Source organism: Rhizobium azibense (assembly GCF_004342325.1).
GTDB classification, from domain to species: Bacteria; Pseudomonadota; Alphaproteobacteria; order Rhizobiales; family Rhizobiaceae; genus Rhizobium; species Rhizobium etli_B.
Genome location: NZ_SMBJ01000010.1, coordinates 56229 through 113899, shown reverse-complemented (window position 1 = coordinate 113899; position 57671 = coordinate 56229). Strand labels below are relative to the sequence as shown.

Sequence of the window (57671 nt, the reverse complement as noted above, 5' to 3'; positions counted from 1 at the left end):
GCCCAGCCCCGCACCGAACCCGAATGTGTCGAGGAATGTCTTGTAGGCAACGGCATTCCATTCGGCACGCTCTTGTCCCGACTGGCTGTCGGCTTTAGAAAACAGCATCTCGTCGAAGAAGCCGGCAACGCCTGCCGAAAGCCCGGGCAGCGTCGCCAGGACGAGGAACACGATGAGCGGGGCCGCCGCGACCGAGGCGACAACAAAGAGCACCGGCCGGCGAGATCGGTCGGCGGAGGACCGGAAAAACGACCGCAAGAAAAGGACCGGAACAATAATCGCAAGACCGACAAGCCCTGTCGCTGACGTCGAGAAAAGCAATGCGATGAAGAGAAGCCACGTCAAAAGGCCGATGGCCCGGCCACGGACGCCTTCGAGCCAGAGGCTTGCAATGATGGCAAACAGCACCAGCGTATAGCCAGCAAATGCCGATGCTTCCGGAAAAGTCCCCGAAATCCTCTTCAGCCCGCCTTTTTCGGCGGCCGTCAGCAGCGCGTAGTTTGCTGTCCTGACGAAGCCGAGCAGATATTCGGTCCGCGTGAAATAGGTGACGATATCGGCCAGTGCGAAGCTCAATGTCACCGTCGCGGTGACCAACACGGCTTTGATAAGATCGTCATGCGTGCCTGCGCGTCTGAAGAAGGCAAAGGTACTGGCGAAAGCCACGAGGCCGCCCACGGCATAGACGGTCTGCGTTATATTGCTCGACGAGGCACGCAGCGGCACGAGCGAAATTATGTTTCTCAGGCCGACCGACCGCTCGACGATCATGGTTTCCGTCATTCCTTGGAACAACCGCGGAAAGAACAATGCCGTAAACAGTCCGAAGACCGTCAATGCCAGGAGGATGAATCCGGCGCGCGACGGAGAGACCGCAGCAAAGACCTGCCCCTCGCCGAATGCCATGAAGATCCGTAGAACGAAAAACAGCAGAAATAGGTTCGGCACCAGGATCGACGCTCCGCCCATTCCGGGTAGCGCAATGGCCGCCGCCGCGCCGAATGCAGTCGAAAGCATCAGCCATGTGAAAGAATGCCTGACGGGGGCAAACAGAAGCATTGCCCCCAGCAGAATAGTCACCAGCCCAATGAATTCGACCCGCATCCACCGCACCCAGTTTTCCTCAACAGGAAAGCTATCACGCGCCCAAGCGCCTTGTATTTACGTCCGCCTTAAGCCCTTTGCAGTAGCCCTTCGGTCGAATTGGGCGCTTTCGCGCGAAAGTGGGCATGGGTACCGTCCGCGGCATGAGAACGTTTACGCCCCAAACCTGCCTTCGTCGTACAGGCTGGCCGCGGTCGGCTGGCCGCCGGCTGGGCATCGTGATCGCTGCCGCACTTTTGTGCGCCCGCCTGGCGCATGCCGAAGATTGCGTGCCCGGTGACACCGGCGATGAAATCGATACCGAGGAGATGAAGCTCACTTTCGAAGACAACTTCGACGATCTGAGCGTATCAGCCTGGGGTCCGGGAACCCGCTGGATCGCTCATACGCCGTGGTCCGGCGATTTCGGCGGCGCCCGTTTTGCCAATCCCGAACTCGGGTTCCCGTTTGTCGTCACCGACGGCGTTCTGCGCATCGAGGCGGCCCGCAATGCCCAGGGCGATTGGCGTTCCGGACTGCTTGCCTCCGTCGACCCGAAGGGCGTTGGCTTTTCGCAGTGCTACGGCTATTTCGAGACGCGCGCGCAGTTGCCCATCGGGCCAGGCGTGTGGCCAGCTTTCTGGCTGATTGGCAAGGACAGGTCGAAATCGACCGCCGAGATCGATGTTCTTGAGTTCTACGGAGACAAACCGGAAGGATATTCTGCGACCGTCCATGTCTGGCACCGCGATGGCGGGCACTATTCGGATTTCTCGCGCATCGAGGTCTTCCGCGACGCAAGGCCCACCGACTTTCATACATATGGCGTGAAAATCGATTCCGAATTCATCCGCATGTATTTCGACGAGAAGCTGGTCTGGAAAACCAAAACCCAGCCGGAGCACCGCCAGCCGATGTATATCCTTGTCAATCTGGGATTGGCGAAAGACGCAGTCGATATGGACGTTCCCGATCCTTCGCACATGTTCGTAGATTACATCCGGGCTTACAGCGTCAGGTGACGTTGCACACGGACTGCAGGCTCACCGGTGCCTGTCGCGCGCTTCCATAAATGCATGTGTCGCAAGGGGTTAGGATACGTTCGCGGGCGACTGCCACATGTGACAGGGTATGAGAAAACCGGCCCTCTAAGACTTTCGTGCACGTGCTGTCATCCCAATGATCAACTGGCCATTTTCCTCGATCATGAAATCCTGTCCCCTCATTTTGCGATTGGACGAACTCCTGCAGGGCAATGATTGGGGGCAAATCAGTGACTGATCCGGCGTTTCTTGAAACGAACGAAGCCGATGTTGTTGTGTCTTATGACCGGAACCGCTCTCTCCAGAACATCGTAGGTCAGCAGGCCCGCATCGCTCCAGAGGCGACGGCGATTGTCTTTGGAAAGGAGCGCCTCACCTACGGTGAGCTCGACAGACTATCCGATGCTCTGGCGGGACACCTGGCCGAGCTTGGGGTCCGAAAGGGCGATGTCGTGGGCATGCTGCTTCCGCGCGCGCTCAATACCGTCATTTGCATGCTTTCCATCCTAAAGGCCGGTGGCGTCTATGTTCCGCTCGACCCGGCCTATCCGGAAGAGCATCTCGCCTATGTCGCCGCCGAGTGCGCCCCCAAGGTTGTCTTCGTCAATGCGGCATCCGCTGGAAGGGCCAAATCAGTTCCCGACCTGCGCGGCACAATCGTCGATGCAGGATTTGTCATCGGAAGGCTCGCACACGGCGACGCGGCCGAACGGCCGGCCATCGAAGTCACTGGCGGCGACCCGGCCTATATCATGTACACATCCGGTTCCACGGGCCGTCCGAAGGGCGTAACGATTGCTCATCGGAGCATCGCTCGGGTTGTCCTCGATCAGAACTATATCGATTTCAGGCGTGACGACGTCATCCTTCACGCCGCCACAATCGCCTTTGACGCAACCACCTTCGAAATCTGGGGCGCGCTGCTGAACGGATGCACGCTCGCCGTCATGCCCGATGCCGATTTCTCGCTGGCGCGGCTTGCAGGCGAAATGCGCGATACCGGCGTCAGCATGACGTTTCTCACGACGGGGTTGTTCAATCTCTTCGCCGACTATGCAGCCGGCGACCTGCCGAGGCTGCGCCATGTGCTCTTCGGCGGCGACGTAGGCTCTCCGGTGCATGCCCGTCGGTTTCTCCAGCGCTATCCCGGCTGCCGGCTCAGCAACGCCTACGGCCCAACCGAAACGACGGTGTTTGCAACGGTTTTCACCGTACCGCCGGGCTTTGCGCAGGCGGAGCTGCCGATCGGCAAGGCGATCGCCCATACCGGCATCTGCATTCTGGACGAGGAATTGCGGGAACTTCCGCCCGGCTGCGAGGGGCAGCTGGCGATATCCGGCGACGGCTTGGCAATCGACTATTTCCGTAGTCCGGAGCGCACCGCGGAGAAATTCGTCATGGTCGCAACGGGGGCCGGCCCGAAACGCTGCTATCTGACCGGCGATATCGCCCTTCTGCAGCCGGACGGAACGGTGAGCTTCAAGGGACGCCGCGACCGGCAGGTCAAGATCAACGGCAAGCGCATCGAGCTTGACGAGATCGAGACCGCATTGAGGAACGATCCGGCACTCTCCGACGCCATCGTTCTGTGCCACCTTCAAGGTCCTGCCCTGAAACGTATCGTCGCCTACCTGCGGCCCTCCGCGGAAACGGGGCTCAGTGACGCCGATTTCACCCAGGAGGTCATGTCAAGGCTGCGCGCGACACTTCCGGTCTACATGATTCCGAGTGCCGCCGTCGTGGTCGATGCATTCCCGCTCACCCCGGCCGGCAAGGTCGACCGCGCGAGCCTCCTTCCGCCGCCGATCGAGGCCGCCCGACCCGATGCGCAAGCCGCGGCAAGCACGCAAGCGGAAATGCTACTGACGCAGCTCTGGAGAGAGGCGTTGGGTGCCGAATGGATCGATCTCGACAGAAACTTCTTCGATCTCGGTGGCACCTCTCTCCAGCTTCTGCAGGTGCATGCGGGACTGGAAGCAAGGCTCGGGCGCGCCGTGGATGTCGTCGCGCTGTTCAAGCATTCGACCATCCGCGAGCTTGCCCGCCATATCGAGGGCAAGTCGCAAAACACCGCCCGATCCATCGCCGCTGCCCAGCGGGCGGCACTTCAGAGGAAAACCATGTCCCAGTTCCGAAGGAGCGCTTCATGACGCGAATTCACGAAACCGCCCACGCCGATCTCGAGCGAGTTGATATCGAGGACGATCAGGGTCCGGGCGGCATCGCGATCATCGGCATGTCCGGGCGCTTCCCGGGCGCGCCCTCCGTGGAAGCGCTTTGGGAACTCGTCCGTGAGGGCCGCAATGCCTTTTCGTTATTCGCGCCGGACGAAATCGAAGACAGCTTCACCGACGAAGAACGCGCCGCCTCGAATTATGTCGCTGCCCGCCCGCATCTTCCGGACGTGGACATGTTCGACGCCGAATTCTTCGGCATGTTCGCACGCGAGGCAGCACTCACTGATCCGCAGCATCGCGTCTTCCTTGAAATCTGCTGGGAAGCCCTCGAAAACGGCGGCTACGATCCGCATCGCTATCCGGGCATGATCGGTGTTTTTGCCGGATCGTCGATGCCGACCTATCTGATCAACAATGTGCTTGGGGATCGTGCCAAGGCGGAGGAATTCGTCTCCAACTATCAGGTCGGCTGTTTTCAGCAACTTGTCGGAGCGCTCAACGACGCACTCGCCACTCGTATTGCCTACAAGTTCGATCTGCGCGGCCCCGCCTTCACGCTGCAATCGGCCTGCTCGACCTCACTACTTGCCGTGTCGCAGGCCTGCCAGAACCTGCAGACCTATGCATGCGACATGGCGCTCGCTGGCGGCGTGTCGATCACGCTGCCGCAAAAGCGGGGATATATCTACCAGGAAGGCGGCATGGCGTCGGCCGACGGCACCTGCCGGCCGTTCGATGCGAATGCGGATGGAACCGTCTTTGCAAGCGGCGCAGGCGTGGTACTCCTGAAGAGGCTGGATGACGCGCGAAGGGACCGCGATCGCATCTTCGCAGTCATCCGCGGCTACGGCATCAACAATGATGGCTCCGACAAGGTCGGGTTCACGGCACCAAGCGTGCAAGGACAGGCCGAGGCGATCTCCGCAGCGCTGGCAAGCGCAGGCGTTTCCGCCGCGTCGATCGGATATGTCGAATGCCACGGGACCGCGACCCCGCTTGGCGATCCCATCGAGTTTAGCGGACTGAAGGAGGCCTATGTCGACATTTCGAACGCGCAGAAGAGCTGTGCGCTCGGTTCAGTAAAGGGCAATGTCGGTCATATGGACTGTGCTGCAGGCGTATCCGGTCTCATCAAGACAGCGCTGATGCTTCATCGCGGCAAGATTCCGCCCATGCCCAACTACAGCAGTCCCAACCCGCGGCTCAATATCGAGGAGAGCCCCTTTTATATTCCCACCGAAATGACGGACTGGCCGGCGCAGGGACATCCGCGCCGCGCAGGCGTCAGCGCCTTCGGCGTCGGCGGCACGAATGTCCACGTCATCGTCGAAGAAGAGATTGGCGAAGAGCGCGAGGCAGACTGCGACGTCACCAAGCCGTACATCCTGCCGCTGTCGGCACGCAATCCGGCGGCTTTGTCGGCTATGCGCGCCAATCTCCGCGCTCACCTGACCGAGCGGCCGGAGATTTCGCTCGCCGACGTCGCCGCAACGCTGCAGAACGGTAGATGCGAGTTCAGCCATCGCTTGGCGATATCGGCCCGCACCATCGATGAGGCGCGAGAAAAGCTCGGCGCGGAACGCACTGCGGATTCTATCGCCTCGGACGCCCCTCCAGTCGCGTTCATGTTTCCCGGACAAGGCGCGCAATATGTCGGCATGGGCACCGGCCTCTATGAAAGCGAGCCCGAATTCGCGCGCTGGATCGACAGGGGGGCTGAACTGCTGAAGCCCATGCTCGGCCTTGATCTTCGCATTTTCATCTGCCATCGCGGACCGGTGCCAGAGTCGATGGCGGACGAACAGCGCAACACGCGCATTGCTCAGCCATGCCTCTATCTCGTCGAATATGCGCTGGCTCGGCTGTGGATGAGCCGAGGCCTCAGGCCCTACGCGATGATCGGCCATAGTGTCGGCGAGTTCGTAGCGGCAACGCTTGCCAATGTGATTTCCTTCGAAGATGGACTCCGGCTTGTCGCCAGCCGCGGGCGGCTCATGCAGAGCCAGCCGCAAGGAGCGATGGTTTCGGTTCGGGCCGACGCGCAAACCGTTTCCGCTTTCCTGAAAGGCGATGTCGAGATCGCCGCGGTCAACGCCCCGAAGCTGTCGGTCATCTCGGGCCCGTTTGCGGAAATCGACGAGGTTTGTTCAGCGCTGGAAGCCGGCGGCATCGCCTTCAGCCGCCTGCACACGTCGCACGCCTTCCATTCGCCGATGATGAACGAGGCGGCGGCGGCGCTTTACGAGGAGACAGCCAAGGTGACCTACGGAACCGCAACGGTTCCCTACATATCCTGCGTGACCGGAGACTGGCAGACGGCCCAACAGGGCACCTCGCCGGATTACTGGGCAAGGCACTGCCGCGACGCGGTTCATTTCGCCGCTGGCCTTGCAAAGCTGTGCGACGGGAGGAAGCCCGTACTCCTGGAGGTTGGTCCAGGGCGGACGCTCTCGGTATTTGCTTCGCAGACCGTTGCGCGGGATAATCTGAATACCGTGATCCAGTCTCTGCCCGAACACGATCGCGCGCCCGAAGCTGCCGACGTCTTCGCCGGCGCCCACGGCAGATTGTGGATGGCCGGCTGCGTCCTCGAATGGCCGGAACTGCCGAACGGCGCAACGGCACACATTGATCTGCCGGTCTACCCGTTCCAGCGCCAGCGTCACTGGATCGACGCGCCTCCATCGGCGCGCCGCAATGCAGGCGCTTATGCACTGCCTCGCTCCGAGCTGCAAATCGTGGTCGAGCCTTCGGCTCCGATCCAAATGCCGGCAACTGGCAGCGTCGCCCCGACGAACGCCCCCGCTTCAGCCGATCGTATCCCTGCGCTTGAAAGCGAATTGCTGGCCACCCTCGCCGAGATGTCGGGGAACGCATTGGGCCCGGCCGACGTCGCCGCGACATTTATCGAGCTGGGTTTCGATTCCCTCTTCATCGGGCAATTCGCGCAGAGGATCGAGAGGGACTACCGGGTCAAGATTTCGTTCCGCGATCTTTTGAGCACCATTCCGTCAATCGCCAATCTGGCGAAACATCTCGATGAGAAAATGCCGGAAACAGCGCCGGCAGCATCCCCGCCGCCTGCGGCGCAGGTTCTTGCACCGGCGGCGGTTTCTGCCGCGTCCGAGCGGCCTCTTGCGCCTACCCCTTCGCCGTCGGCATCAATGAGCGATGTGCAGGCTCATATTCAATCGCAGATTCAACTGCTCCAATCACTCTTCGCCCAGCAGCTCCAGTTGCTGCAATCGTCGGCGAGCAGTGAACCGATGGCGGTAGCGGAAAGCGCCGCAGCCTTAAGCCTGGCGCAGGCGGCACTATCAATTGCTCCGGCTACAGCTGCTGCTTCACCGGAAGAAGCAGTCGATGCGCCGGCCACGCCCGCAGAAAGGCTCGAATTCGTCCCGCTCACGGAAGCTCAGACGGAGATCTGGCTGGCAGCGCAGACCGGCGATGAAGCGTCCTGCTCGTTTAACCTGTCCATTTCGCTGACGCTGGACGGCGAGTTCGACGAAGCTGCCTTTTCAAAGGCACTGAGCCTCGTGACGGATCGCCACGATGCGCTGCGAATCCGTTTTAATCGCGCTGGCGATTGCTTCCGCTTCGCCGGCGATTTTACGCTTGAGGCGCCTCTGGTGGATCTCTCCGGCCGGCCCGACGGCGAGGCGCAGCTACGGGAGATGCTCGACGAAGATGCAAGGACGCCCTTCGACCTCGTCGACGGTCCGCTTGCGCGCGCCTTCATCGCGCGTCTGGCAGTCGACAAGCATGTCTTCGTCTTCAGCGGACACCACATCATCTGCGACGGCTGGTCGATCAGCGTGCTTCTCGACGAGCTAGCGACAGCCTATTCGGCTTTCCGCAATGGCGAGACACCGCAATTCGAGCCGGCGCTCTCCTTTGCCACCTATGCGACGAAGCTTGCGCCCACACCCGAAAAATCCAAAATGGACGAGCAGTTCTGGCTCGATCAATTCAAGGAGATTCCGGAACTGCCGGAACTGCCGCTGGACCGGGCTCGTCCCGAACAGCGCAACTTCGCCAGTGGTACCTGCACGGGCTACATCGAGGGCGATGTCTACAAGGCGTTGAAAAAAGCTGGCGCGCAGTCGGGCGCAACACTGTTTTCGACCTTGCTGGCGATGCTGCAGGTCGTCGTGTCCAGACTTTCCAGGCAGGAGGACATCGTGATTGCGGTTCCTGCAGCCGGTCAGAACCTGATCGGAGAAGCGATCCTCTTCGGCCATTGCGTCAATCTCCTGCCAATCCGCCAGACCGTCGCATCACAGTCGAGCTTCTGCGAGCATCTGAGGGCAACGCAGCGGCTCGTTCTGCAGGCGGTAGAGCACCAGTCCTGCACCTATGGCACGCTCGTTCGCAAACTTGGCGTGAAGCGGGATTCGCGCCGCCTGCCGTTGACGGAAATCCAGTTCAATCTGGACCACACCGCCGCCAATCAGCCCTTCGGGAACCTGACGGCAAACATGGCCAACAACGTGAAGGGCTTTTCCAATTTCGACATGTTCTTCTGCGCATTCGAAGAAGAAAACGCCATCCGCATCGATGTCGAATACAATGCGGAGGTCTTCGACCGGTCGACGATCGAGCGCTGGATCCAGCATTTCGCAACGCTTGCCGAAGCACTGTCGAGGAACGTCGACGTCGAGATCTCCACCCTGCCGCTATTGAGCGATGACGAACGCGCCTGGCTGATCGACGGCTTGAACGATACGGCGACAAACTATCCGCACGATGAGCAGGTGATCTCCCTCTTCGCCCGCAAGGCGTCCAAGCAGCCCGATGCGATTGCTGCCGAACATGGCGGCCGCTCCATCACTTACGGCAGGCTGGAAGCCCGATCCAATCAGTTTGCCCGATATATTCAAGAGGCGATACCCGAGCCCGGCCAGCGCATCGCGCTGCTCGTCGACCGGTCGCTAGACATGGTCGTGGCGCTGTTGGCGATCATGAAGGCCGGGCACACCTACGTGCCCATGGATCTTTCCCATCCTGTAGAGCGCCTCTGCCAGACCCTCGAGGTCGCGCGCGTCGGCGGCCTGATATGCGACAGCGCCGCCATGGCGTCCCTCGCCCGCGAAGACATTCCCGTCATTCGCATCGACGAGGAAGCAAAGGCGATAGGCCGAATGACCAGCACTGCGCTTGACGCTCTGCCGCCCGATGCCGCTGTCCCTGCATATGTCATCTTTACCTCCGGCTCGACCGGGGCACCCAAGGGCGTCGAAGTCTCTCATCGGGCGCTGACGAACTTCCTCCTCTCGATGGCGAAGGAGCCCGGTTTCACCGATCGGGATACGATCCTTGCGGTGACCACGATCTCGTTCGACATCGCGGGGCTCGAGCTGTTCCTGCCGCTCATTACCGGTGGGAAAACGGTGATTGCCGACCGGCAGCAGGTGCAGGATGGCTTCGCCATTGTCGATCTCCTGGAAAAAAGCGGTGCGACCGTGCTTCAGGCGACCCCCACGCTTTGGCAGATGCTTGTCGAGGCCGGCCTCGAGGACAAACCGCACCTCAAGATGCTGTGCGGTGGAGAGCCCATGCCGAAAGAACTCGCCACATCCCTGCTGAAGATCGGCGGCGAGCTCTGGAACATGTATGGCCCGACGGAGACGACGGTCTGGTCGTCCGTCGCGCGCATTGCCGACGCGGATGCACCGATCACCATCGGGCATCCAATTGCCAATACCCAGCTTTACATCGTTGACCGCAACAACGACATCGCGCCCATCGGCGTCACCGGCGAGCTGTGCATTGGCGGCGACGGCCTGGCGAACGGCTACTTCGATCGGCTTGATCTGACCGAGAGGGCCTTCGTTCCGATCTCCTTCGGCTCGAACCGGCCAACGCGGCTCTATCGGACCGGCGATGTCGGACGCCGCCTTGCGGACGGTTCACTGCAGCTGCTCGGACGCAGGGACCAGCAGATCAAGCTCCGTGGTTTCCGCATCGAACTCGGCGATATCGAAGCGGTCGTTTCGAAGGCTCCGGGCGTGCGACATTGCGCGGTCGTCGCTGCGGAGAAAAAGAGTGACGGCAAATTGCTCGTTGGATACATCGTACCCGAAGCAGGCGCCGAGCCCAGCGCTGCCGATCTCTCGGACTTCGCCACGGCGAAGCTGCCCCGCTACATGGTGCCGACCTACTGGGTGACGGTCAGCGAATTGCCGCAGACAGCAAACGGCAAGCTCGATCGCAAAACCCTGCAGCAGCTTGGACTTCCTGCCCACAGCACCGTGGCTGAAAAGACCAAACCGCGCACTGCAATGGAAAAGCAACTTGCGGCTATTTGGCAGGACATACTCGGCAGCCAGGACCTCGGCGTGGACGACAATCTCTACGCGCTTGGAGCCGACTCCCTCACGATTTTCCGCATGGCAGCGCGCATGTTGGACGCCAACCTCCCGCTCGAAGCCAAGCACCTCTTGCGGTATCCGTCCATCGCGCAGTTGGCGGGGTTTGCCGAACAGCAGATCCGCAGGCGAGAGAAATTGTCCAAGCGCCTGTCGTCGATGTGGTGCAGCGTCTTAAACGTCGATCAGGTGCAGCCTGATGATGATTTCTTTGCCGTCGGCGGCGACTCCGTTCTCGCAGCAAAACTCCTGCAAGAAGTGGAGGCGGTCTACAAGATCGTTCCAAATCCCGAAATGATTTCCAAATTTCCGACATTCCAGGATTTCACGGCAAAAATAGCCAAGACACTGGAAGGCGTCGACGCCGATAGGTCCCTTTGGGAATTGGTAACATGCAAGACGGGCAGCAGCGATGCAGTTGTCTATACGTTCAATCATCCATTCCTGTATTACGGCCTCGCCGCCGAGATCGACGACAGCATTTCCGTCCACAACCTGAACATGTTCAGCGCTGACTTGACGAGCGCACCGACGGATATGTCGGTGGAAGACTTGGCCCGACAAGCGATCGAAGCCATGAAAATTCCGGCAGGAACGCGTCGTTTGGCCCTGGTCGGTCTGTGTGTGAACGGCATTTTGGTCATGGAGATCAGCCGGCAGTTGCGCGAAAGCGGCATAGACGTACGCTGTACCGCTGCCATCGATAGCTGGTGCCCCATGTTCGTATCATCGCTGCCTAAAAGCCGCCTGATGTGGTGGCAGACGGAGAGGCGCGCGAAGCGGGTGCTGCATTTCACCAGCAAGCTGGTGAAAGGAGACATTACCGCCCTGGACTACTTCAAGCACTTCAATATCTCATGGAAGCTGATGCAGCTTCTTCAGGTGAAAAATGCCGAACCTGTGGAGTCGGATCGCGCCAATGCGATGGTCACTGCGTTCATGAATTCCGCAGCCGCGCATCACAATGACCCGGCGATTAGAGATTCATCAATTGTCCTGGTGCGCAGTCAGGCGCACAATCGCCGGGCGCGAAAGTTGAGGTTCGGCTGGAGGAACGCCGTCGCCGAGGACACGCCGGTGCTCGACCTGGAAGGATGGCATGAGGATTCGCTGATAGATTCCGGCAAGGCCCTGGCTAATCTCATATCCGCACGCCTTGAAGTCTCCTCGGACGTATCATCAGGCGGAATAGCTCACTGAGCGCAATCCGTCGGACGTCCGCCAATTATGGGAGCAGGTGTGGATGGAAATAGCAGCGCACAGACCTTTGAAAGTTGCGGTCCTGGCAAAGTCGAGGGATCGGCTCGAAGCATGGCAACTGATGGTTCTTGACAGGCTTGCTTCCGAGCCTCTTTTTGATCTTGCAAGTATCATCGTGCACCAGTCGGCGTCCAAGGTCCGGGTGCCGAAGCTTTTCGCGCTCGAGGCACGCCTGGAACGCAAATTCCTCACCCATGAGACCCCCTATGTGCCGAAATCCTTTTCGCCGGAAACCCAGCGCTTCGACGACATGGGATCATCCGACCTGGAGACGCCGCAGAGCCGGGACATCCTTCGACGCCTCATGCAGGATCTGGAAGTGGATATCGTCATTCGTATGACTCCCTCAGGCTTGCCAATAGGCGTAAGTGATGCCTTGCCGTTCGGAGAATGGGCGTTGAGTTGCAGCGATCAGGTCTCCGATGATGTCGATTGGTTCGCCTATCGTGGCACAATTTCGAAGGCAGCATCGGTCGAACTATTGCTTTATAAATCCGGAGGGCCGGACGGTAGCGTCGACGTCGTCGCGTCTTCTCTCTTCAATACCAAGACAAGCGCCGCGCGCGTTGCCGCCTCCATAAAGGAGCGTGGCGTGACCTTGCTTATGCGCGAATTGAGACGCCTTGCCGAAACACGGCAATTGCGTGTGATCGCACGGCGAACCATTTCGGCAATTCCCCCGCCGTCCGCTTCAGAACTTGGCCGCTACGTCGCTGCGCTTGCCGGCGACCTTGCCGCACGTTCCATCAAAAAGCTGAGAAAGAAGCTTCGTTCCGGTTCGTCCGTTTGGGCTCTCTATACCGGCGGGGGCCACATCGAGGATTTCGACCCACAGCAGGCCGTTGAAATTCCTCCGACGATGAACGAGATCAAGGCGGACCCGTTCCTTTTCGAACACGAGAACGAATGTTACCTCTTCTGCGAAGCGTATGCTGATGGCCAGAAGAATGCCCATATTGCCGTCGGGCGCTTCCGCGGAGATAAGTTCGAACATCTCGGGATAGCCTTGCGCTGCGAGCACCACCTTTCCTATCCTTTTGTCTTCAGGGATGGCGAGGATATATTCATGATGCCCGAGCGGCACCAATCGCGCCAGCTCCAGATCTGGCGCTGCGTCGAGTTTCCGTTGAAGTGGGAACTGTACTCGACGGCGCTCGAAGGCAGGTCAGCTGCCGACAGCGTACTGATGCGTCATGGTGGAAAATGGTGGCTTTTCACCAATCTGTCGGATTTCCACGACTATGAAGATCACTGCTGCGAACTTTATGTCTTCGAGGTCGACGGTCCAAAGCTCAAGCGCGTGACGCCGCACCGGCATAATCCGGTCGTCATAGACAGCACGCTCGCGCGAAACGCCGGACGCATGTTCGAACGCGGCGGCCGCCTCTACAGGCCCTCGCAGCGCAATGCCTATGGCATCTACGGATATGGACTGAACATCATGGAGGTCGACGAACTGAGCCTCGACAGCTATAGCGAGCGGTGCATACGAACGATCACGCCGGACTTCAAGAAAGGCCTGCTTGGTTGCCATCATTTTGATGAGGTGGCCAATCGTTACGTTCTGGATGCGCGCTTGACATGAAGAACTGGGCGTTCTCGTCTCGATAGTTCAGGCTGACGGGCCTTCCGCCGGTCAGCGCCGCAAGTGTCCCGACAAATGGAGATGGGATTTGGAGATCGAACAGACTCCAGTCCGCCGGCCTATTTCCGTCTGCATCCAGTCGCTCAAGGCGCGGCGGAAGACCGTCGCCAACCGTCACGTCGAATGCATCAAGAGGAAACGAAAGACCAACGCCAATTGCCTTGACGAAGGCTTCTTTGCGTGTCCAGACGGAGTAAAACGCCCGACGGTATTCTCCGGCCGGAAGTGCAGTGAGCGTCATTTGCTCCTTCGGCGACAGGAAACGGCTGACATTGCCTTCCTTCAGTGGCCGAACCACTTCGATGTCTATGCCGACCTGGTAGCAGCTGGAAACGGCAAGCGCCGCCATCCCGCCGCAATGGCTGAGGTTGAAGTGCAACATACTGCCGTTTGACGCTGCGATGCGCGGCTTGCCGTAGGCATTGTAGCTCAGGTTTAGGCGCTTGGGCTCGATCCCAAGATAGCTGCCGACAATTTGGCGCAGCCCCGACCGGCCTGCAACGTACCTGCGCCGATCACGTTCATGAACAAATCGTGCTGCCGCATCGAGCTCGCGGGCCGTCAACGTCCTTGCGAGATTTGGTAGCTGCGAAGCGCTCGCCTCCTCAAGGTTCCATATCCAGATATCGATGACATCAGCGCTCAAGCCGTCACGCATTACCCACCCCCTGCCGACAATTCATAGAGAGCGATCAGGAGCGCCGTTTGTCTGCCAGCCAAGCTCACAATGGCAGCAGGCGTCACCTGCACGGAGCACCAGTTTGTCCGGTCTGCGGCACGATAGACAAGCTGTCCAAAGTCGGTAGGGAGTTACGCTTATGGGCACCTTGGCCGTGCTCCGTCCTTCGCCGTATTTTGGTAGTCTTGAAAGTGCCGGCACCGATGGAGTAGTGTTAATGAGTTCGCGTGAGCCATCGTCGCTATCCACCCTGACGGCAAAAGCCGGCACCTGGACGGTCGGCAGCAAGCTGGCTTCGAAGACACTGGATTTTATAACGCTCCTGTGTCTGGCACGCCTGCTCGGCCCATCGGATTTCGGACTGGTGGCTATGGCGATGTCCTCGGTTCTCATAGCCGAGGCCATTTTCGAGATGCCGGTTGCCGCCGCCCTCATCAGAGACCCGTCGCCAACCGAGGATATGTTCAACACGGCTCTGACGATCGGCCTGACAAGGGGTCTAATCGTTGGCTTGCTGCTCTGTGCGCTCGCCTATCCGCTCGCATTGTTCTATGACGAGCCGCGGCTGACTACCCTGATCTGCGTGCTTTCCCTGGCGCCCGTCATGCGCGGACTTAAGAGCCCGAAGCTGATACTTTTTACGCAGCGCTTCGATTTTCGTCCCGACTTCATCCTGGAGGCCGCGGGCAAGATAGCCTCCTTATGTGCTGCCGTTGCCATGGCCCTGTATACCGGAAGCTACTGGGCAATTGCGGTTGGCACGGTTGTCGGTCCAATGCTGATGATGATCGTCTCCTATATCTTTGCACCACAGCGGCCAGTGCTGTCACTCAAGGACTGGTCGATGTTTGCGCCCATCGTCGGATGGTACATGCTTTCGCAAATTCTCCAATCGGTGAACTGGCAGCTCGAAAAACTCCTCCTGCCGCGCTTTATGGACCTGGTTTCCTTCGGCCGCTATTCCGTTGCAAGCGACATTACTGCCGTTCCCTATCAGTCGGTGGTCCAACCTCTCTTCAGGCCGTTTCTCGTCGCATTCTCGCAGATCCCGTCGCATGAAAAACTCGGTGAAGCTTATCTGCGCGCCACATGCACGATCGTATTCCTGGTCGCGCCGGCGCTCGTATTTCTGTCGATCCTTGCCGATGTGGTCGTCACGTTACTGCTTGGGCCTTCCTGGCATGGTGCCGCCTTCATCCTCACATGCCTGCCGCTGATCGCCATCATCAGCCTTCCGACGGCACTCGTAAATTCCATCTGCTTCCTGGCCGACAAGCTCCATCTGATCATCGTCAAGAATGTCATCGAGCTTTTTTCCAAGTTGATGCTGATCTGCTCGCTCGGATATGCTTACGGGCTGAATGGCATACTGGCCGGACAGGCGATCGCCGCCGCGATAAGCCTCGCCACTTCGCTTGCCATCGTCCGTGCATCGATCGGCCTGGGCCTTGCCCGGCAAGCCAAGGAAGGGGCAAAATATTTCGCTCCGGTCTTGCTGATGGCGCTGTGCCTGGTGCCGGGAATTTATCTCGGCGACTCCGTCGACCATCCTATGCGCCAGATGTGGCTATCGATTGCAACGGCCGCCGCTGCAGCCCTTGTCTATCTTGGCAGCATGTTTTTCATGGCCCGCATGTCTTCGTCCGAAGGACTGCATGAATACGACTTCGTCATGCAATTTCTGAGAAAAAGGTTCAGGCCGGCCATTTAATGAATGCGGTTCGGCCGGCTCGATCAAAGCCGAGGAAGGATGTAACCGCGTCTCTGATCAGAAGAGCAAGCCGCTGTCAAACATAGCTCCTGCTCCCCTTATAGATCAGGCTACAAAACCGATGACAAAGCCAAGTAGACTTGCGAGATGCATGAGAATCGCAATAAAAGGAGCACCAATCGGACGCATAACTGGCATGTCGAGTGACATTCCTGCTTGCTATTGTCTTCGTCGAAGCGACGAACGTTTTGCGGGCAGTTCAGTTGGAAGTTGCGCGAAGCACGGCGTCTAAGCCCAACCAGTTTCGAAGCCAAGGCGTCTTGGTGTTGAAACGTCGGCAGGAGGCCCGACGGATGCATTCAAAGGTCCCTTTCGAACGCACGCGTTTTCCCACCGCAAAATTCGTTTTGCGGTGGGCGGCCATTCTCTTTTGCCTGGTGATATGGGGCGCCGTGATGGCCTTTTTTATCTGCTAGATTCGTTGCGCGCGAATAGGACGATGCCGATCGTCTTCCAGATAATCTTCAAGTCAGCCGACATCGAGCAGCTGTGATAATAGTCTACGTCGAACTGCACCCGCTCATCATAGGTCGTGTCCTTGTTCCGGTGCACCTGCCATAGACCGGTAAGGCCCGGCGTCATGGCTAGATAGTAGTGGATCCGACGGCCGTAACGCTCTATTTCATCGGCCACGATCGGCCGCGGCCCGACAAGGCTCATATCGCCGCAAAAGACGTTCCAGAGCTGCGGCAGCTCGTCGAGGCTCGTCATCCGAAGATATTTTCCAAGCCAATGGACGCGCGGGTCGTTGACCAGCTTCTGGGTTTCATTCCATTCGGCGCGGCGCACGGGATCGTTGGCGAGAATGCTGGCCAGCCGCGTGTCGGCGTCCTTCCGCATTGAGCGGAACTTCAGGCATGGGAATGAACGACCGTTGCGGCCGACACGCTCGTGGCGGAAAATGAGCGGCCGCCCATCTACCAGCAGCAAGGCCGCCGCGATAAGCGCGAAGAACGGCAGAAAGAAAAACAGCGCCGATCCGGAAATCAGGATGTCCCCGGCACGCTTCAGGCGATAATCTCTCGACGTCGGCCGTCGTAGCCGAGCCGATTGCCCGTTCTGAGCAACGCCATCAAAGAACGATAGCATTTGAAAACCCCGTTTATATCTCAACCCACAGTTAAGGTTGGCAGTGTCGGTCGGAATAGACAATTGACCAGAACGGCTAAGCCTTAGTCAGATAGAAGTAGGCTTGACTACCGATGAAGGGACCATTGGTTTATTGACCTTTTGAAACTGTCGATGAACGACAGGACGCAACCGCTTTCAATGAGGGTATCTTCCTGATATCGTTCAGTTAATGAACGGATGGCGGTAGACGGTTGATCGATTTCCGGATCGTTCAGGGTGCCTGCCGGCAACACCAGCCAAGCTCGTTCGCGCCAGGATCCGGGCGTAAAGAGCAATCAGCGCTTCGCCCCAGGTTTCCGGCGAATGAGCAAGACCGGGTGCCTTGCTGATGCCGTTCAAGCTCATGGAGCGAACCACCGCATCATCTGCTGCGAGGCGTCGCATCGCCGTCGCCAGCGATCCGATGTTCCCCGTCCTGAATGTCAGCGCGCAACCCAATTCCTCAAGCTCGCTCCCCAACAAGGCGGCGTCCGGCACAATGACGGGAATTCCGCTTCCGATCGCTTCGACGGCTGCAAGCGCGAAAGGTTCCGGCACGCGCGACGAGACGACGACGGCGCGCGCATTGTTCAGGAGTTCATGCATCTCACCTTTGGCTTTCCAGCCGTGGATGACGACCTCGGGATAGTCGCGTTCCAATATCGACCGGCCGGCGCCATCGCCGATGATCTGGAGCCTGACATTGGCAAGTCGCGCCGCCCGCGCGGCATCCTCGAACCCTTTTTCCGGCTCGAGCCTTCCTACGAAGAAGAAATCCTGCATCTTCCAGGGTTGGGCCCCTCTGCGCAGAAACGGCTCCACCGGATTGCGAATGGTCTCGATATGATCGGTGCAGATGCCGGCGCGCTCGAAATATTCACGCATCCGCTGATGCACGATGACGATATTGGCCGGGAGCTCGTCCGTCGGATAGAGCCGCTCACGCAGCATGTGGCGTGCAGAACGCCAGATTTTCTCGTGATAGCCGCGTTTGTCGCATTGCGTCATCATGCACGCTACCGACATAGGCGTGAGGGTACAGACGGTGTCGTTCCGATAGTTCGCAAAGCCGCCGTTTGGGCAGCACAGGAAATAATCGTGTGCATGCAGAACCACACGCTGGCGGACGGGCCAAAGGGCTCGGAAAATGGAGGGCGAAAGGATCTTCGACCAGCCATGGATGTGATAGATGGTCGAGGCCGTGTCGGCCCTATCGATGACCTCGCGCACGGCATCGAGCGCCTGTCTGTTGTAAAGGCCGCTGATCGAGGCTGCAATGCGCCCCTGGACGGTCAGCGGCGTGCCGCCGAGATTGATGGTATCATCCGCCGGCAGCTCGCTTCCGGCCGCATCGCCCGCCAGATAGGTTACTGGAATGCCGGCGCGTTTGAGCAGTTGCGCCGACAGGATGGCCAGGTTTGAGGCTCCTCCGACCTTGGTCGAGCGGTCATTGATGACGACAACACGATCGGGATAGCGCTGAATCACGATCCTACCCCATCGTCCTGATTTTCTGCGGTGCAAGCCTGCCCGTCAGAAGATCGAAAATTGCGATCGCATTGCCCTTCAGACGCCCTTTCCGGTCCACCCAGGGTTCGGGGCGCCAGGCTTTGACAAGATTGGCGGCCAGGTTCCGGCCCATTTGCGCAGCCGCCCGTCCGGAACTCAGGGTGTTCTTGCGCACGAGATAGATGGGATTGGCGATCTGCGAATATCCGAACTTGATGCCGGTCGTCCGCCCGGCCTTCGTGCCGAGATGCACGCCCTGCAGGTGGTCGGCACATACGACTTCTCCATATCGCGCCATCATGCGGCTGAAGTCGACATCTTCAAGCCAGCCATAAAATGGCAAGTTCTCGTCAAACCGGACTCCAGAAGCCACGATCGCCGAAACACGGATAGCCATGTTGCAGCCATAGGCGTTATAGACGGGCTTGAAGGCTTTCTCCCGTTTCTGCGGGCGGCGGACCTTCTGCACCAGCTTCAGGCCGTCGCAGACCGAGATACCTGCGCCGGTGATGCCGTCGGCGATGACCGTACCCGTCGACATGACGATATCGCGCCGGGTGCGAAACAGCAGCTCGGTGTCCTCGATATAAGTGGGGGTCATCAGGAAATCGTCGTCGAGGAAGAGCACCACATCCGCATCGACGATGCTGTCGAGAATTGTGTTGCGCTGAAGGCAAAGACCGCGCTCTGAAACCAGCACCCTGACCGGGCAGGCAAGCGAGGAAAGGCTCGTTCGGTCGACATCCTCAAGCGAGGGCACGCAGATGACGACCTCCTCGGGCTGTCGCGTCTGGTGCGATATATGGGGAAGCACGGCAGAAAGGATTTCGCGCCTGCCCGAGCTCGCGATGCCGACAGCCACCTTCAGCGGACGCCCGCGCGGCTTGTCATTGAGGATCAGATGGGAAGCGGCCGGTTTCAGGGCAGGTTCGCTCGGCCGCGACGAAGCAGGCTTTCCCGGTGAACGCTTCCTGCCGCTGCTGCGATTGGCGATGATGCCGAGCAGGCTTACCCGCGACGTGCCGAAGCTCGCAAGCGCGGCAGACAGCCGCTCGATGGTCATTTTCTTCGGCTTGCCGACGACAATAGCGATACCATCCAGGTAGTTGAAGATATGCCGGGTATCGGCCGAGTCCTCGAAGGCCGCAAGATCGACGATGACGACGCCGTAGTTCTGACGCAGCAGCTCGATTTCGGTCTTGAGCGCGGCGAGATGACCGAATATCTGGTGGCACGCAGCAGACCGTTTGGTCTCCTCGACAGTCAGCACGGGAACCAGCGTGGAGGCTTCAGCATGCTCGTCGTCCCTGTGCCTCCTGCTCCTGCGGCCGTGCTCGTCGTGACCCGCCACGACATGTTCGGCGGCTTGCGGCTCATGCGCGCCAACATGATCCATCCGCAGCAGGCTGAGCCCGAAATCCTCCCCGGCGGCACTCACCACTTTGCTTAGGAAGCCTTTTTGGAAATCGGCATCGACGAGGGCGACCGGCGTGCCTTCATTCTGGTAGAGCTGCGCGAGGTTCGCCGCAACCGTCGTCTTTCCTTCGCCGCTGCCGACCGAGGTGATGCCGATTACCATTGGCGAGTTGGGGCGGAATGCCGCACCAATGGAATTCTTCACGCCTCTCAAGGCTTCGGTGAAATCGGAATAGGGCGCATCGAGCACGCCCCGCAGCGGCATCGCGGCCTGCAGGTTTGCCGCCTTTGCCCCGGCGGGCAAGACTACCGTTGCGCCCTGAAGGGGCAGGCTCCCGAGCGAAGCTATACCGAGCTCCTGCCGCAGTCTGGGGTTCAGGTGAATCCCCTTGCCCCTGCCATCGATAAGCAACGCGATCATCAGACCACCCGCCAGGCCCATCAGCGTGGTGAAGGGCAGGATAATGGAGGGTTTCGGCGAGCTCTTCGTCAGCGGCGCGGATGCGGCCGTCACGACGCGGGCGTCTCCGAGCGGAAAGGACTGCTTCTGCAACGTGCCCGTCAGTTGTTGGAGAATTCCTTCATAGATCCGGCGATAGGTGGTCGCACGGCTTTCCATTTCGGTCAGTTTCACACGCGCCAGGTTCTTGTCCGTGCCGGTAGCAGTCAAAGCCGCCATCTGGTCATTGAGGAGCCGTTCGCGGGTTTGGGCCACCTGAAGGTTCGTTTTGTATACCTCCTGGATGCGGACGAATTCGTTCCTGATCTCTCCGCTCAGCCTTGTCACTTCCTCTTTTGCGGCCGCGATCGCGGGATTGCCGGGATCGTAGCGGCTTATCAGATTGTTCAGCCTGGTCGTGGCAAGGCTGACATCCTCCTGGAGTTTCTGTATGCGGGGGTTGTCGATGGTTTCCTGAACGCTGCCGCCAACCGCTTCCCCTGCCATCAGCCGATTGAGGGTATCGAGCTTGGCGGACGCTGCAGCGGTCTCGGCGCTTGCGGAAATGGCTTGGCTGCTGATTTCGGACAATTGCTGCTGGTCCAGAGACGACGTGGTGCCGAGATCCATGATGCCGTTCATGGCCCGGAATTCTTCCGCATCCAATGCCGCCTGCCGGGCTTGCTTTTCCACGTCGATCAACCGGGTTTCCAGCCAGTTCGCTCCGCTTTGCGCTGCTGCGGCGCGCGCGGCGACGGCCGAATCCATATAGGCTTGCGCAAGCGCGTTCGCGACGCGGGCCGCCTTTTGCGGATCGGTGGATTTGTAGCCGATTTCGAGGATATAGGATTGCCCTACCCTGACGACGGAGACCCTCGACAGGAACGACGCCATCGTCCTGCGCATACGTATCTCCTCGTCCGACGCCTCCTGGCCGGGTGCGATGGGTGCGGCTGCTTCGCTCATCATCGAATGCAGCCAGTCTTTGGCGATCGACCGCCAGGACGAATTATCCTGGATTTCCGGATCCTCGGACAGATTGAGTTTGTTGATGACCGCTTTGGCGATCGGCTCCGACTGGATGATCTCCACCTGACTGGCGATTTCAGCCGCCTCGATGATGATCGTGCCGGTGAAGGCATCCTGAGACGCGATCCGGCCCTGCTCGGGATCCATGACGAGGCGGGCAGCCGCGAAGAAAAGCGGCGGCTGGGTAGCGACATAAACACCGCCTGCGGCAGCGCCCACCGTCGTGAAAAAGGCGAGCATCAGGGTGTGGCGCCGCAGAAAGCGCCATATGTCGCCAAACGATATGTTTTCCGTGTCAGATGACTGCTTCTTGCCGAACTGGTCGCCGGGGATAAGCTTGCCGATATCGTGAACAACCATATTGTTTTGCCCGATCCTCGAATTCATATGGTTTACTGCACCCGCAAAGGAGGATTGGCGGACGAAAGCATCGAACCGTCCAGGTTCTTGGAGACATTGTAGCGAACGTCCAGCACATCCCCCGGCTCGAGCTGAGCGCTATCTGGAACCGGAGCGGTGGTGCCAGAATCGCCGCCGCGGGTCAGCCAATATTCGAGCGGTTGCACGTCGACGGCCTGAAGGCTTTCGTAGCGCGAAACGGACGCGCCTGCGGCCTGCAGCAGCTGAACGGTCGTGGAGCGCTTCAGCCGCACGTCTTCCAGCTCCGCTTCTGTTACCTGCAGTTCCTGCCCCACCTCTGTCTTGCGCTGACCCTTCAGGTTGAGGGCTTCGCGTTCGGTTTCGTTCAGCTTCTGCTTGGCCTGCATGGACGCGACGACCAGATCAAGCTTGTCGCTCTGCATATCGGCGACGATGCGTTCGAGGGAGGTCTTGCGGGAGGTGGTCAGGATCTTGGTGTCGACGAGTTTCGAGATGTCGCCAAGCTCATCCTGGGCGATCTGGACTTGCCTTTCCTGCGCCACCATCTTTTCGTCGAGCACAGTGATCTCGCTTCGCAAGAGCTTCATGAGATCTGCGGCAGATTCCAGCTGGTGCCGCAAGGCGTCGGCTCTTGCCGTAAACAGAGCGCTCTCGCTTTTCAGTATCTGGCCCACGACTGAACCTTCGGGGGCACCGGTCAGTTCCGGTGGAAAATCCACGGAAGGCTTGTCGTAGAGCTCGGCGATCAGCCTGGCGCGGCGGGCCATGAGCTGTTTTGCCTGAAGCTCGAGCCGGCTGAATTCCCCGGCATAGCGAATCTGCTCGGCGTCGGCATATTCGCCGGAGCGGTCATTGCGGCGTTCCCGCCCGCCAGCCAGGGCAAGCGCTTGCTTGACGGTCAGTCCTGGCCTGAATTCGAACTCGTTCGGCCGCTCGACGGCACCGGTGACGTAGACCATTGGGTATTTGGCGATCTCAACCGAGGCGATCGGAGCGGTCGCAAGCCCCGTCAGTTTTTTGATCCTGTCGCCGATCAGGAGCGCCGTCTCTTGCGTCGTCTTGCCGAGAACGGCAATCTCGCCGACCATGGGCATCGAGATATCGCCGCGCTGAGACACGGCATATTCGCCGTTGAGAGCGGTCCATTCCTTGTACTCGCCCGTTGAAGACACCCATTCCACCACCGAGACCTTCATCCTGGTCTGCGCTCGGATTCGGTAGCTGTCGTCTGCAGCATGGACGGCTTGTCCGGTGAAAGCGGTGCCAATGAGCCCTGCCGCCATGATGAAGCGGAGGACACGACGGGCGCCGGGCAATGCGGTTATTGAATTGCGTACGGCAGCAATGGGCATGGCGCGACCTTGTTCTCCTCGTCATTCTGCAGCGAGCAAACCGCTGAACGACGATGATGCGCCTAATGCAATTCGAGTAAATCCACCGCGAGGCAGCCTGCTTTAGTCCAATCTGGGGAAGACGGAGTAGAAAACCGCCGTCCGCTTCCTCCAGTTGCAGTAATTTCGGCCCAGTGTCCGCTCCACATAGGTCTTTCGGCCGTGGCTCTACACCGTTTTAAGGCCGTAGCAGACCAATCTAAGCGCTGTGGAATGCCCTCCGCTTCAACGATGATGGCCAGACTGGTTGGCGAGGGAGACATCATGCGTGTCGCAATTGTTCATTACTGGCTGGTTTCGATGCGCGGCGGCGAGAAGGTCGTCGAGGCCCTCTGCGACATGTTCCCAGACGCCGACATCTTCACGCTCGTTTACGATGAAAGCCGAGTTTCCGAAAAAATAAGGGGACATATCGTCAAGACGTCGTTTCTGCAGCGCTTGCCGGGTGCCGTCAGGCACTATCAGTCGCTGCTTCCGCTGATGCCGTTCGCGCTCGAAAGCCTGGATCTCAGCGGATACGACCTCATCATCTCGAGCGAATCCGGCCCTGCCAAAGGCATCATTGCTCCGCCGCATTCGACACATGTCTGCTACTGCCATTCGCCGATGCGCTATATCTGGGATCATTATCACGTCTATCGTTCGCATGCCGGCCTCGCTTCCAGAATAATGCTTCCGGTGCTCGCCCCGCTTCTGCGGTCCTGGGATGTCAGCACCAGCATGCGCGTCGACCGTTTCGTCGCGAACTCGCACCATGTAAAAGCGCGCATCGGCAAGTATTACGGACGCTCCGCCACGGTCGTCTATCCGCCGGTGGCAGTCGAGGATTATTCGCCCTCGGAGACCATCGAGGACTTCTATCTCTGCGCCGGGCAGCTCGTCTCCTACAAGCGGGTCGATCTTGCCGTGCGGGCCTTTTCCAAGATGGGGCGCAATCTCGTCGTCATCGGCGAAGGCAAGGAGCTTGCCATGCTGAAGTCGATCGCCGGGCCGACAGTGAAATTCCTCGGGCGTGTGCCCTTTTCGGTTCTCAAGGAAAAACTCGCCCGATGCCGCGCCCTGATATTCCCCGGGGAGGAGGATTTCGGCCTTGTCCCGGTGGAAGCCATGGCGAGCGGCCGACCGGTCATCGCTTTTGGCAGTGGCGGAGCGCTTGAAACGGTCGTGCCGGGAGAAACCGGCCTCCTATTTTACGAGCAGAACGTTGAAGCCATCGTCGATGCAGTGCGGTCGTTCGAGGAACATGCCGAGGATTTCGACCCCGAAACCATTCGCACGCATGCAGCGCGGTTCAGCACCAGGAATTTCAAGTTCGGCATGGACTCGATCATCCAGGAGGAACTTCGCGCGAGAAGAAGTAGCGCGCTTGCTGCGGTCTCCCATGCAGAGACCCGCCGCTTTCCTCTGGATAGCGTCTTCCCGGTTCCCCCGCCTGGAACTGATATCGTCCACTAATGGAGCGTCGGCGCAGAGGGCGCCACGACTTTCGTATGCGTCGCGAGGAAATCACACCTTCAGTTCGCGCCGTTCACGCTCGGTGATCATGGCAAGATCAATCACCTTCTGCAGGTTGGCGGCATGGCGGAAGTTGGGGTCTGGTTGCACGCCGCTCATCACCGCTTTGGCAAAGCGCTGGTAGTTTGTTGGCACCGGAGCGACCTCGATGTCCCTCCAGGTCGCACTCTCGATGTTCTCGCCGAGGCAGCCGCGCAGCTGCGAGCCGTTCGGCCGGTGAATGACCTCGAGGCTGCCCCGTTCACCGTAGATGCGAAGCTTCAGCTCATTGAGATGGCCCGTCGCCCAGCGGGTCGCGTGAATGACGCCGAGCGCACCATTGGCGAAGTCGACAGACATCGTGAAGCTGTCGTTGGCATCGAGCAGATACTCGCCGATCTGGCCGCCTGGCGCCTTGTTGAAGGTCTTGAGCCGCGCAAAGACGTGGTCGATGTCGGTTGCCGCGCCATAGGCGGCGAAGTCGAGGATATGGATGCCGACATCGCCGAGCACACCGTTGGAACCGTGACCGGTCGAAAGCCGCCAGAGCCAAGTCGATTCCGTGCGCCAGTCCCCCCAGGCCCGCGACACCAGCCAGCTCTGCAGATAGGATGCTTCGACATGCTTGATGGTGCCGAGCTCGCCGGCAAGCACCATCTCGCGGGCGCGCTGCAGCGGCGCGACGTTGCGGTAGGTGAGGTTGACCATGTTGACGACACCGGCCGCTTCCGCCGCTTCCGTCATCTCCAAAGCCTTCGGATAGTTTTCCGCCAGCGGCTTTTCGCAAAGTACATGCTTGCCGGCAGCAATCAGCGCCATGGTCGTGGGGTGATGGATGCGGTCAGGCGTGACGTTCGTCGCAGCGTCGAAATCACCCCAGGCTATCGCGTCGTTCAATGTCAGGAAGCGTTTTTCGATGCCGAATTCATCGGCGAAGAGCTTCAGGCGATCTGGATCGGTATCGACCGCGCCGACGACCTCGACACCATCCATGTGCGCGAAATGGCGCAACTGGTTCTTCGCCATTACGCCCGTACCAAGAACGAGTAGTCGCATGAATGCTTCCTCAGCAGTGAGCGGCTTGGCCGTTCGGTGCGGTTTCGGGCCGCGCTTTTCAATCGGCTCCTGTGCCTTCCTTACCGGCTCATTTGGGGCATTCGCGATGCTCGTCAACGCACCCGGCACACAGACCTGTTGGCACCCCTCCTCCAAAACACGGCAATGAGCGAAGAAAGTCCAGAGAAATCAATGAGAAATGGACTTCGAAAAGATGTTGACGACCAAAACGCCGGTAATGATCAACCCAAGCCCGATCACGGCGGGAAGATCGAGCCGCTGCTTGAAATAGACAAACCCGACCACCGAAATCAGCACTATCCCCAATGCGCTCCAGATCGCATAGGCAATACCGACCGGTATCACCTTCAAAGTGAGCGACAGGACGTAGAAGGCAGCCGTGTAGCAGACGACGAGAAGTACGCTTGGCCAGAAACGCGTGAGCTGCTGCGAAAGCTGCAGCGCGGTCGTGCCGATCACTTCCAGTACGATTGCGGCGAAAAGCAGCGCGTAGACGGCAGCCGGGCTCATGGTTCTGTCCTTTGAAAAATTAGCGCTTGGTAAGTTCAGTAAGCCGGCCAATCAGCGCGCTGCGTTCGGCAGTACCGATCAAGTGGCTCTCGGTCGCGTCGGCAAGCCAGAGACCATCGGCAGCAAAGCGCACGATCTGAGCGTCGATCGACGAGTCGGTGCCGACATATTCGTCGGCCCGCTTCCGTACCCATTCCCGCCAACGCTGGCGCAGTCGCGGCTCGGCCAGCATTGCAATCGTCACCTGCGTCCAGTGACGGGAGTCATCCGTCCTTTTCTTGATGTCGGCGCATACGAAAAGATAGGCGCGCGTGAAGCGCCCGTGCGACACCGGATCGGCCCGCATCAGTTCCTCGAGCTCTTGATCGAAACGTTCGAGCAGACTGTCGAACAACGCATCCAGCAGCGCATTCTTGGTCGGGAAATGGTGCAGCAAGCCGCCCTTGCTGATGCCCGATGCGCCGGAGACGGCGTCGAGCGTCACGGACGCCATGCCCTGCTCCGTCGCAAGGCGTGCGGCGACATCCAGCAATTGCCGGCGCACGAGAACGGGCTGTTTCTTGCGATGATGAGCAGTTGACATGTTGTCCTAAAAATACCGTCTGGACGGTTTTGTCAATCAGAATCTGCGTTCTGACCCTGCTGGGTGAAATGCCGCGGACCGTCGCAACCGGTTGCGATCAGGGCAGTGGAAGTGCATTAAGAAGCGGAGTTCAGGAGGCGGAATTTGATGGAAGAGGCAATCACGCTTTATCAGGCGATCGGCGGAGATCTCACGGTGAGGGCGCTGACGCAGCGTTTCTACGAGCTGATGGACTCGCTGCCCGAAGCAAGGCGCGTCCGCGCGGTCCATCCGCCAAGTCTCGAAGGCAGCGCGGAGAAATTTTACGAATATCTGACCGGCTACCTCGGCGGTCCGCCACTGTATACCGACAAACGCGGCCACCCGCGACTGCGCAGCCGCCATTTCGCCGCCGCGATCGGCCCGGTCGAGCGTGACGAGTGGCTGCTCTGCTTTCGACGTGCAATGGACGAGACGATTGTTAACGAGAAGCTGCGTGAGATCATCTGGCCGCCGATCGAACGGCGGCGTTTCACATGCAGAACAGGGAGCAGGTCCAACCATGATCTCGAACACGCGTGCCGCACCGCTATTCTTCGTCTTTGCCGGTCTCTTCGGCGCGGCAGGCGTGGCACTTGCAGCCGTAGCGGCGCACGGCGGCGGTGAAGCCGCGCTCGCAGCCTCCGCCTCCGCAATGTGCCTGGCACATGCCCCTGCCCTGCTCGGTCTGGCAATCGGTCTTGAGAAGATCAAAACCGCCCGTCTGGCCGGTTTTCTGATCATCGGTGGCACACTGCTCTTTGCCGGCGATCTCGTGATGGTGCGTTTTACGGGGATCGGGCTATTCCCCTTTGCCGCGCCAGCTGGCGGCTGGGCAATGATGCTCGGCTGGCTGGCGATCGCCGCCGGCGGCCTGATGCGCAGCAAACCACAAGCTTAGCGCTGCGGCACGCGGCCGAAGCGCAGCAAGTTGCCGTGCGGATCATGGATGTAGAATTCCTCCATGTTCCAGGGCCGCACTTGCATATCCGTCAGATGCCTTACGCCCCTTGCGCTATATTCCGCGTGGAGGGCCGCAATGCGTCCGCCGCGCAGATAGATCGACGTCTTCTCCGGCAGGCTGGCATCGTTGGTGCGCCAGAAATGCAGCTCCATCTGGTCGCGCCTCACGATCAGATAATCAGGCGTTTGGTGCACGATCTGCGCAAAGCCGAGTTCGTCACGATAAAAGGCAAGCGTCTCGTCGATATCGAGCGAGGGCAGGACCGGCAGAACTTCGATACGGTCCGGATCGCCGCTCATATGCCGTCCACGACATTGAAACCTTCGAATACCGGCGACCCCTTGTACATGACCTTATGGTTACCCGCATTGCGGTGCGCCGTGCGGAAATTCTCGGATTTCGTCCAGTTCTGGAAATCCTCTTCGCTCTGCCAGAGCGTGTGCGAGGAGAAAAGCGTATAGCCCTCCTCGGCATCCGTCGTGCCTCGCAGCAGGCGGAACTCGACGAAGCCGGGCACCTGCGCAAGACTGGAGTCGCGGTTGCGCCAGACGTTTTCGAAATCCGCCTCGGCGCCAGTTGCGACCTTGAAGCGGTTCATCGCAATATACATCGCCAGTTCCTCACACCTTCTTGCCGTCCGCGCGGGCGTGCGGGAAAGCAACGACATTATTGCCGTTTGCCGCCTCGCGGCCAAGCGCTGCATCGGTCTTTTCTCCGGGCATGCGCGCTTCCCAGACAGGAAACTCCATCACGTTCGCATAAAGCTGCTGGCGCTCGGCATTTTTCACCAGGAGATCGTAGAGCTCGGGCACGAGGCCGTCGCCGTTCTGGGCGGCGAGCTTGTGCAGGCCGATCATCATGAGCCCTTCAGGGCGTTGGTCTTTCATCGGGAATTGTCTCGTTCGTTCATGGTCTGCAGCGCACGCTCCAGGCTTGATTTGCTACCATTTCGCAGGGGAATGAAGGCCTTGCCGAACTTCTTGCAACCGGTCTTCACCCGCAGGCAGGCATCGTGGCTGATACAGTCGATAGGGCAGAACACGCAGTCGACGGAGGGCAGAACCGTATCGATCCGTGAGACCGCCTCTCGCAGTCCGCCGTCATGATGGATCAGTTCGGCGCCGAAGCTGCTCGCGATCTGGCGCAGATGGGCCACCTGGCAATCGCGGCCGCCGACATAGAGGAAACTGCGGCCATCCAGTCTCGATCCACCGGAAGATTGCTGCGCCGTCTGCGCTGCCACATCCGCGTTCACGCGGATTTCCCGGTTAGATCCCTTCTTAGCCTTCCGAGCCATTTATCACCCGTTCGCTCGTTAATCGTCACACGATTCTAACGTGTGCGAACGGACCTTATTAAACCTGAGTTTTACAGTAAAGTATAAAGTTGACAGGTTTTGTCATATTTTACCGCCGGCCCGAGATCTGCACGTCCTGCGTGAAGGTCCAGACCGGCTTGCCCCATTCAGAAGGCAGCGGCGGGAATGGCGAGGCACGGCGGACACCGGCCACAACTGCTTGATCCAGCTCGGGAATTCCCGAGCTACGCGCGACGGAAACAGACGTCAGCGAACCGTCGCCCCCGATCGTCAGGCGCACTCGGACACTTATCGCAGCGCTCATCCGCTTATATTCCGTGGGCACCTTGACGGTGCGGCGAATGCGCGACTGCACCTTGCCGGGGTAATTTGCAACGGCTGCACTTCCGGCACCGCCCGAGCTTCCGGCACTGCGCGAATTGTGGCTGGAGGCTGCCGTCTCGCTTCCATCGCTGGCCCCTCGCCTGGAATCCTGCTTGTTCTCGCCTTGAGAGCCGGCAACCTTCTTTTCCGTCTTCTTGGGCGGCTCCTTCTTTTCCACCGGCGCCGGCTTTTCAGCCTTCGGTTTGACTGTCGGTGCCGGTGCCTTTTCCGGCTGCACCGGCTCCGGCAGCGCTTCGGCGGCCTCGACCGGCTCGACGGGCTTCAATTCCTCCGGTGCATGCGTGGCCATCGGCTGGACGAGCGAGGTCTCAGCGGGAACGTTCGACGTCAGCACCTCAGGCTCTTCCGCGGTCACAGTCTGCGGGGAGACCCGCGTAACCTCCTGGACTGGCTCTACAGCCTCTGCCTGCGTCGGCTGCACCCTTTCCGTTGGAACCTCCGCCGGCTGGACTTCTGTCGGCTGAACCGTCTTCGGTTGCACCATCTCTGCAACCACGACTTCCGGCTGCGGCTCGACCTGCAGATCCGGATCGCCGGCAGAGGCCTGGTCGGCTTCCGAATCGCCTAGAATGACGACACTCACTGCCTCGCCTGCTTCCTCCTCCGGGTCGTGTGGCGTCACGGCCAAGCCGATTGCCAGAGCCGTGACGAGGATGGCATGAAAGGCAAACGAGGTCAGGCAGGCGGTGGCTACGCGTCGCTTGCTCGGCTTCGGCTCGCTTGCCTGCTTTTCAAGGGCATCATGGTCCATCGGCGGCACGTCTGCCGCTCCTGTTTTGCGAGCCTGCGGATGTTCCGGAAAGGATTCGATGAGCGAGTGGCGCGCATAGTGGATGACGGCTTCTGCGGCGGGCTGGCGCTGCGCATGGCGCAGCTCGGGCAGTTCATGCCCGGGATGGATGCCCGGCATATTGTCGTTCAAGCCGTCAGCGTCCTGCTCCACGATGAAATCGTGTCGCAACCTGGATTTCGCTGGAATTGCCATATGCCTGCCCCGGCCCGGTTTGAAACTGAAGCCCGCCGGAGAGCGCCCCGGCGCAAATTGCTCACCCCTCGAAGGGAACGCTAATCTGCGAACGGGTAACGAGACCTTTCATGCATTCGCCCGCTGCCGGGCCATCGCAGACCGGCGTATCGTTGATGAGAATGCGGGTCACGGCCTCGCACTTCAAATTCGGCATGTCGAACTGCCGCACGCGCTTCTTGCCCTGCGGCAGATCGCGAAAGTCGAGCACGGTGATCTTGTCGACGGTGTTCTTGTCGTTGAAGAAGGCAAGTTCGAACGAGATCTTGTTGACGGGTGCTGCAAGTTTGTTGAGCGCCACGAAGGTCATCATGCAGCCCTTCTGCGAGGGCGTCAGCGCATTCAACTCGACTTCGAGGGGATTTGCAGGGGCGGTTGCGGCGCCGCCTTGCGCATAAGCGGAGCAAAGACTTCCGGCCGCTATCAATCCGCCTGCCAAAAGTGCTGCAAATCTGCCCGCCGCCATCATCGCTTCTCCACTGATTTTTCAGAACTTGAGTGTGAAACTCTTCTATTGCGTGTTTAAAAAATGATGACTATGAAAGTCAAGTTAATTGTATCGTGGCCGGAGGAAAACAACCCCCGGCACCAGCGGAAAATTGCCAACCGATATGATGGTTGAGAAGCCAGACACCTTTAAGCATGCGCCTCTCCCGCGGGAGGCAGCCGAAATTCGCACCATCGAAAGCGCGGACATTTTCCGCGGTGCGAACGAGATCGTGATCCGGCATGGTGGCGTGGTCTACCGCATGAAAATTACCCGGCAGGGCAAACTCATTCTCAATAAGTAAGGGTAGCAGATGACTGATGAGACCAGACCGGCGCCGGCCGAAATTCGCGCGTTCCGCGCCGAAAATCCGCAGATGCGCGAGCGCGATATCGCATCGCGGCTAAACATTTCCGAAGCGGCCCTCGTCGCCGCCGAAGTCGGCATTTCCGCAACTCGCATCGACGCCAGCGCGCTGAAGCTTCTCGAGCGCGTGGCCGAACTCGGCGAAGTCATGGCGCTGTCGCGCAATGAAAGTGCCGTCCACGAAAAAATCGGCATCTTCGAAAACATCAAGATGGGCATGCAAAGCGCAATCGTGCTTGGCGAAAACATCGACCTTCGCATCTTCCCGACCCGCTGGGCCCATGGCTTTGCCGTCACGAAGAAGATCGGCGACGACGAACGCCTCAGCCTGCAGTATTTCGACAAGGCTGGCAAAGCGGTTCACAAGGTGCATCTGCGTCCGAACTCGAACGTCGAGGCCTACCGCTCGATCATCGCTGATCTGAAGCTGGACGACCAGTCGCAGGAAATCGTCGAGGCCGAAATCTCCGCTTCAGAGGATGAATCGGGCGACGTCGACCGCGACGAATTGCGCGCCAACTGGAGCAAGCTCACAGACACGCATGAATTCTTCGGCATGTTGAAGCGCCTGAAAATCGGCCGCCAGGCCGCGCTGCGCACGGTCGGCGACGATTACGCCTGGAAGCTCGACAACATGGCGACGGCAGAGATGATGAACGCCTGCGTCAGGGCCGGTCTGCCGATCATGTGCTTTGTCGCGAATAACGGCATCGTGCAGATCCATTCCGGCCCGATCTTTACCGTTCAGGCCATGGGACCTTGGATCAACATCATGGATCCGACCTTTCACCTGCATCTCCGCCAGGACCACATCGCCGAGACCTGGGCCGTGCGCAAGCCTACCAAGGATGGCCATGTCACCTCTCTGGAAGCCTATGACGCCAACGGCGAAATGATCATCCAGTTCTTCGGCAAGCGGAAGGAAGGTTTCGACGAGCGTACCGATTGGCGCGAGATCATCGAAAGCCTGCCGAAGGCCGGAACGAGCATCGCAGCGTAAGGGAGTGGGAACGATGAGAATAGCTTCGAACTTGAGCCGCCTCCGGCTTTGCGAACTGGCACTGACCGCAGCCGTCATGGCGCTGCCTTTGCTGGCCGCCACAACGGCGGGAAATAGCTTTATCCGGGCGGCGCGGGCCGAGGAACCGAAAAAGATAGACACCTCGCGTCTTGTCGCCGTCGGCGGCGACGTGACCGAAATCGTCTATGCGCTTGGCGAAGAGGGCCGCCTCATCGCCCGCGATTCCACCAGCACCTATCCCGACGCGGCCTTGAAGCTGCCGGACGTGGGCTATATGCGGGCTCTCTCTCCGGAAGGCATCCTTGCCGTCAACCCGACCGCGATCATCGCGGTGGAAGGATCCGGTCCGCCTGAAGCGCTGACCGTCCTGAAGAACGCCAGCGTGCCGTTCGAGACGGTTCCAAATAGCTATGATCGGGCCGGCATCCTGACGAAGATAAACAAGATCGGCACGTTGCTTGCAGTGTCCGACAAGGCCAAGGCGCTGGAAACCAAGGTCGGCGCCGATCTGGATGCCGCGATTGCCGAGGCCGGCAAGCGGCCGGAAGCGGAACGCAAGCGCGTGCTTTTCATCCTCAGCACGCAGGGCGGCAAGATCATGGCCTCCGGCGCGGACACGGCGGCTGATGGCATTATCAAGCTCGCGGGTGCCATCAATGCCGTCGGCACCTTCTCAGGCTACAAACCGGTGACCGACGAGGCTATCGTCGAGGCAAAGCCAGACGTGATCCTGATGATGAACCGTCAGGGCAGTCACGCGGCCGCCAACGACGACCTCTTCAAGCAGCCGGCGCTCGCCCTGACCCCCGCGGCCCGGAAGCAGGCGGTCATCCGCATGGATGGCCTGCATCTTTTGGGCTTCGGTCCGCGCACGGCAGGCGCCGTCCGCGAATTGAACGCGGCCATCTACGGGGGCTAAGATGGCTCTGCTGGCCGCCATGACGGGACGGAAACGATCGCTTCTTTCGATAGCGGCGTTTCGCGAGCACCGCCGGGCAGGCGATCGGCGCCGCCTGGCGGTCTTCGTGATTGGCCTGCTCGTGGTGGGTTCCGCCTTGTCGCTGCTGTTTTCGGTGACCACCGGCGCGTCGGATGCCTCGATTGTCGACGTGATTGCAAACGTGGCAGGTTCGCAGGCGGCGCTGACCACGCGCGACCGGATCATCATCTTTGACATCCGGATGCCTAGGGCGATCCTCGGCTTTCTCGTCGGCGGCTCGCTCGCCGTCTCCGGCGCCGTGATGCAGGGACTGTTCCGCAATCCGCTTGCCGATCCCGGCCTCGTCGGCGTGTCGTCCGGAGCGAGCTTCGGCGCTGTCGTGATGATCGTGCTCGGCGGAACGATCGCCCTGCCATTATTTGCGCTTCTCGGAATCTATGCCCTGCCGGTTTCAGCTTTCGGCGGCGGCCTTGTCACGACGGTGCTGCTTTACCGGATCGCAACGACCAATGGCCAGACCTCTGTCGCCACGATGCTGCTGGCTGGAATCGCGCTCGGAGCGCTCACCGGTGCGATGACAGGGCTGCTGACCTATATCGCCAACGACCAGCAGCTTCGCGATCTCACTTTCTGGTCCATGGGCTCGCTCGCAGGCGCAACTTGGGTGAAGATCGCCGCCGCCGCGCCGATCATTCTGGCATCTTTCGCAATCCTGCCCTTCATGGCGCGCGGACTGAATGCCATAACCCTTGGCGAGGCGGCAGCATTTCATATGGGCGTTTCGGTTCAGCGGCTGAAGAATATCGCGATCGTAACCGTTGCCGCGGCAACCGGCGCGTCGGTTGCCGTCAGCGGCGGAATAGGTTTTGTCGGCATAGTCGTGCCGCATCTGCTTCGCATGATCATCGGGCCCGACCATCGCTATCTGCTGCCGGCCTCGGCTCTTCTCGGCGGCTCGCTCTTGATCTTCGCCGACGTTCTGGCGCGCACCATCGTCGCGCCCGCCGAATTGCCAATCGGCATCATCACGGCTGCCGTCGGCGGACCTTTCTTCCTGTGGATATTGTTGCGGCAGCGCTCGCGGCTTGCGCTCTAAAAGTGAATTTCGATGATCGAACTTTCCGGCATCTCGGTCCGCCTGTCGGGCAAGACTATCGTGCATGACGTCAGCTTTACGGCGAAGGCCGGCCAATTGACGGCGATCGCCGGACCGAACGGCTCCGGCAAGACGACCACAATGAAGGCGATCTCAGGCGAGCTTTCGTGCGACGGATGCGTGCGCATCAACGGCGAGGAGGTCAAGACGATGCAACCCTGGCAGCTGGCTGCCATTCGCGGCGTGCTTCCGCAGGCAAGCGCCATTTCCTTTCCGTTCACGGTGCGCGAGGTCGTGCGCATGGGACTGACGACGGGGCTGAACCTGCACCACGAACGGGCCGAGCAGATCGCGGCGCGGGCGCTCGCCGCCGTCGACCTTGGAGGCTTCGAAGGCCGATTTTACCAGGAGCTTTCGGGCGGCGAGCAGCAACGCGTCCAGCTCGCGCGCGTGCTGTGCCAGATCTGCGAGCCGGTCGTGGAGGGAAAACCCTGCTGGCTGCTGCTCGATGAGCCGGTATCCAGCCTCGACATAAGCCATCAGCTGACGATCATGAGCCTTGCACGAAAATTTTGCGACGCAGGCGGCGGCGTGATCGCGGTCATGCACGATCTTAACCTGACTGCTCTTTTCGCCGACCAGATCGTACTTATGAGAGCCGGGGGACTAAGCGCTGCCGGCAGCGTCAGCGACGTGCTCACGGACGAGCGCATGCAATCTGTATTCGGATGCCCGCTGCGCATCAATCAGGTTCCGACGGACGGAACGCCCTTTGTCCTGGCTCACAGCGCGCTGGCCGGCCGCTAACGGCCGGAACTTTTGATTGGCAAGCGCGTTGTCGTGTCGATGATTTGGATCAATGCCGGGCGATACTACTTATTGCAATGATCGGTGCTGACGTTTGAAACCGGCGCGCCTTTGCGCGCGCCCATGCCAAGGAGAGCATCATGGCTTCCATCCTCCCGTCCATCCGCGGCCGGCGCCATGGCAACGGTACGCTTCACGACATCGAATCCACGATCGAGGATCAGATCGAAAGCCTGCGCGACGAAATCGCGAGCCTGACGAAACTGGTTGCGAAAGATTCGCGGCGACGCGGCGAGAAGCTCCGCTATCAGGCGGCCGCCGGCTATGACGAACTCCTCGGCCGCAGCGAAGACCTGCTTCACGATCTGCAGGAGAGCTATCTGCGCGGCGCAAACGAAGTTCGCCATACGGTACGCAGGCATCCGATCGCAACGATCGGTGCGGCGGCCGCCTTCGGCCTCGTGCTCGCGCTCCTCGCACGCCGTTAAGGAGGATCGATGCTCTTGCCGATCCTCAGCCTTTTGATAGGAAACAGTTTCCAAAGGACCGTTGCGCGAACCAAGCGCAACGGTATTTTCATTGTGCTCGCCGCCATCTTCCTTCTGACGGCCTATGTACTTGTGGTGACAGCCGGAACAATCTGGCTCGCGGGCATCTACGGAGCAGTGGGTGCTGCCCTCTTTCTTGCGGCATGCGCGCTGCTGATCGGCATCGTCGTGCTGATCATCATGACGATGATGAATGCACGGGAAGCGCGTCGAGCGCAGGAGCGCCGCCTGGCGATCGAGTCGCTGGCAGCCGTCGGCATCGGCCTTGTGCGTTCACAGCCGCTTTTGACGGCAGGAGTGCTTGCCGCGCTGGTTGCAACTAACCTGATGGGCTCCAAGCGCCGCGATTAGCAATGGTGACCTCCAGCCAGTCTGGAAGTCCCATTGTCGGGACCAACCGGCCGCTTCGGCCAAACGTCGTCCCGCTGGTTGTCCATAGAGTGCACGCCAAGGCCAGGCGCGTGCCGACGGAGATGGCCAGCCCGAACAAAGGCTGGCCCATACCCGTTCGTGGCTACCTGAATATTTGCCTCGGGTCGCCCGAGATTGCAACGGCAATCCTTGCCCGCAAGCCGCACTCACCTAGCGATACCGGTCATGAAAACAGCTGGTGACCATCAATCTGGGCAGCAGCACCACCGGCATTGCTGACCAGTTTTCAGGGCGAGCCTTCAGCTTCTGCACAACGAAAACCGACGCCCTGAGGCAGCCGGCTTTCCTCCCATTCAACACATGGATCAGAAGGCGAAGGCTTTCGATGTTAGCGGCGCGGATGTCGAATCCGGGCCGAAATCCGCTTCGCCGGAAATCTGCAGCAGTTCCTGGAGCCGTTGGCGCGCGCGGTTGACGCGGCTCTTGATCGTGCCGACGGCGCATCCGCAGATCTCCGCGGCCTCTTCGTAGGAGAAGCCCGATGCGCCGACGAGAATAATCGCCTCGCGCTGGTCTGGCGGCAGTTGATCAAGCGCCTTCTTGAAATCCTGCAGGTCGAGGGCGCCGTACTGCGCCGGATGCATCGCCATGGATTCGGTGAAAAGGCCGTCGCTATCCTGGATCTCGCGGCCGCTCTTGCGCATCTGGCTATAAAGTTCGTTGCGCAGGATCGTGAAAAGCCAGGCCTTCATGTTGGTGCCCATTTCGAAGTGATCCTGCTTTGCCCAGGCCTTCATGATGGTGTCCTGCACCAAGTCGTCGGCGCGATCGTGCCGGCCGATCAGCGAAATCGCGAATGCACGCAGACTCGGCAATGCCGCCAGCAGTTCGCGTTTGAAGCTTGGTTTAGCCTTATCCATCAGCCCGCCCTTAATCGGCCAGTTTGGCCGAAGCCAACATCTCAGCCTGGTCCAGCTTCTCGAGCAGGTCGAGAAAACGATCGGGGATTGCCTCGTCCTGCGCGGCGGCATAAAGGGACCGCAGTTTGACGCCGATTTGGTTGTTTGGATCGAGGATATCGCTTGCGCGCGTTTCGAGCCGCTGCTGATTCTGTTCTTCTGTCTGCTGCTTTTTCATCAACTCGTCGCTTCTTGCCGTTGTCTTTGTCTGAATGGACGATACGTTTGCGCTGCGGCTTGATATGCCAACAGCACCTTCCGCCGCCCGAGGCGGTTGGTGCTGAAATACTTGCCGTTTATCGAGTCTCAAAATCGCGGTACGCCCTTCATTCGTCGCCAGCATAATGCAAGGCTGTGAAAAAAGTTCCGCATATACTGGAACTTTTTTAATAGCGCGACGTTTCCACTGCATTAGAGCCAGTTATGGCCTACGGACGGGAGTTTTTAATGACACTTTCTACTCGAATTGCGCCGCATCTTCCTTATTTGCGTCGCTATTCCCGCGCGCTGACCGGCACCCAGACTTCAGGTGATGCTTACGTTGCCGCTGTTTTGGAAGCGATCATCGCCGATATTTCGATTTTCCCGGATACCGAGAACGACCGCGTCGCGCTCTACAAACTGTTCACGAAACTGTTTGGTTCCACCGCCATCCAGATTCCCGAGCCGGCATCGCCTTACGCCTGGGAACAGCGAGCGACCGTAAACCTCGGCAAGGTCTCGCCGCTTGCCCGCCAGGCCTTTATCCTCGCGTCGGTCGAGAATTTCCGCGTCGGCGAAATCGCCGACATCCTCGAGACCGATGACCAGGAAGTGATGAGCCTGCTCGACAAGGCCTCGCAGGAGATCTCCCGCCAGGTGGCCACCGATATCATGATCATCGAAGACGAGCCCCTGATCGCGATGGATATCGAACAGATGGTCGAAAGCCTCGGCCATAAGGTTACCGGAATCGCCCGCACCCATTCAGAGGCCGTGGCTCTTTACAACAAGACCAAACCGAACATGGTCCTTGCCGATATCCAGCTTGCCGACGGCAGCTCCGGCATCGACGCCGTGAACGACATTTTGAAGACATCAAGCGTGCCCGTGATTTTCATCACCGCTTTTCCAGAGCGCCTATTGACAGGCGAGCGGCCGGAACCGACGTTCCTGGTCACCAAGCCATTCAATCCAGACATGGTCAAGGCTTTGATCAGCCAGGCGCTATTCTTCAATGAATCCACCAAGGTCGCGGCATGAAGCAGAACCGAAGCGACGGAACAAAGGCAATAGCGAGGCGTTCCCAGCTAGCTGGGGCGCTCCGGCAACAGCTTTAACTGTTTCTCCAACGCTTGGTCATAAAATGACCAGCGGGGTTCCTGAAATGGCAACCTCTTTCCAGCTGAACAAGAAGGATCGAAGGAAAGGCGGCCTGGTGAATACGACAGAACCATTAACCGGCAAGCCCTTCGCGCTGGAGGGCAAGTCCGCGATGATGGAGCGGGCGCTGAGTAGCGCTGGAATTTCTATTCTCTTCCAGGATTCGACGCTGACACTTTCCTACGCCGAAAATCTTCCCCGCCATTTCGCCGAATTGTTTTTCGCCGGCGGCAGCGACAGCGACCTCTTCGGCAAGGCGCATGGCGATTATCTGAGGACCCTGAAGTTCAAGGTGCTCGAAACCGGGGCGGCGACCAATGCAGAGATCGATATGGACGTGGATGGCGAGGTCCGGACCTACGAACTCAAAGTACAGCGCATCAACAACGGCGGCTCCCTCGGCATTCTTTCGGTCATTTCCGAAGTCACCGAGATGCGGCACCGTGAAAAGGTGCTGAAATCGCTCCTGCGCGAACTGTCGCACCGCTCCAAGAACCTGCTGGCGATCATTCAGGGCATTGCGACGCAGACGGCCCGCAATACGCTGTCGCTCGACAGCTTCCTTGCAAAGTTCCGCGGCCGCCTTCAATCGCTTTCCAACTCGCAGGATCTCATTACGGATTCGAGCTGGCGCGGCGCCTATCTCTTCGACCTTGCGCAAAAGCAGTTCGCACCCTATTGGCCGGAAACGGCAGGCTCAATGCCGATCTTCGGCATCAACGCGCATATGACCCCGAATGCCGCCGTACATCTCGGATTGGCGCTTCATGAGCTCATCGTCAATTCGGCCTCCTATGGAGCAATTGCCGGCGGCGGCTCCTCGATCACGCTGAACTGCAAGGAAGCCAGGCACAACGACAAGAAAGCGATCGAGATCGCCTGGGTGGAAATCCTTCCGAACCGGACAGAGGTTCACGAGTTCAGCGAAAACAGCTTCGGCAAGACCGTGCTGGAACGCGTCGTTCCCTCCTCTATGAACGGCAAGGCGGAACTCCGGCTCGTCCCTGGCCGTATAGAATATTACCTGCAGATCCCCGAGACGGAATTTGAAATCCTGAAGCGTCCCTGAGCTTCGCAGCGCCGGGCCTCAACAAAAAACAGCCAGTGCGAGGGCGGCGCACTGGCTGTTTTCACTCATCGGGAGGGGACCGTGAGTAGTCCGGATGATGGGTTGGGGGCGCGCATGTTGGGTCGATGCGATCATCATCCGGATGCCGCATTAACGACCGCGTGGACCTTTGGTTCCGCAAGGTTCGGAAAAAAATTGAATTTTTATGAATATTTTTGGCAAGGTGCGAATGCCATCCTTCATCGAGAAGGCTCGGACGCACCCTACGCTGCGAACTGATGTAATAAAGACAGAGACTTATGCGGATACAAAGTTCAAAATTTTACCGTTTGATAAATTTTTTATCCTGAGTTACGCTTTCCCTCACTAGCCGTTTACCAATAATGAGGGAACTTCAATGGAACGACTGGAAACTGGGATTCATTCCGGCCGGCTCTCGGGCGCCGAGTATGAAACTAACTTTTCCGATCTGCATCCGCGCCTCGACAATCATGAGGCGCTGGTCGCCGCCGACCGTTGCTATTTTTGCTATGATGCGCCGTGCATGACGGCCTGTCCCACCTCCATCGACATCCCGCTGTTCATCCGCCAGATCGCAACCGGCAACCCGATAGGTTCGGCCAAGACGATCTTTGACCAGAACATCCTGGGTGGCATGTGCGCCCGCGTCTGTCCCACCGAAGAGCTCTGCGAACAGGCCTGCGTGCGCAACACCGCAGAGGAGAAGCCCGTCGAGATCGGCCGCCTTCAGCGTTACGCCACTGATATGGCCATTCAGGCTGACAGGCAGTTTTATGAACGCGCTGCCTCGACCGGCAAGAGGATCGCAATTATTGGCGCCGGACCGGCCGGCCTTGCCGCCGCTCACCGTATTGCGGTGAAGGGCCACGACGTCGTCATCTATGACAGCAGGTCGAAATCCGGAGGCCTGAACGAATATGGCATCGCCACCTACAAAACAGTCGACGGCTTTGCCCAGAAGGAAGTGGATTACGTGCTGTCGGTCGGCGGTATCGAAGTCCGCCACGGCCAGCAGCTTGGCCATGATTTCTCGCTTGCCGATCTGCAGTCCCAGTACGACGCCGTCTTCCTCGGCATCGGCCTTGCCGGTGTCAATGCCTTGCGCGTCGATGGTGAGAACCTGCCGGGTGTCGAAGACGCGGTCGATTTCATCGCCGGTCTGCGTCAAGCGGCGAACAAGGCCGATGTTGCCATCGGCCGCCGTGTCGTCGTTCTCGGCGGCGGGATGACCGCTATCGATGCGGCCGTTCAGGCAAAACTGCTAGGCGCCGAAGAAGTGACGATTTGCTACCGCCGGGGCAAGGAGCATATGAACGCCTCGGAGTTCGAGCAGGACCTCGCAACGTCAAAGGGTGTCATCATCCGCCACTGGCTGGCGCCGAAGTCCATCCTGTCGCAGGACGGCAAGGTCGCCGCGATCGAGGTGGAATATACCAGGCTCGTCGACGGGCGTCTCGTCACCACCGGCGAAACCGGCGTCATCGCCGCCGATCAAATCTTCAAGGCGATCGGCCAGACCTTTGAAGCATCCGGTCTTGGTTCGCTGCGCATGGAATCGGGACGGATCGCAATCGACGGCGAAGGCCGCACCTCGCTCGACGGCGTCTGGGCGGGAGGCGACTGCGTCTTCGGCGGCGATGACCTGACCGTATCTGCCGTCGCGCATGGCCGTGATGCTGCCGAATCCATCAACCGTGTGCTTGCTGCCGGTGCGCAGCCAGCCGCCGCCGTCGCGTGAGGAGAATGAACAATGGCTGATCTCCGCAACAATTTCGTCGGCATCAAGTCGCCCAACCCGTTCTGGCTCGCCTCTGCGCCGCCGACCGACAAGGCATATAACGTCGAGCGCGCCTTCAAGGCGGGCTGGGGCGGCGTCGTCTGGAAGACGCTGGGCGAAGAAGGCCCGCCCGTCGTCAACGTCAACGGCCCGCGCTACGGCGCGATCTGGGGAGCCGACCGCCGCCTGCTGGGTCTCAACAATATCGAGCTGATTACCGACCGCGACCTTTACACCAACCTGCGCGAAATGAAGCAGGTGAAGATGAACTGGCCGGACCGCGCCCTGATCGCCTCGATCATGGTTCCTTGCGAGGAAGATGCCTGGAAGGCGATCCTGCCGCTCGTGGAGGAGACCGGCGCCGACGGCATCGAACTCAATTTCGGCTGTCCTCACGGCATGTCCGAGCGCGGCATGGGCTCCGCGGTCGGGCAGGTGCCGGAATACATCGAGATGGTCGTGCGCTGGTGCAAGCAGTATACCCGCATGCCGGTCATCACCAAGCTGACGCCGAACATCACCGACATCCGCAAGCCGGCACGTGCCGCCAGGGCCGGCGGTACGGACGCCGTCTCTCTGATCAACACGATCAACTCGATCACCGCGGTCAATCTCGACACATTTTCTCCTGAACCGTCGATCGATGGCCGCGGCAGCCATGGCGGCTATTGCGGCCCGGCGGTGAAGCCGATTGCGCTCAACATGGTGGCCGAGATCGCCCGCGATCCGGAAACATACGGCCTGCCGATCTCCGGTATCGGCGGCGTGACCACCTGGCGCGATGCTGCCGAGTTCCTGGCGCTCGGCGCCGGCAACGTGCAGGTCTGCACCGCGGCCATGACCTATGGCTTCAAGATCGTGCAGGAGATGATCACCGGACTCTCCGACTGGATGGACGCCAAGGGCCACAGGTCGCTCGACGATATCACCGGCCGCGCCGTTGCAAACGTATCCGACTGGCAGTATCTGAACCTCAACTATGTCGCCAAGGCGAAGATCGACCAAGATGCCTGCATCAAATGCGGCCGTTGTCACATCGCCTGCGAGGACACCTCGCATCAGGCAATCACGCAGTTCGTCAACGGCATGCGCCACTTCGAGGTGATGGAAGAGGAATGCGTTGGCTGCAATCTTTGCGTCAACGTCTGCCCGGTCGAAAACTGCATCACCATGGAGGCCCTGCCCGCCGGTACGCTTGACAAGCGCACGGGCCGCCTGGTCGATCCGAATTACGCCAACTGGACGACCCACCCGAACAATCCGATGGCAAGACAGGCGGCAGAGTAAAAGACGGCAGCGGCCCCAAGCCTGCGGCAATGCCCTCATCCGGCTGCCGCTCTTTCCTCTCAGACGGTGAAGTATGCCGTTTGGGCGCGACCTTGAGGATGATGCGCCCCTCTTCCCGCAGGTTAGGGGCATCGATTTGGCGCGATCCGCGCAACAAAAGACCGCGCTACACCCCGAACGACTTCCTGTAGGCGCTCGGGCTTGTCCCAAGCCGCTTGCGGAAATGATGCCGCATCGTCGCCAGCGTGCCGAAGCCGCTGGCGACGGCGATGTCGTCAAGCGATGCGGCGACTTCCCTTTCCAGGAGATCGCGGGCCCGGCGAAGCCGCTCTTTGAGCAGCCAGTTGCCGACGCTGAGGCCCGTCGTCTTTTCGAAGCGGCGCTGAAAGGTGCGCAAGCTCATGCCCGCTCTTTGCGCCAGCAGGCTGATCGACTGCTCCTCGTCCAGTCGCTCGCGCATCCATTCAAGCAGTGGTCCGAGCCGCATTCCCTCCCGCTCTTCGAGCACGGGGGCGCTGATGAATTGCGCCTGCCCGCCTTCGCGATGCGGCGGAAGCACCAGACGTCGCGCCACACTGTTTGCGGCCTCTGCACCAAAATCACCGCGCACGACGTGCAAGCAGAGATCTATGCCGGCCGCACTGCCCGCGGCCGTCAGGATGCTGCCCTCGTCCATGTAGAGAACATTCGCATCGAAGGCAGTTTGCCGATAGCGCGCTGCGAGCGCGGCGACATAGCGCCAATGCGTCGTCGCGCGCCGGCCGCTCAAAAGACCGGACGCGGCAAGCACGGCAACGCCGGAGCAGAGCGACATGATACGGGCGCCGCGCTCATGAGCCTGACGCAGTGCATCGATCAACGGCTCCGGCACCGGTGCATCGATCGACCGCCAGCCCGGCACGACGATGAGATCGGCTTCGGCCAGAACCTCCAGGCCGCGATCGACCAAAACAGTCAATCCGCCCGCAGCACGCAGCGGCCCCGGCTCGACGCCGCAGACCGAATAATGATACCAGCCCTCGCCCATTTCCGGACGCGGAAGGCCGAAGACTTCGTAGGCAATGCCGAATTCGAAAGTGCATAGCCCGTCATAGGCAAGCACGACGACACGGGGACGTCTGAGTGAATTTGGCATGATCTTTACGCTAACCGTCATTAAAGCCAATTTCACCATGCCATAACATCGGCGATGGTCGGCTGCAACTCGAACCCAGAAAGCATACCGATGCCAAGCCCCGTCAGCGATATACCCGCCGCTTCTCCGGAAGAGACCGCCGCCTACTACGCCCGCAAGCTCGCCTTCGAGACGGACTGCTGGGACGTCCAGGCCTCCATTTCCTCGGGCAAGGCCGATTTCGTCCTGATCGACGTTCGGTCCCCGGCGCTCTTTTCCTCATCGCATCTGCCGGGGGCGATCAACCTGCCCCACGGAAAGATGACCGCCCACCGCATGTCGCAGTGGCCGGCCGATACGCTCTTCGTCGTCTATTGCGCCGGGCCCCATTGCAACGGAACCGACAAGGCGGCGCTGCGCCTGGCGCGGCTCGGCCTCTCCGTCAAGGTCATGATCGGCGGCATGACCGGCTGGGCTGACGAGGGCTTCGCCTTTGCCGGTGGTGAAGCCGCAATGGCCGCGCAGTGACGGACCTCCTTTAACGCCGATGCACATTTCGCAAAATGGGGCTATGGTTCCTTGCGTGCCGCAGTGGGAGGAACAGGTGGTTTTGGAGCGAAACGAAAATCTGAACAGCACCTCCCCTCGCGGGAAAGCCGGCGCAGTTGCGCCGGCATCGTCGCCCTCTGCTCGTGCGGGTGTCGTGGCAGCTGCCGTTTACCAGCAGGGACAGCGCATCCGCGATATCCGCATAGAAGAGGCCGGCGAATGGCGAAGGCACGACAATGCAGTCGTCTGGATCGGCTTGCACGAGCCGGACGAGATGCTGCTGCACCAGGTGCAGGCCGAGTTCAATCTCCACCCACTGGCGATCGAGGATGCCGCCCAGCCGCATCAGCGCCCGAAGCTGGAAATTTACGGCGACGCCATGTTCATCGTTGCCCGTACCGCCCACATGAAGGACGGCGAAATCGTCTTCGGCGAAACCCATCTTTTCGTCGGCCGGGGCTATGTCGTTTCCGTGCGCCACGGCGCGTCGTCCTCTTACCTTTCGGTGCGGCAGCGGTGCGAGGCGACGCCGGCGGCGCTCGCTCATGGGGAGAACTACATTCTCTATTCCATCCTCGACTTCATCGTCGACAACTACATGCCGGTGATCGAAGTCGTGCAGGAGGAGGTCGAGACGCTCGAAGACCTGATGTTGCGCGAGCAGCTTACGAAAGTTGACATCGAGCGCCTCTACCTGCTGCGGCGTAAGCTTTTGCGGCTGCGCAATGCGGTCGTACCGCTCGTGGACGTCTGTCGCCGCTATGAGCATATCGACCTTCCGGGTATGGACTCGACGCTTCAATCGCTGTTTCGCGACGTCACCGACCATGTGCGCCGGGTGCAGGAGGATATCGACGCGCTGCGTGAAGTCCTCGCCTTCGCCTTTGAAGCCAGCGTGATGATCGGCCAGACCGAACAGACGGCGATTGCCCGAAAGCTCGCCTCCTGGGCGGCGATCCTTGCTGTTCCGACGGCGATCGCCGGTATCTACGGGATGAATTTCAATGAAATGCCGGAACTGAACTTCCGGTACGGCTATTTCATCGTGCTGGGCGTGATCGCAACCCTGTGCGTGACACTCTTCGCCTTGTTCCGCCGGGCGAAGTGGCTGTAGCCGCCGCTTCCGCCAGAATACTCTGACGGGAGCAGATCCCGCTCAAAAACCGATGACGATCTTTCCGAAGGGGCCGCGATCGAGGTGTTGAAGGGCCTGCGGCAGTTCGTCGAAGCTGTAGCGCTTGTCGATCACCGGCTTCAGGCTGGTGCGATCGACGGCGCGGACAAGGTCCTCCAGCGCGCGGCGGTGTCCCACACTAAGGCCTTGTACCGTCGGCGATTTCAATAGCAACGATTGCATCGGCGCAGATAGCTCGAAGCCGTCCATGACACCGATCACCGAAATCCGGCCGTTAACCGCCACAGCCTTTAGGGACTGGCCGAAATTGGCGCCGGCTGCGATCTCAAAAATATGGTCGGCGCCGTAATCCTGCGTCAGTTCGAGGACCCTTTCGGCCCAATTCTCCCTGCCGATCGCATGATCGGCGCCGAGAGCACGGGCGCGCTCGAGCTTTTCGGCATTTGCCGAGGTGATGATGACTTCGGCACCGTGCACCTTGGCAAGTTGAAGACCGAAGAGCGCTACCCCTCCGGTTCCCTGAATGAGCACCTTGTCGCCGGCCTTCAGCCTGCCGAGTTCGACAAGGGCAAACCACGCCGTCAGACCGGCGCACGGCAGCGTGCTCGCTTCAACGGCATCGAGCGTCTTGGGCGCGTGAACGAACCAGTCCTCGCAAAAGGTCACATACTGGCAGATCACGCCCGGATAATATCCGCCGAGTGTCTTGTAGGGCGGGTGGCGGGCATCGCCGAGGCCTGGCCCGTTGATGCGCCCAGGATGAAAGGTCGTGATGACGCGGTCGCCCGGCTTGAATCGCGTGACTCCGGGACCGACAGCTTCGACCACGCCGGCAAGGTCGGATCCCGGAACGAACGGAAACTGCAGCGGCAGACCCATGCCGGTTTCGAGCACCAGCTTGTCGCGATAGTTCAGCGATACCGCCTCGGCACGGACCAGAACCTTGTTGCCGGTCGCTTCTTCGACAGCCGCTTCACGCACCATCAGGTTCGTCGGTCCGACGTCGTCGATCGCCCATTGCTTTGCCAACATTCTTCTCACTCCATTCGGTTGACTGAGCCGAAGCATATCGTTGAAATTTAAGCGACAGTTGCGTTATTAATTCCACAAACTGTTTCTCTAAAGGATACAATCATGGAACAGCTCAAAGGCATATCGGTGTTTGTCGAGGTCGCGGAAGCTGGCGGTTTTTCCAAGGCCGCCGAGCGCCTTCATTTGACGCGCTCAGCCGTGGGAAAGACGATCGCACGGCTGGAACAGAGGCTTGGCGTGCGCCTGTTTCACCGCACGACCAGAGCGCAGAGCCTGACGGAGGAAGGCCAGTTCTTTTACGAGCACTGTTTGCGGGCAGTGGAGGAGATCACGCGTGGCGAAGCGCTTCTGGAAAGCGGCAAGCGGGAGGTGCGGGGGCGCCTGCGCATCACAATGCCGGTTCTTTTCGGGCGCCAGTGTGTGGCACCGATACTCATCAAACTGCTCGACGAACATCCGCATCTCGAACTTGATCTTTCCTTCAACGACCGCATCGTCGATCTGGTCGACGACGGTTTCGACCTTGCCGTGCGCAACGGCCCTCTCGGGGATTATCCCGGCCTGATGGTGCGCGTCATCGCGAAGCAGCGCATGACTGTTTGCGCCTCTCCGGGCTACCTCGAACGCTGCGGCATCCCAAGCAAGCTCGAGGACCTCGAGGTCCATCATGGCATCGTCTATGGGAGGCAGGATCGAAACCGCACCTGGATATTCCCGACAAACGCCGAACCCCTGCGGCAGGTATTGCCGCGATCGCGGCTGCGGCTCGACGATCTTGCCACAATCGCCGACGCCGCGGCACAAGGCGTCGGCCTTGCCTGGCTACCATGCTGGCTCGTGCGGGATCGCGTTGCATCCGGCGAGCTTCGTCGGGTCTTGACGGATATTCCGGCTGTCGCCTTTGACGCCAATGTCGTCTGGGTAAAGTCGCCTGCAATGCAGCCGAAGGTTCGGCTCGTGATCGACACCTTGGCCGCAAAGCTGCCGGGTCTCATGAGTTAGCGAAAAAAGTCCTGGAACCCTCTGAATTTTGGTGGATTCTCTGGAAAGTGTGCGTCTGCGCCGTATATCCCTTTCCTTGTCACGCCCAAATGGGTATCGGAACCGGAGTCTCCTGTCTCGTGAGCAAAGCCTGCAATGGTGCCGAACTGACGAATTGCGACGGGGGAGTTGTCCTTCAACATGCCGCCATCCAGCCCTTCGGTTTCCTGCTTGCAGCTTCCCCCGACTGGAAAATCGTGCGCGCGTCGGCCAATCTGGAAGAGTTTCTGGGCGTGAGCTGCGAACACGCGCTTCGCCAGCCACTCTCCGGCATCATCATGCCCAGGACGCTGCACGCGATCCGCAACCGACTGACCGTCATCCGAGGTCCGGTCATGTTCGAGCGGCTGTCCGGCATCGCCTTTGCCGAAGGCGGCCCCATTTTCGACGTGGCTCTTTACTGCACCGAAGCTGGGATCGTCATCGAGGCCGAGCCGTCGCAGCGCGAGGGCCATGGCGGCCCGACGCTGTCGATGCCCGCAATGATGGCGCGCATCGACCAGGCGCCGGGTCTGGAGGCCTTTTTCCGCGAGAGCGCCCGGCAAGCGCGCGCCATTACCGGCTTCGACCGCGTGATGGTCTGCCGCTTCGATGACGAAGGGTCCGGCGAAATCGTGGCGGAAGCCGCGAGATCAGGGATAGGGTCCCTGCTTGGCCTTCACTTTCCGCCCACCGACATTGCGGCCCAGGAGCGCACCTTCCATGCCCGCAATCTCTTCCGCATCATCCCTGACGTCGATGCCGCACCGGTTCCGGTCGTGCCGGAACTCGACGAGCACGGCCGGGCGATCGATCTTTCCTTATCGATCTTGCGTTCGGTTCCGTCGGGCCACACCGACTATTTGAAGGATATGGGTGTCGCCGCCTCGTTTTCGGTTCCGATCGTCGTGGATGGCAGGCTCTGGGGCCTGTTTGCCTGCCATCATTATGCTGCCCGCCTGCTTTCCGTCGAACGGCGCTTGACGGCCGAACTCTTCGCCCGGATGTTCGCCTCGCGGCTCGAAACCCGGCTGTGCCGGCTGGCGCTGGAATTCGAAAACGGGGCGCGAAAGATCGTCGAGCGGCTGTTGGGCGCCGTTGTGGAAAATACCGCTCTGCCCCATGATCCGGCCTGGCTGGCCGAAGCGCTCGCCGGCGCTGTTCCCGCAGATGGCATCGGCGTCTGGATCGGCGGGCGCACGGCGCTGACAGGGCTCGCTCCCTCTCAGCAGAAATTCTCTGCGCTGATCGATAGGCTGAACGGCATGGCATCCGGCCATGTATTCGTGACCGATCGTGTTGCCGAACTCTGGCCCGAGGCGGAACCGAATGGCGACGTCGCCGGAGTGATGGCCATTGCGACCTCGCAGCCGCCGCGTGATTACATCGTGTTCTTCCGCCAGGAAATCCTGGGAAGCGTGCATTGGGCTTCGTCAGGGCCAGCAGAGCACGACGCCGACAGCCAAGCCCTTGCACCCCACAAGAGCTTCCAGGCATGGTCTGAGCTGATGCGCGGACGATCGCTGCCTTTTTCCGCGGCCGAACGCCATGTCGCGGAGACCATCCGCGTGACGCTCGAAGCCATTCGCCGCCTAACCCGGTAAACAGCCGCATCACTGACGAGACGGTCAGGCCGGGCGAACGATCAGTCCGCCGATGAAGAGCTGCTCGAGGAAGCGCGCAGCATCCTCGAAGCGCCCTGCCCCGGCATGCTCCTGTCCGAGCACGGCGCGCACCTGGACGTCGAAGTCGGCATAATGCTGCGTTGTCGACCAGATCGAAAAGATCAGATGGTAGGGGTCGCATTTGGCGATCTTGCCGGCCTTCGCCCAGGCGCGGATGACCTCGGCCTTCTCATCGACGAGCTGCTTCAGCGGACCCTTCAGCTCGTCTTCGATATGCGGCGCGCCCTGCAGCACCTCGTTTGCAAACAGCCGGCTTTCGCGAGGAAAGTCGCGCGCCAATTCCAGCTTGCGGCGAATATAGCTGCGGATTTCGGTTTCCGGATTGCCCTCGGCATCGAAGGCGCGAAGCGGCTCAAGCCAGGTATAGAGCACCCGGTCGATCAGCGCCCGGTGCATCGCCTCCTTGGTACGGAAGTAATAGAGCAGGTTCGGCTTCGACATGCCGGCCACCTCCGCGATCTGGTCGATCGTCGAGCCGCGGAAACCCCTGGCGGAAAACACATCGAGCGCAGCTTCCAGAATCTGCTCTTCCTTTTCCTCCTGGATCCGCGTGCGCCGCTGGGTCTTCGCTGCTCTCGGAATGGCCATCTGGCTCTCGTTTCCCCTTGAAATTCAATTGTTTCTGTCAAACGGCCCCTCTGCCGTCCTTTTGAGCAACTCCCTGCAATTTTGTCTGAATTTTTCCTGATTTTCGTCTTGAGCCCGGCGCGGGAAGCTGTAATGTTTACCAATCGGTCAAATTATCTGTCAGATGCAAACCAAAGGCAACTGGCGATTTTCCGGCGCAACAAAACAAACAAGCGCGCGGGAATTGACGATGGGAACGGACGGCGCATGTTCTTTGCATGACCCGTAAAAAAACAGGTGAGGATATCAGACATGGTGGCAGCACCAGGCGAGAATATGCGCGTCAACGGAGACCGTCTCTGGGACAGTCTGATGGAGATGGCAAAGATCGGCCCCGGAATTGCCGGAGGCAATAACCGCCAGACGCTGACGGACTCCGATGCCGAGGGCCGCAGCCTGTTCCGCACTTGGTGTGAATCTGCAGGCCTTTCCGTCGGCGTCGACAAAATGGGCACGATGTTTGCAACTCGTCCAGGCACGGATCCCGATGCGCTCCCCGTTTATGTCGGCTCGCATCTCGATACCCAGCCGACCGGCGGCAAATATGATGGCGTGCTCGGCGTGCTCGGCGCGCTCGAAGTCGTCCGCACATTGAACGACCTCGGCATCAGGACGAAGCACCCGATCGTCGTCACCAACTGGACCAATGAGGAAGGGGCCCGTTTCGCCCCGGCCATGCTTGCCTCCGGCGTCTTCGCCGGCGTTCACACGCTTGACTATGCCTATGGCCGCAAGGATCCCGAGGGCAAGACGTTCGGCGACGAGCTGAAGCGCATTGGCTGGCTCGGCGACGAAGAAGTCGGCGCGCGCAAGATGCACGCCTATTTCGAGTATCACATCGAGCAGGGTCCGATCCTCGAGGCCGAGGAGAAGCAGATCGGTGTCGTTACCCACTGTCAGGGCCTCTGGTGGCTGGAATTCACGCTGACCGGCAGGGAGGCCCATACCGGCTCGACGCCGATGAACATGCGCGTCAATGCCGGGCTTGCCATGGCGCGCATTTTCGAGATGGTACAAGAGGTCGCCATGAGCGAGCAGCCGGGCGCTGTCGGCGGCGTCGGCCAGGTGTTCTTCTCGCCGAACTCGCGCAACGTGCTGCCTGGCAAGGTGATCTTCACCGTCGACATCCGCTCGCCCGACAAGGAAAAGCTCGACCGCATGCGCGCCAAGATCGAGGCCGAAGCGCCGAAGATCGCCGATGCGCTTGGCGTCGGCTGTTCGATCGAGGCGATCGGCCATTTCGAACCGGTGACCTTCGATCCGAAGCTTGTCACTGCCGTGCGCGATGCCGCCGAAAGGCTCGGCTACAGCCACATGAACCTCATCTCCGGGGCCGGCCACGACGCCTGCTGGGCTGCCAAGGTCGCGCCGACGACGATGATCATGTGCCCCTGCGTCGGCGGCTTGTCGCACAACGAGGCGGAGGAAATTTCCAAGGAATGGGCGACCGCCGGTGCGGACGTGCTGTTCCATGCCGTGGCCGAGACGGCGGAGATCGTCCGATGACGGCCGATCCGGATGCCGATCTGAACACCATGACGCACAGGCAACTGCTTTCGGCAGCGCGCGCCATGCGTCATGCGATCCGCACCCACCGGGATACGTCCATGCACGCGCTCTGTTGGCATCACCCCGACATGTGGGCGCTTCTACCGGATTCACCTGCCGGTGGCCAGATCGTGCCGGATTGGCCCCAGTTCATGCGCGGCTGCATCCGCTACCGCCAGTCATTGGATAAACAGCTTGCGCAGGCACCGCGCAGCGCCAGGGAGTTTTGAGAATGAGCACAGTCATCAAGGGCGGAACCATCGTCACGGCCGACCTCACCTATACGGCGGATGTGAAGATCGAAGGCGGCAGGATCGTCGAGATCGGCCCTAACCTTTCGGCCAATGAGACGCTGGATGCCTCCGGCTGCTTCGTGATGCCGGGCGGCATCGACCCGCACACGCATCTCGAGATGCCGTTCATGGGCACCTACTCCTCCGACGATTTCGAAAGCGGCACCCGCGCGGCCCTTTCCGGCGGCACGACGATGGTGGTCGACTTCGCCCTGCCCTCGCCTGGCCAGTCGCTACTTGAAGCGCTGACGATGTGGGATAACAAATCGACCCGCGCCAACTGCGACTATTCCTTCCATATGGCGATCACCTGGTGGAGCGAGCAGGTCTTCAATGAAATGAAGGCCGTCGTCCAGGACAAGGGCATCAACACCTTCAAGCATTTCATGGCCTACAAGGGTGCGCTGATGGTGGACGACGACGAGATGTATTCCTCCTTCCGGCGCTGCGCCGAACTCGGCGCGCTGCCGCTGGTCCACGCCGAAAACGGCGACGTTGTCGCGCAATTGCAGGCAAAGCTCATGGCCGAAGGCAACAACGGCCCGGAAGCCCACGCCTATTCCCGGCCGCCGGAAGTAGAAGGCGAGGCGACCAATCGCGCCATCATGATTGCCGACATGGCCGGCTGCCCGGTCTACATCGTCCACACCTCCTGCGAACAGGCGCATGAAGCGATCCGCCGCGCCCGCCAGAAAGGCATCCGCGCCTATGGCGAACCGCTCATCCAGCACCTGACGCTCGACGAGACGGAATATTTCAACAAGGACTGGGATCACGCCGCCCGCCGTGTCATGTCACCGCCCTTCCGCAACAAGCAGCATCAAGATAGCCTCTGGGCCGGCCTTGCCTCCGGCTCGCTGCAGGTCGTCGCCACCGACCATTGCGCTTTTACGACCGACCAGAAGCGTTTCGGCGTCGGCGACTTCACCAAGATCCCGAACGGCACCGGCGGCCTTGAAGACCGCATGCCGATGCTCTGGACCTATGGCATCAATACCGGCCGGCTGACGATGAACGAATTCGTGGCCGTGACCTCGACGAACATCGCCAAGATCCTCAACATCTATCCGAAGAAGGGCGCAATCCTCGTTGGTGCCGACGCCGATCTCGTCGTCTGGGACCCGAAGCGCGCAAAGACCATCACCGCGAAAAACCAGCAGTCGGCGATCGACTACAACGTCTTCGAAGGCAAGCAGGTCACCGGACTGCCGCGATTTACTCTGACGCGCGGCGTCGTTGCCATTGAAGAAGACACGATCAAGACCCGCCAGGGTCATGGCGAGTTCATCAAGCGCCAACCGGTCACCGCCGTCAGCAAGGCGCTGTCGACCTGGAAGGAAGTCACCGCGCCGCGCAAGGTCGAGCGCACCGGCATTCCGGCAAGCGGCGTGTGATCGGAAGGGATGTCGAGCGTGCGAAATACCCCCTTCTGCCTTTTTGTGAGATCTCCTCCACCAAAAGGAAGATCGGGACGACGCGGCTGCCACATCACCGTCGTTGAACGGCACAATACGCCTGGCGCTTTGACCGGGATCGACGAGCGTCCTCCATCCGATCTCCCTTTTGGCAGGGGAGATGCCCGGAAGGGCCGAGGGGAGGATTTTTCACCCCTCCACCAATCGATCCAGTTCCGGCAGCAGCACGACACTTTCCTGCTCGTTGGGATCTGTCCGCGCGATGATCGCGGTGCAAGGCGTGCTGCTAAGGTTCGCCGGCAGGTGCGGGACACCCTCCGGAATGTAAAACAGCTCGCCGGCATGGATGACGACATGATGCTCCAGCTCGTCGCCATACCAGGTGTGTGCTTCACCGGAGAGCATGTAGATCGCCGTTTCATGCGCCTCGTGCAGATGCGCCTTGGCGCGCACGCCCGGTGGGATCGTCAGAAGATGCATGCAGATGCCCTTCGCGCCGACCGTTTCGGCTGCAATGCCTTCAAAGTAGCTCAGCCCCTGCTTGCCGCTGTAGGCGTGGTTGGGGCGAATGATGTGGCAGGTGGGCTTTGACTTCGCGTCCATCGTCATTCTCCATGAATTTTGCCGCGGCAACGAAAACCGGCCATCATCATAGCACGCAAACCGCGGCGACGCGGGGAAAACAGGACTGGTAAAGCATCGATGCAAGCATCCGTCGTATCCGCAAAGGATCTCTGTCTCACCTACCAGACGAATGACGGGCCGGTGCATGCGCTGAGCGATGTCAATCTCGATGTCCGCAAGGGCGATTTCGTTTCTTTCATCGGCCCGTCCGGCTGTGGCAAGACGACCTTCCTGCGCGTCATCGCCGATCTGGAGAAGAAGACCTCAGGCGAGATCACCGTCAACGGCATGACACCGGACGATGCCCGCAAGGCGCGCGCCTATGGCTACGTCTTCCAGGCGCCGGCGCTCTATCCCTGGAGGACGATCGAGAAGAACATCGCGCTCCCCCTGGAGATCATGAGTTACGCCGCCGCCGACCAGAAGAAGCGCATCGCCGAGGCACTGGATCTCGTCAACCTCTCCGGCTTCGAGAAGAAATTTCCCTGGCAGCTTTCCGGCGGCATGCAGCAGCGTGCCTCGATCGCCCGCGCACTCGCTTTCGACGCCGACCTGCTGTTGATGGACGAGCCTTTCGGCGCACTCGACGAAATCGTCCGCGACCACCTCAACGAGGAGCTTTTGAAGCTTTGGGCGCGCACCAACAAGACAATCTGCTTCGTCACCCACTCGATCCCCGAAGCCGTCTACCTTTCCACGAAGATCGTCGTCATGTCCCCGCGCCCCGGCCGCGTCACCGACGTCATCGACTCCACGCTGCCGGCCGAGCGCCCCCTTGGCATCCGCGAAACTGCGGAATTCCTGAAAATCGCCCACCGCGTGCGTGAAGGGCTAAGGGCGGGGCATAGCTATGAGGAGTAGGAGGGCAGGCCTATGAAACCCGATACCCTCAAGGACAAATTCATTCCCGTCCTGACGATCCTGCTGGCGCTCATCGCCGTCTGGTATGCTGCAGCGATCCTCATGAACGCATCGTTCCAGCGGGACATGGACCAGCGCGGCAACGTCACCTCCACGGCAATGGAATTCGTCGAAAAGACGCTCTCGCAGCCCAAGCCGATCCTGCCGGCACCGCATCAGGTGGCGATCAATGTCTTCGAGAATACGTTCCTTAGAAAACTCTCCAGCAATCGCAGCCTCGTCTACCACGCCGGCGTAACACTGTCCTCGACGGTTCTCGGCTTTGGGCTTGGAACCCTGCTCGGCATCGCGATCGCCGTCGGCATCGTGCATATCAAGACGCTCGACCGCAGCCTGATGCCGTGGATCATCGCATCGCAGACGGTGCCGATCCTTGCGATCGCGCCGATGGTCATTGTCGTGCTCGGCGCGATCAACATTACCGGCCTGATCCCGAAGGCGCTGATCTCGACCTATCTCTCCTTCTTCCCCGTCGCGGTCGGAATGGTGAAAGGTCTGCGCTCGCCCGAGATCATGCATCTCGACCTGATGCGCACCTATAACGCGACCGCATTGCAAACCTTCTGGAAGCTGCGCGTCCCGGCCTCGATCCCTTTCCTCTTCACGTCGATGAAAGTGGCGATTGCCGCAAGCCTCGTCGGCGCAATCGTCGGAGAACTTCCGACAGGCGCGGTCGCCGGCATCGGTTCGAAGCTGCTGGCGGGCTCCTATTACAGCCAGACGATCGATATCTGGGCGGCACTCGTGGCAGGCTCCGTGCTGGCGGCCATGCTCGTTGCGATTGTCGGCCTGGTGTCTAAGATCGTCGATCGCGCCATGGGTGGGAGGCCGGCATGAAGATGCTGAATGTCTCCTGGCAGGCATTGATCGCTCTTTTTCTCTGCGCCGCGGCACTGCTCTGGCTGCCGCTCCTCGACCAAGCCGCCCCCCGCCCCTTCAGCGGCGAGACGGTGACACTTGTCGTCGTCATCGTCGCTGCATCCGCGCTCATTTCGGCAGCGCCTCTGCCGCGTCTCTATTCCGCGACCGTTCTGCTGATCGGCACCCATGGCGCCGCCTGGATGCTGCTTGCCGGCATTGCCGGCAACGAAGGCATGGCGGCGAAGTCGTTCTTCTTTCTGATCGCCGCCTGCTGGCTGCTCGCCTGGCGCTGCGTCACCGTACTTTGCGAGCTACAGCCCGCCTCCAATTTCAAAGCGTCGTTCCTGCGTCTGCTGATCCCTGCGATCTTCGGCGCCTGGATCCTGATTCTTTGGGAAACGGCAACCCGCGGGGCGGGCATTCCCTTCGTGCTCCTACCGCCGCCAAGCGCTATTGGCGCACGCATCGCCGGATCGCTGACGATCCTCGGCGAAGATATTCGGCAGACGATCTTCAAGGCCGTGCTGATCGGCTACGCCGTTGGCTGTGCCAGCGGCTTCGTCGTCGCGATTCTGGCCGATCGCGTGGCGTTCCTGCGCCGCGGCCTGCTGCCGATCGGCAACATGGTCTCGGCGCTGCCGATCATCGGCGTGGCGCCGATCATGGTCATGTGGTTCGGCTTCGACTGGCCGTCGAAGGCTGCAGTCGTCATTATCATGACCTTCTTCCCGATGCTGGTAAACACCGTCGCGGGCCTTTCCGCGTCCGGCAGCATGGAGCGCGACCTCATGCGCACCTATGCCTCGAACTACTGGCAGACGCTGCTGAAGCTCCGGCTTCCCGCAGCCATGCCTTTCATTTTCAATGCGCTGAAGATCAACTCGACGCTGGCGCTGATTGGTGCCATCGTTGCGGAATTCTTCGGAACGCCGATCGTCGGAATGGGCTTCCGCATCTCCACCGAGATCGGGCGCATGAATGTCGACATGGTCTGGGCCGAGATCGCCGTTGCGGCGTTGGCGGGCTCGATCTTCTATGGGGCCGTCGCCCTCGCCGAAAGGGCGGTGACTTTCTGGCATCCGTCTATCCGTGGTGGCTAGACGTCGCTTTATTCCCGCAAATGGGATTGGGCATAACTTCAGAGGGAAAAGAAAAATGAAAAAACTGATGGTTGCAATGATGGCAAGCGCAATGTCGCTTGCGGCTGCCCATGCAATGGCCGCCGACAAGGTGACGCTGCAGCTGAAATGGGTCACGCAGAGCCAGTTTGCCGGTTATTACGTCGCCAAGGAGAAAGGCTACTACGAGGAAGAGGGCCTCGACGTCGACATCAAGCCGGGCGGTCCTGACATCGCACCCGAGCAGGTCATTGCCGGCGGCGGCGCCGACGTGATCGTCGACTGGATGGGCGGTGCGCTGGTTGCCCGCGAAAAGGGCGTACCGCTCGTCAATATCGCCCAGCCCTTCCAGAAGTCGGGCATGGAGATGATCTGCCGCAAGGACGGCCCGATCAAGTCCGAAGCCGACTTCAAGGGCCGCACCCTCGGCGTCTGGTTCTTCGGAAACGAATATCCGTTCTTCGCCTGGATGAACAAGCTCGGCCTCAAGACCGACGGCGGCCCGGATGGCGTGACCGTCCTCAAGCAGAGCTTCGACGTGCAGCCGCTCTTGCAGAAGCAGGCGGACTGCATCTCGGTCATGACCTACAATGAATACTGGCAGGCAATCGATGCGGGCTTCAAGCCGGAAGAGCTGATCGTCTTCAACTATACGGAAATGGGCAACGACCTTCTCGAAGACGGCCTCTATGCGATGGAGGACAAGCTCAAGGACCCGGCCTTCAAGGAAAAGATGGTCAAGTTCGTGAGAGCTTCGATGAAGGGCTGGAAATACTCGACCGAAAATCCGGATGAAGCAGCCGAGATCGTCGTCGATGCCGGCGGCCAGGACGAGAACCACCAGAAGCGCATGATGGGCGAGGTCGCCAAGCTGATCGGCGACGGCACCGGCAAGCTCGACCCGGCGCTCTACGATCGCACGGCCAAGGCTCTTCTCGACC

Annotated in this window: 50 protein-coding genes and 1 pseudogene (2 of these 51 cut by a window edge); 30 read left to right on the top strand and 21 right to left on the bottom strand. The window is 60.2% G+C overall.

All coding sequences use genetic code 11. The features are described 5' to 3' along the window. Positions 1 to 1104, bottom strand: the 5' portion of a protein-coding gene (locus EV130_RS23995; RefSeq protein ID WP_132661866.1) for an O-antigen ligase family protein. Its footprint begins 330 nt before the window's first position; the window shows 1104 of its 1434 coding nt (coding positions 1-1104); it begins with the start codon at positions 1102 to 1104; its stop codon lies off the left edge, out of view. Between the two features lie 125 nt (positions 1105 to 1229). On the opposite strand from EV130_RS23995, the gene EV130_RS23990 reads away from it, so the two are divergent. The 4 genes from EV130_RS23990 (at position 1230) to EV130_RS23975 (ending at position 13519) form a co-directional block, all read left to right on the top strand. Next, entirely contained in the window at positions 1230 to 2105 is an 876-nt protein-coding gene (locus tag EV130_RS23990) for a glycoside hydrolase family 16 protein (RefSeq protein WP_245520090.1), read from the top strand. Between the two features lie 251 nt (positions 2106 to 2356). Further along, positions 2357 to 4276, top strand: coding sequence for a non-ribosomal peptide synthetase (locus tag EV130_RS23985; protein WP_245520089.1), 1920 nt, complete (start codon positions 2357 to 2359; stop codon positions 4274 to 4276). Further along, positions 4273 to 11874 carry a non-ribosomal peptide synthetase/type I polyketide synthase gene (locus tag EV130_RS23980; RefSeq protein ID WP_132661657.1) on the top strand — a complete coding sequence of 2534 codons (7602 nt, stop codon included), beginning with the start codon at positions 4273 to 4275 and terminating at the stop codon, positions 11872 to 11874. Before EV130_RS23985 ends, EV130_RS23980 begins: the two co-directional genes overlap by 4 nt. A 43-nt stretch (positions 11875 to 11917) precedes the next feature. Beyond that, entirely contained in the window at positions 11918 to 13519 is a 1602-nt protein-coding gene (locus EV130_RS23975; RefSeq protein WP_132661655.1) for a glucosamine inositolphosphorylceramide transferase family protein, read from the top strand. Here EV130_RS23975 and EV130_RS23970 read toward each other — a convergent pair. Then, positions 13443 to 14237 carry a 4'-phosphopantetheinyl transferase family protein gene (locus EV130_RS23970; protein ID WP_132661653.1) on the bottom strand — a complete coding sequence of 265 codons (795 nt, stop codon included), beginning with the start codon at positions 14235 to 14237 and terminating at the stop codon, positions 13443 to 13445. The genes EV130_RS23975 and EV130_RS23970 overlap by 77 nt on opposite strands. A gap of 238 nt (positions 14238 to 14475) precedes the next feature. Between EV130_RS23970 and EV130_RS23965 the strand changes: the two genes are divergently transcribed. After that, positions 14476 to 15969, top strand: a complete 1494-nt coding sequence (locus EV130_RS23965) for an oligosaccharide flippase family protein (protein WP_165918563.1) — start codon at positions 14476 to 14478, stop codon at positions 15967 to 15969. Between the two features lie 465 nt (positions 15970 to 16434). On the opposite strand, the gene EV130_RS23960 is transcribed toward EV130_RS23965, so the two are convergent. The 4 genes from EV130_RS23960 to EV130_RS23945 all read right to left on the bottom strand — a co-directional run bounded on the left by EV130_RS23960 (position 16435) and on the right by EV130_RS23945 (position 23265). Next, positions 16435 to 17118 (bottom strand): sugar transferase, encoded by a 684-nt coding sequence (locus EV130_RS23960; protein ID WP_074062008.1) that lies wholly within the window; start codon positions 17116 to 17118, stop codon positions 16435 to 16437. 204 nt (positions 17119 to 17322) lie between these two features. Beyond that, positions 17323 to 18627 (bottom strand): glycosyltransferase family 4 protein, encoded by a 1305-nt coding sequence (locus EV130_RS23955; RefSeq protein WP_132661649.1) that lies wholly within the window; start codon positions 18625 to 18627, stop codon positions 17323 to 17325. A gap of 4 nt (positions 18628 to 18631) precedes the next feature. After that, the gene (locus EV130_RS23950) at positions 18632 to 21892 is read right to left on the bottom strand and encodes a nucleotide-binding protein (RefSeq protein WP_165918562.1); all 3261 of its coding nucleotides are present in this window, start codon (positions 21890 to 21892) and stop codon (positions 18632 to 18634) included. A 32-nt stretch (positions 21893 to 21924) separates the two neighbouring features. Continuing rightward, a complete protein-coding gene (locus EV130_RS23945; protein ID WP_132661645.1) occupies positions 21925 to 23265 on the bottom strand; it encodes a polysaccharide biosynthesis/export family protein in 1341 nt (446 codons plus the stop codon). A gap of 303 nt (positions 23266 to 23568) precedes the next feature. Here EV130_RS23945 and EV130_RS23940 point away from each other — a divergent pair, with 303 nt between their 5' ends. Then, entirely contained in the window at positions 23569 to 24759 is a 1191-nt protein-coding gene (locus EV130_RS23940; RefSeq protein ID WP_081377144.1) for a glycosyltransferase, read from the top strand. Between the two features lie 51 nt (positions 24760 to 24810). On the opposite strand, the gene EV130_RS23935 is transcribed toward EV130_RS23940, so the two are convergent. From EV130_RS23935 to EV130_RS23925, 3 genes are all read right to left on the bottom strand, one after another. Beyond that, complete coding sequence (locus EV130_RS23935) at positions 24811 to 25854, bottom strand: Gfo/Idh/MocA family protein (protein WP_074063257.1); 1044 nt, start codon at positions 25852 to 25854, stop codon at positions 24811 to 24813. A 189-nt stretch (positions 25855 to 26043) separates the two neighbouring features. Continuing rightward, a complete protein-coding gene (locus EV130_RS23930; protein WP_074062011.1) occupies positions 26044 to 26385 on the bottom strand; it encodes an SMR family transporter in 342 nt (113 codons plus the stop codon). A gap of 19 nt (positions 26386 to 26404) precedes the next feature. Further along, on the bottom strand, positions 26405 to 26968 hold the full coding sequence (locus EV130_RS23925; protein WP_074062012.1) for a TetR/AcrR family transcriptional regulator: 564 nt from the start codon (positions 26966 to 26968) through the stop codon (positions 26405 to 26407). A 144-nt stretch (positions 26969 to 27112) separates the two neighbouring features. Between EV130_RS23925 and EV130_RS23920 the strand changes: the two are divergent. Then, positions 27113 to 27513, top strand: a pseudogene (locus EV130_RS23920) (group II truncated hemoglobin). After that, positions 27510 to 27887 (top strand): DUF423 domain-containing protein, encoded by a 378-nt coding sequence (locus tag EV130_RS23915; RefSeq protein ID WP_074062014.1) that lies wholly within the window; start codon positions 27510 to 27512, stop codon positions 27885 to 27887. Before EV130_RS23920 ends, EV130_RS23915 begins: the two are co-directional and overlap by 4 nt. On the opposite strand, the gene EV130_RS23910 is transcribed toward EV130_RS23915, so the two are convergent. The 6 genes from EV130_RS23910 to EV130_RS23885 form a co-directional block, all read right to left on the bottom strand. Then, complete coding sequence (locus EV130_RS23910; RefSeq protein WP_074062015.1) at positions 27884 to 28249, bottom strand: bleomycin resistance protein; 366 nt, start codon at positions 28247 to 28249, stop codon at positions 27884 to 27886. The two genes, EV130_RS23915 and EV130_RS23910, sit on opposite strands and share 4 nt — an antisense overlap. Continuing rightward, entirely contained in the window at positions 28246 to 28560 is a 315-nt protein-coding gene (gene hmuQ, locus EV130_RS23905) for a heme-degrading protein HmuQ (RefSeq protein ID WP_132661641.1), read from the bottom strand. Before hmuQ ends, EV130_RS23910 begins: the two co-directional genes overlap by 4 nt. A gap of 10 nt (positions 28561 to 28570) precedes the next feature. Next, positions 28571 to 28837 (bottom strand): hypothetical protein, encoded by a 267-nt coding sequence (locus EV130_RS23900; RefSeq protein ID WP_074062017.1) that lies wholly within the window; start codon positions 28835 to 28837, stop codon positions 28571 to 28573. Then, positions 28834 to 29247 (bottom strand): DUF2325 domain-containing protein, encoded by a 414-nt coding sequence (locus EV130_RS23895; protein ID WP_132553730.1) that lies wholly within the window; start codon positions 29245 to 29247, stop codon positions 28834 to 28836. The genes EV130_RS23900 and EV130_RS23895 overlap by 4 nt, the downstream gene beginning before the upstream one ends. 109 nt (positions 29248 to 29356) lie before the next feature. Next, positions 29357 to 30637 carry an energy transducer TonB family protein gene (locus EV130_RS23890; protein ID WP_132661639.1) on the bottom strand — a complete coding sequence of 427 codons (1281 nt, stop codon included), beginning with the start codon at positions 30635 to 30637 and terminating at the stop codon, positions 29357 to 29359. A 61-nt stretch (positions 30638 to 30698) separates the two neighbouring features. Continuing rightward, entirely contained in the window at positions 30699 to 31142 is a 444-nt protein-coding gene (locus EV130_RS23885) for a hypothetical protein (protein ID WP_132661637.1), read from the bottom strand. Between the two features lie 145 nt (positions 31143 to 31287). Between EV130_RS23885 and hemP the strand changes: the two genes are divergently transcribed. The 7 genes from hemP (at position 31288) to EV130_RS23850 (ending at position 36292) form a co-directional block, all read left to right on the top strand. Next, positions 31288 to 31467: a hemin uptake protein HemP gene (gene hemP, locus EV130_RS23880; RefSeq protein ID WP_074062020.1), complete on the top strand. Its 180-nt coding sequence runs from the start codon at positions 31288 to 31290 to the stop codon at positions 31465 to 31467. A 9-nt stretch (positions 31468 to 31476) separates the two neighbouring features. Next, positions 31477 to 32529: a hemin-degrading factor gene (locus EV130_RS23875; RefSeq protein ID WP_074062021.1), complete on the top strand. Its 1053-nt coding sequence runs from the start codon at positions 31477 to 31479 to the stop codon at positions 32527 to 32529. A gap of 13 nt (positions 32530 to 32542) precedes the next feature. After that, entirely contained in the window at positions 32543 to 33469 is a 927-nt protein-coding gene (locus EV130_RS23870; RefSeq protein WP_074062022.1) for a heme/hemin ABC transporter substrate-binding protein, read from the top strand. Position 33470: 1 nt separating this feature from the next. Next, positions 33471 to 34586: a FecCD family ABC transporter permease gene (locus EV130_RS23865; protein WP_074062023.1), complete on the top strand. Its 1116-nt coding sequence runs from the start codon at positions 33471 to 33473 to the stop codon at positions 34584 to 34586. 12 nt (positions 34587 to 34598) lie between these two features. Further along, the gene (locus EV130_RS23860) at positions 34599 to 35393 is read left to right on the top strand and encodes a heme ABC transporter ATP-binding protein (protein ID WP_132661635.1); all 795 of its coding nucleotides are present in this window, start codon (positions 34599 to 34601) and stop codon (positions 35391 to 35393) included. Between the two features lie 140 nt (positions 35394 to 35533). Continuing rightward, positions 35534 to 35881: an ElaB/YgaM/YqjD family protein gene (locus tag EV130_RS23855; protein ID WP_074062025.1), complete on the top strand. Its 348-nt coding sequence runs from the start codon at positions 35534 to 35536 to the stop codon at positions 35879 to 35881. Between the two features lie 9 nt (positions 35882 to 35890). Beyond that, positions 35891 to 36292 carry a hypothetical protein gene (locus tag EV130_RS23850; RefSeq protein WP_074062026.1) on the top strand — a complete coding sequence of 134 codons (402 nt, stop codon included), beginning with the start codon at positions 35891 to 35893 and terminating at the stop codon, positions 36290 to 36292. A 386-nt stretch (positions 36293 to 36678) separates the two neighbouring features. Here EV130_RS23850 and EV130_RS23845 read toward each other — a convergent pair whose 3' ends face one another. Further along, the gene (locus EV130_RS23845) at positions 36679 to 37233 is read right to left on the bottom strand and encodes an RNA polymerase sigma factor (RefSeq protein WP_022717008.1); all 555 of its coding nucleotides are present in this window, start codon (positions 37231 to 37233) and stop codon (positions 36679 to 36681) included. 10 nt (positions 37234 to 37243) lie between these two features. Then, complete coding sequence (locus EV130_RS23840) at positions 37244 to 37450, bottom strand: NepR family anti-sigma factor (protein ID WP_074063259.1); 207 nt, start codon at positions 37448 to 37450, stop codon at positions 37244 to 37246. A 269-nt stretch (positions 37451 to 37719) separates the two neighbouring features. On the opposite strand from EV130_RS23840, the gene EV130_RS23835 reads away from it, so the two are divergent. The 4 genes from EV130_RS23835 (at position 37720) to preA (ending at position 42788) form a co-directional block, all read left to right on the top strand. Next, positions 37720 to 38514, top strand: coding sequence for a response regulator (locus tag EV130_RS23835; protein WP_074062027.1), 795 nt, complete (start codon positions 37720 to 37722; stop codon positions 38512 to 38514). Between the two features lie 235 nt (positions 38515 to 38749). Continuing rightward, a complete protein-coding gene (locus EV130_RS23830; RefSeq protein WP_074063260.1) occupies positions 38750 to 39703 on the top strand; it encodes a sensor histidine kinase in 954 nt (317 codons plus the stop codon). Between the two features lie 397 nt (positions 39704 to 40100). Further along, positions 40101 to 41462, top strand: coding sequence for an NAD(P)-dependent oxidoreductase (locus EV130_RS23825; RefSeq protein WP_132661631.1), 1362 nt, complete (start codon positions 40101 to 40103; stop codon positions 41460 to 41462). A 12-nt stretch (positions 41463 to 41474) separates the two neighbouring features. Continuing rightward, complete coding sequence (gene preA / locus EV130_RS23820; RefSeq protein WP_074062029.1) at positions 41475 to 42788, top strand: NAD-dependent dihydropyrimidine dehydrogenase subunit PreA; 1314 nt, start codon at positions 41475 to 41477, stop codon at positions 42786 to 42788. A 166-nt stretch (positions 42789 to 42954) separates the two neighbouring features. Here the strand turns inward: preA and ftrA are convergent, their stop codons facing one another. Beyond that, positions 42955 to 43944, bottom strand: a complete 990-nt coding sequence (ftrA, locus tag EV130_RS23815) for a transcriptional regulator FtrA (RefSeq protein ID WP_074062030.1) — start codon at positions 43942 to 43944, stop codon at positions 42955 to 42957. Positions 43945 to 44013: 69 nt separating this feature from the next. Here ftrA and EV130_RS23810 point away from each other — a divergent pair, with 69 nt between their 5' ends. After that, positions 44014 to 44430 (top strand): rhodanese-like domain-containing protein, encoded by a 417-nt coding sequence (locus EV130_RS23810; RefSeq protein ID WP_074062031.1) that lies wholly within the window; start codon positions 44014 to 44016, stop codon positions 44428 to 44430. An 82-nt stretch (positions 44431 to 44512) separates the two neighbouring features. After that, on the top strand, positions 44513 to 45565 hold the full coding sequence (locus tag EV130_RS23805; protein ID WP_074063261.1) for a magnesium and cobalt transport protein CorA: 1053 nt from the start codon (positions 44513 to 44515) through the stop codon (positions 45563 to 45565). A 42-nt stretch (positions 45566 to 45607) separates the two neighbouring features. On the opposite strand, the gene EV130_RS23800 is transcribed toward EV130_RS23805, so the two are convergent. Continuing rightward, positions 45608 to 46618, bottom strand: a complete 1011-nt coding sequence (locus EV130_RS23800) for a zinc-dependent alcohol dehydrogenase family protein (RefSeq protein ID WP_132553712.1) — start codon at positions 46616 to 46618, stop codon at positions 45608 to 45610. Between the two features lie 102 nt (positions 46619 to 46720). On the opposite strand from EV130_RS23800, the gene EV130_RS23795 reads away from it, so the two are divergent. Together EV130_RS23795 and EV130_RS23790 are read left to right on the top strand one after the other, a co-directional pair. Then, entirely contained in the window at positions 46721 to 47620 is a 900-nt protein-coding gene (locus tag EV130_RS23795; protein WP_074062033.1) for a LysR family transcriptional regulator, read from the top strand. A 119-nt stretch (positions 47621 to 47739) separates the two neighbouring features. Then, a complete protein-coding gene (locus tag EV130_RS23790) occupies positions 47740 to 49242 on the top strand; it encodes a GAF domain-containing protein (RefSeq protein ID WP_074062034.1) in 1503 nt (500 codons plus the stop codon). 24 nt (positions 49243 to 49266) lie between these two features. On the opposite strand, the gene EV130_RS23785 is transcribed toward EV130_RS23790, so the two are convergent. Then, positions 49267 to 49911: a TetR family transcriptional regulator C-terminal domain-containing protein gene (locus tag EV130_RS23785; RefSeq protein WP_074062035.1), complete on the bottom strand. Its 645-nt coding sequence runs from the start codon at positions 49909 to 49911 to the stop codon at positions 49267 to 49269. A gap of 291 nt (positions 49912 to 50202) precedes the next feature. Between EV130_RS23785 and EV130_RS23780 the strand changes: the two genes are divergently transcribed. From EV130_RS23780 to hydA, 3 genes are read left to right on the top strand one after another with little or no spacing between them, the layout of a single operon-like run. Further along, positions 50203 to 51456 (top strand): Zn-dependent hydrolase, encoded by a 1254-nt coding sequence (locus EV130_RS23780; RefSeq protein ID WP_074062036.1) that lies wholly within the window; start codon positions 50203 to 50205, stop codon positions 51454 to 51456. Next, positions 51453 to 51728 carry a hypothetical protein gene (locus EV130_RS23775; protein ID WP_074062037.1) on the top strand — a complete coding sequence of 92 codons (276 nt, stop codon included), beginning with the start codon at positions 51453 to 51455 and terminating at the stop codon, positions 51726 to 51728. Before EV130_RS23780 ends, EV130_RS23775 begins: the two co-directional genes overlap by 4 nt. Before the next feature lie 2 nt (positions 51729 to 51730). Then, entirely contained in the window at positions 51731 to 53185 is a 1455-nt protein-coding gene (gene hydA / locus EV130_RS23770) for a dihydropyrimidinase (RefSeq protein ID WP_074062038.1), read from the top strand. Positions 53186 to 53395: 210 nt separating this feature from the next. On the opposite strand, the gene EV130_RS23765 is transcribed toward hydA, so the two are convergent. Then, positions 53396 to 53809: a cupin domain-containing protein gene (locus EV130_RS23765; RefSeq protein ID WP_074062039.1), complete on the bottom strand. Its 414-nt coding sequence runs from the start codon at positions 53807 to 53809 to the stop codon at positions 53396 to 53398. A gap of 99 nt (positions 53810 to 53908) precedes the next feature. Here EV130_RS23765 and EV130_RS23760 point away from each other — a divergent pair, with 99 nt between their 5' ends. The 4 genes in view from EV130_RS23760 to EV130_RS23745 are tightly spaced (at most 55 nt apart) and all read left to right on the top strand, a layout consistent with a single transcriptional unit that may run on beyond the window. After that, positions 53909 to 54691 (top strand): ABC transporter ATP-binding protein, encoded by a 783-nt coding sequence (locus EV130_RS23760; protein WP_074062040.1) that lies wholly within the window; start codon positions 53909 to 53911, stop codon positions 54689 to 54691. A gap of 12 nt (positions 54692 to 54703) precedes the next feature. After that, a complete protein-coding gene (locus EV130_RS23755) occupies positions 54704 to 55588 on the top strand; it encodes an ABC transporter permease (protein WP_074062041.1) in 885 nt (294 codons plus the stop codon). Then, positions 55585 to 56712 (top strand): ABC transporter permease, encoded by a 1128-nt coding sequence (locus EV130_RS23750; RefSeq protein WP_074062042.1) that lies wholly within the window; start codon positions 55585 to 55587, stop codon positions 56710 to 56712. The genes EV130_RS23755 and EV130_RS23750 overlap by 4 nt, the downstream gene beginning before the upstream one ends. Positions 56713 to 56767: 55 nt before the next feature. Beyond that, positions 56768 to 57671, top strand: the 5' portion of a protein-coding gene (locus tag EV130_RS23745) for an ABC transporter substrate-binding protein (protein WP_074062043.1). Its footprint extends 68 nt past the window's final position; only the first 904 of its 972 coding nucleotides appear in the window; it begins with the start codon at positions 56768 to 56770; the stop codon falls past the right edge of the window.

Coding starts and splice junctions, on each gene's coding strand:
- EV130_RS23895 (WP_132553730.1), bottom strand. CDS start 29,247: ATGGCTCGGAAGGCTAAGAAGGGATCTAACCGGGAAATCCGCGTGAAC.
- EV130_RS23780 (WP_074062036.1), top strand. CDS start 50,203: ATGGTGGCAGCACCAGGCGAGAATATGCGCGTCAACGGAGACCGTCTC.
- EV130_RS23795 (WP_074062033.1), top strand. CDS start 46,721: ATGGAACAGCTCAAAGGCATATCGGTGTTTGTCGAGGTCGCGGAAGCT.
- EV130_RS23965 (WP_165918563.1), top strand. CDS start 14,476: ATGAGTTCGCGTGAGCCATCGTCGCTATCCACCCTGACGGCAAAAGCC.
- EV130_RS23765 (WP_074062039.1), bottom strand. CDS start 53,809: ATGGACGCGAAGTCAAAGCCCACCTGCCACATCATTCGCCCCAACCAC.
- EV130_RS23885 (WP_132661637.1), bottom strand. CDS start 31,142: ATGGCGGCGGGCAGATTTGCAGCACTTTTGGCAGGCGGATTGATAGCG.
- ftrA (WP_074062030.1), bottom strand. CDS start 43,944: ATGACGGTTAGCGTAAAGATCATGCCAAATTCACTCAGACGTCCCCGT.
- EV130_RS23840 (WP_074063259.1), bottom strand. CDS start 37,450: ATGAAAAAGCAGCAGACAGAAGAACAGAATCAGCAGCGGCTCGAAACG.
- EV130_RS23940 (WP_081377144.1), top strand. CDS start 23,569: ATGCGTGTCGCAATTGTTCATTACTGGCTGGTTTCGATGCGCGGCGGC.
- EV130_RS23865 (WP_074062023.1), top strand. CDS start 33,471: ATGGCTCTGCTGGCCGCCATGACGGGACGGAAACGATCGCTTCTTTCG.
- EV130_RS23755 (WP_074062041.1), top strand. CDS start 54,704: ATGAAACCCGATACCCTCAAGGACAAATTCATTCCCGTCCTGACGATC.
- EV130_RS23845 (WP_022717008.1), bottom strand. CDS start 37,233: ATGGATAAGGCTAAACCAAGCTTCAAACGCGAACTGCTGGCGGCATTG.
- EV130_RS23810 (WP_074062031.1), top strand. CDS start 44,014: ATGCCAAGCCCCGTCAGCGATATACCCGCCGCTTCTCCGGAAGAGACC.
- EV130_RS23980 (WP_132661657.1), top strand. CDS start 4,273: ATGACGCGAATTCACGAAACCGCCCACGCCGATCTCGAGCGAGTTGAT.
- EV130_RS23935 (WP_074063257.1), bottom strand. CDS start 25,854: ATGCGACTACTCGTTCTTGGTACGGGCGTAATGGCGAAGAACCAGTTG.
- EV130_RS23855 (WP_074062025.1), top strand. CDS start 35,534: ATGGCTTCCATCCTCCCGTCCATCCGCGGCCGGCGCCATGGCAACGGT.
- EV130_RS23950 (WP_165918562.1), bottom strand. CDS start 21,892: ATGGTTGTTCACGATATCGGCAAGCTTATCCCCGGCGACCAGTTCGGC.
- EV130_RS23930 (WP_074062011.1), bottom strand. CDS start 26,385: ATGAGCCCGGCTGCCGTCTACGCGCTGCTTTTCGCCGCAATCGTACTG.
- EV130_RS23825 (WP_132661631.1), top strand. CDS start 40,101: ATGGAACGACTGGAAACTGGGATTCATTCCGGCCGGCTCTCGGGCGCC.
- EV130_RS23850 (WP_074062026.1), top strand. CDS start 35,891: ATGCTCTTGCCGATCCTCAGCCTTTTGATAGGAAACAGTTTCCAAAGG.
- EV130_RS23800 (WP_132553712.1), bottom strand. CDS start 46,618: ATGTTGGCAAAGCAATGGGCGATCGACGACGTCGGACCGACGAACCTG.
- hemP (WP_074062020.1), top strand. CDS start 31,288: ATGATGGTTGAGAAGCCAGACACCTTTAAGCATGCGCCTCTCCCGCGG.
- EV130_RS23760 (WP_074062040.1), top strand. CDS start 53,909: ATGCAAGCATCCGTCGTATCCGCAAAGGATCTCTGTCTCACCTACCAG.
- EV130_RS23945 (WP_132661645.1), bottom strand. CDS start 23,265: ATGCCCATTGCTGCCGTACGCAATTCAATAACCGCATTGCCCGGCGCC.
- hmuQ (WP_132661641.1), bottom strand. CDS start 28,560: ATGTATATTGCGATGAACCGCTTCAAGGTCGCAACTGGCGCCGAGGCG.
- hydA (WP_074062038.1), top strand. CDS start 51,731: ATGAGCACAGTCATCAAGGGCGGAACCATCGTCACGGCCGACCTCACC.
- EV130_RS23860 (WP_132661635.1), top strand. CDS start 34,599: ATGATCGAACTTTCCGGCATCTCGGTCCGCCTGTCGGGCAAGACTATC.
- EV130_RS23975 (WP_132661655.1), top strand. CDS start 11,918: ATGGAAATAGCAGCGCACAGACCTTTGAAAGTTGCGGTCCTGGCAAAG.
- EV130_RS23910 (WP_074062015.1), bottom strand. CDS start 28,249: ATGAGCGGCGATCCGGACCGTATCGAAGTTCTGCCGGTCCTGCCCTCG.
- EV130_RS23750 (WP_074062042.1), top strand. CDS start 55,585: ATGAAGATGCTGAATGTCTCCTGGCAGGCATTGATCGCTCTTTTTCTC.
- EV130_RS23830 (WP_074063260.1), top strand. CDS start 38,750: ATGGAGCGGGCGCTGAGTAGCGCTGGAATTTCTATTCTCTTCCAGGAT.
- EV130_RS23970 (WP_132661653.1), bottom strand. CDS start 14,237: ATGCGTGACGGCTTGAGCGCTGATGTCATCGATATCTGGATATGGAAC.
- EV130_RS23775 (WP_074062037.1), top strand. CDS start 51,453: ATGACGGCCGATCCGGATGCCGATCTGAACACCATGACGCACAGGCAA.
- EV130_RS23785 (WP_074062035.1), bottom strand. CDS start 49,911: ATGGCCATTCCGAGAGCAGCGAAGACCCAGCGGCGCACGCGGATCCAG.
- EV130_RS23890 (WP_132661639.1), bottom strand. CDS start 30,637: ATGGCAATTCCAGCGAAATCCAGGTTGCGACACGATTTCATCGTGGAG.
- EV130_RS23915 (WP_074062014.1), top strand. CDS start 27,510: ATGATCTCGAACACGCGTGCCGCACCGCTATTCTTCGTCTTTGCCGGT.
- EV130_RS23875 (WP_074062021.1), top strand. CDS start 31,477: ATGACTGATGAGACCAGACCGGCGCCGGCCGAAATTCGCGCGTTCCGC.
- EV130_RS23960 (WP_074062008.1), bottom strand. CDS start 17,118: ATGCTATCGTTCTTTGATGGCGTTGCTCAGAACGGGCAATCGGCTCGG.
- EV130_RS23990 (WP_245520090.1), top strand. CDS start 1,230: ATGGGTACCGTCCGCGGCATGAGAACGTTTACGCCCCAAACCTGCCTT.
- EV130_RS23870 (WP_074062022.1), top strand. CDS start 32,543: ATGAGAATAGCTTCGAACTTGAGCCGCCTCCGGCTTTGCGAACTGGCA.
- EV130_RS23925 (WP_074062012.1), bottom strand. CDS start 26,968: ATGTCAACTGCTCATCATCGCAAGAAACAGCCCGTTCTCGTGCGCCGG.
- EV130_RS23835 (WP_074062027.1), top strand. CDS start 37,720: ATGACACTTTCTACTCGAATTGCGCCGCATCTTCCTTATTTGCGTCGC.
- preA (WP_074062029.1), top strand. CDS start 41,475: ATGGCTGATCTCCGCAACAATTTCGTCGGCATCAAGTCGCCCAACCCG.
- EV130_RS23900 (WP_074062017.1), bottom strand. CDS start 28,837: ATGAAAGACCAACGCCCTGAAGGGCTCATGATGATCGGCCTGCACAAG.